The sequence below is a fragment of the Caldisphaera sp. genome, assembly GCF_049974385.1.
GTDB lineage: Archaea > Thermoproteota > Thermoprotei_A > Sulfolobales > Acidilobaceae > Caldisphaera.
In genome coordinates, this window is record NZ_JBMFIW010000001.1 from 42,202 (window position 1) to 99,872 (window position 57,671).

At 30.8% G+C, this 57,671-nt stretch carries 61 protein-coding genes and 2 tRNA genes (1 of these 63 running past the window's edge); 26 read left to right on the forward strand and 37 right to left on the reverse strand.

The genetic code is table 11. From position 1 onward, the window contains the following. Positions 1-534 (forward strand): PD-(D/E)XK nuclease family protein (locus tag ACP5GV_RS00185; RefSeq protein WP_428101613.1); only part of this gene is annotated, 534 nt, incomplete at its 5' end. 131 nt (positions 535-665) lie between these two features. Here ACP5GV_RS00185 and ACP5GV_RS00190 read toward each other — a convergent pair. Both ACP5GV_RS00190 and ACP5GV_RS00195 read right to left on the reverse strand, forming a co-directional pair. Next, positions 666-1,304, reverse strand: a complete 639-nt coding sequence (locus ACP5GV_RS00190) for a class I SAM-dependent methyltransferase (RefSeq protein WP_428101615.1) — start codon at positions 1,302-1,304, stop codon at positions 666-668. Positions 1,305-1,785: 481 nt separating this feature from the next. After that, entirely contained in the window at positions 1,786-2,568 is a 783-nt protein-coding gene (locus ACP5GV_RS00195; RefSeq protein ID WP_292320033.1) for an SDR family NAD(P)-dependent oxidoreductase, read from the reverse strand. A gap of 297 nt (positions 2,569-2,865) precedes the next feature. On the opposite strand from ACP5GV_RS00195, the gene ACP5GV_RS00200 reads away from it, so the two are divergent. The 5 genes from ACP5GV_RS00200 to ACP5GV_RS00220 all read left to right on the forward strand — a co-directional run bounded on the left by ACP5GV_RS00200 (position 2,866) and on the right by ACP5GV_RS00220 (position 8,563). Then, entirely contained in the window at positions 2,866-4,869 is a 2,004-nt protein-coding gene (locus tag ACP5GV_RS00200) for a 3-hydroxyacyl-CoA dehydrogenase/enoyl-CoA hydratase family protein (protein ID WP_428101617.1), read from the forward strand. 6 nt (positions 4,870-4,875) lie between these two features. Further along, positions 4,876-6,063 (forward strand): acetyl-CoA C-acetyltransferase, encoded by a 1,188-nt coding sequence (locus ACP5GV_RS00205; protein WP_292320037.1) that lies wholly within the window; start codon positions 4,876-4,878, stop codon positions 6,061-6,063. 69 nt (positions 6,064-6,132) lie between these two features. Further along, a complete protein-coding gene (locus ACP5GV_RS00210; RefSeq protein WP_428101620.1) occupies positions 6,133-6,960 on the forward strand; it encodes a hypothetical protein in 828 nt (275 codons plus the stop codon). Positions 6,961-7,034: 74 nt separating this feature from the next. Next, complete coding sequence (locus ACP5GV_RS00215; protein WP_428101623.1) at positions 7,035-7,556, forward strand: hypothetical protein; 522 nt, start codon at positions 7,035-7,037, stop codon at positions 7,554-7,556. A gap of 515 nt (positions 7,557-8,071) precedes the next feature. Next, the gene (locus ACP5GV_RS00220) at positions 8,072-8,563 is read left to right on the forward strand and encodes a hypothetical protein (RefSeq protein ID WP_428101626.1); all 492 of its coding nucleotides are present in this window, start codon (positions 8,072-8,074) and stop codon (positions 8,561-8,563) included. A gap of 403 nt (positions 8,564-8,966) precedes the next feature. On the opposite strand, the gene ACP5GV_RS00225 is transcribed toward ACP5GV_RS00220, so the two are convergent. The 5 genes from ACP5GV_RS00225 to ACP5GV_RS00245 all read right to left on the reverse strand — a co-directional run bounded on the left by ACP5GV_RS00225 (position 8,967) and on the right by ACP5GV_RS00245 (position 12,494). Beyond that, a complete protein-coding gene (locus tag ACP5GV_RS00225) occupies positions 8,967-9,482 on the reverse strand; it encodes a hypothetical protein (RefSeq protein WP_428101629.1) in 516 nt (171 codons plus the stop codon). A 17-nt stretch (positions 9,483-9,499) separates the two neighbouring features. Further along, positions 9,500-10,609: an AAA family ATPase gene (locus ACP5GV_RS00230; protein WP_428101631.1), complete on the reverse strand. Its 1,110-nt coding sequence runs from the start codon at positions 10,607-10,609 to the stop codon at positions 9,500-9,502. A gap of 117 nt (positions 10,610-10,726) precedes the next feature. Continuing rightward, a complete protein-coding gene (locus ACP5GV_RS00235) occupies positions 10,727-11,062 on the reverse strand; it encodes a hypothetical protein (protein WP_428101633.1) in 336 nt (111 codons plus the stop codon). 123 nt (positions 11,063-11,185) lie between these two features. Then, on the reverse strand, positions 11,186-11,767 hold the full coding sequence (locus tag ACP5GV_RS00240) for a NosD domain-containing protein (protein ID WP_428101635.1): 582 nt from the start codon (positions 11,765-11,767) through the stop codon (positions 11,186-11,188). 25 nt (positions 11,768-11,792) lie between these two features. After that, positions 11,793-12,494, reverse strand: coding sequence for a hypothetical protein (locus tag ACP5GV_RS00245; protein WP_428101637.1), 702 nt, complete (start codon positions 12,492-12,494; stop codon positions 11,793-11,795). A 422-nt stretch (positions 12,495-12,916) separates the two neighbouring features. Here ACP5GV_RS00245 and ACP5GV_RS00250 point away from each other — a divergent pair, with 422 nt between their 5' ends. Further along, positions 12,917-13,627: a metallophosphoesterase family protein gene (locus ACP5GV_RS00250; protein ID WP_428101639.1), complete on the forward strand. Its 711-nt coding sequence runs from the start codon at positions 12,917-12,919 to the stop codon at positions 13,625-13,627. A 25-nt stretch (positions 13,628-13,652) separates the two neighbouring features. Here ACP5GV_RS00250 and ACP5GV_RS00255 read toward each other — a convergent pair whose 3' ends face one another. After that, a complete protein-coding gene (locus tag ACP5GV_RS00255) occupies positions 13,653-14,246 on the reverse strand; it encodes a DUF996 domain-containing protein (protein WP_428101641.1) in 594 nt (197 codons plus the stop codon). Between the two features lie 406 nt (positions 14,247-14,652). Between ACP5GV_RS00255 and ACP5GV_RS00260 the strand changes: the two genes are divergently transcribed. Then, the gene (locus ACP5GV_RS00260; protein ID WP_428101643.1) at positions 14,653-15,141 is read left to right on the forward strand and encodes a hypothetical protein; all 489 of its coding nucleotides are present in this window, start codon (positions 14,653-14,655) and stop codon (positions 15,139-15,141) included. 524 nt (positions 15,142-15,665) lie between these two features. Then, entirely contained in the window at positions 15,666-16,322 is a 657-nt protein-coding gene (locus tag ACP5GV_RS00265) for a cyclase family protein (RefSeq protein WP_428101645.1), read from the forward strand. An 11-nt stretch (positions 16,323-16,333) separates the two neighbouring features. Here the strand turns inward: ACP5GV_RS00265 and carB are convergent, their stop codons facing one another. Further along, entirely contained in the window at positions 16,334-19,489 is a 3,156-nt protein-coding gene (gene carB / locus ACP5GV_RS00270; protein ID WP_428101647.1) for a carbamoyl-phosphate synthase (glutamine-hydrolyzing) large subunit, read from the reverse strand. 3 nt (positions 19,490-19,492) lie between these two features. After that, positions 19,493-20,602, reverse strand: coding sequence for a glutamine-hydrolyzing carbamoyl-phosphate synthase small subunit (gene carA, locus ACP5GV_RS00275; protein ID WP_428101650.1), 1,110 nt, complete (start codon positions 20,600-20,602; stop codon positions 19,493-19,495). A gap of 579 nt (positions 20,603-21,181) precedes the next feature. On the opposite strand from carA, the gene ACP5GV_RS00280 reads away from it, so the two are divergent. Beyond that, entirely contained in the window at positions 21,182-21,979 is a 798-nt protein-coding gene (locus tag ACP5GV_RS00280; RefSeq protein WP_428101652.1) for a prephenate dehydratase, read from the forward strand. Positions 21,980-22,215: 236 nt separating this feature from the next. On the opposite strand, the gene ACP5GV_RS00285 is transcribed toward ACP5GV_RS00280, so the two are convergent. The 4 genes from ACP5GV_RS00285 to ACP5GV_RS00300 form a co-directional block, all read right to left on the reverse strand. Further along, a tRNA-Ser gene (locus tag ACP5GV_RS00285) sits at positions 22,216-22,301 on the reverse strand. A 40-nt stretch (positions 22,302-22,341) separates the two neighbouring features. Continuing rightward, the gene (gene rpsJ / locus ACP5GV_RS00290) at positions 22,342-22,653 is read right to left on the reverse strand and encodes a 30S ribosomal protein S10 (protein ID WP_292319347.1); all 312 of its coding nucleotides are present in this window, start codon (positions 22,651-22,653) and stop codon (positions 22,342-22,344) included. A 28-nt stretch (positions 22,654-22,681) separates the two neighbouring features. Beyond that, positions 22,682-23,992 (reverse strand): translation elongation factor EF-1 subunit alpha, encoded by a 1,311-nt coding sequence (gene tuf / locus ACP5GV_RS00295; RefSeq protein WP_428068999.1) that lies wholly within the window; start codon positions 23,990-23,992, stop codon positions 22,682-22,684. 151 nt (positions 23,993-24,143) lie between these two features. Continuing rightward, positions 24,144-24,758, reverse strand: a complete 615-nt coding sequence (locus ACP5GV_RS00300; RefSeq protein ID WP_428068997.1) for a 30S ribosomal protein S7 — start codon at positions 24,756-24,758, stop codon at positions 24,144-24,146. 207 nt (positions 24,759-24,965) lie between these two features. On the opposite strand from ACP5GV_RS00300, the gene ACP5GV_RS00305 reads away from it, so the two are divergent. Then, on the forward strand, positions 24,966-25,469 hold the full coding sequence (locus ACP5GV_RS00305; protein WP_428068995.1) for a bifunctional nuclease family protein: 504 nt from the start codon (positions 24,966-24,968) through the stop codon (positions 25,467-25,469). A gap of 22 nt (positions 25,470-25,491) precedes the next feature. Here ACP5GV_RS00305 and ACP5GV_RS00310 read toward each other — a convergent pair whose 3' ends face one another. From ACP5GV_RS00310 to ACP5GV_RS00375, 14 genes are all read right to left on the reverse strand, one after another. Next, a complete protein-coding gene (locus tag ACP5GV_RS00310) occupies positions 25,492-25,935 on the reverse strand; it encodes a 30S ribosomal protein S12 (protein WP_292319351.1) in 444 nt (147 codons plus the stop codon). 54 nt (positions 25,936-25,989) lie between these two features. Beyond that, positions 25,990-26,433 carry a NusA-like transcription termination signal-binding factor gene (locus ACP5GV_RS00315; protein WP_292319352.1) on the reverse strand — a complete coding sequence of 148 codons (444 nt, stop codon included), beginning with the start codon at positions 26,431-26,433 and terminating at the stop codon, positions 25,990-25,992. Between the two features lie 10 nt (positions 26,434-26,443). Further along, complete coding sequence (locus tag ACP5GV_RS00320) at positions 26,444-26,752, reverse strand: 50S ribosomal protein L30e (protein ID WP_428068993.1); 309 nt, start codon at positions 26,750-26,752, stop codon at positions 26,444-26,446. Between the two features lie 34 nt (positions 26,753-26,786). Beyond that, a complete protein-coding gene (rpoA2, locus tag ACP5GV_RS00325; RefSeq protein WP_428068991.1) occupies positions 26,787-28,067 on the reverse strand; it encodes a DNA-directed RNA polymerase subunit A'' in 1,281 nt (426 codons plus the stop codon). Next, positions 28,064-30,736 (reverse strand): DNA-directed RNA polymerase subunit A', encoded by a 2,673-nt coding sequence (gene rpoA1, locus ACP5GV_RS00330; RefSeq protein WP_428101654.1) that lies wholly within the window; start codon positions 30,734-30,736, stop codon positions 28,064-28,066. Before rpoA1 ends, rpoA2 begins: the two co-directional genes overlap by 4 nt. Position 30,737: 1 nt before the next feature. Continuing rightward, on the reverse strand, positions 30,738-34,274 hold the full coding sequence (locus ACP5GV_RS00335; protein ID WP_428101656.1) for a DNA-directed RNA polymerase subunit B: 3,537 nt from the start codon (positions 34,272-34,274) through the stop codon (positions 30,738-30,740). Between the two features lie 14 nt (positions 34,275-34,288). Beyond that, entirely contained in the window at positions 34,289-34,543 is a 255-nt protein-coding gene (locus ACP5GV_RS00340) for a DNA-directed RNA polymerase subunit H (protein ID WP_428068987.1), read from the reverse strand. Between the two features lie 102 nt (positions 34,544-34,645). After that, positions 34,646-34,753: transfer RNA gene (locus tag ACP5GV_RS00345), tRNA-Lys, on the reverse strand. Between the two features lie 95 nt (positions 34,754-34,848). Next, on the reverse strand, positions 34,849-35,289 hold the full coding sequence (locus ACP5GV_RS00350) for a DUF1641 domain-containing protein (protein WP_428101658.1): 441 nt from the start codon (positions 35,287-35,289) through the stop codon (positions 34,849-34,851). A 10-nt stretch (positions 35,290-35,299) separates the two neighbouring features. Then, a complete protein-coding gene (locus ACP5GV_RS00355; RefSeq protein WP_428101660.1) occupies positions 35,300-36,481 on the reverse strand; it encodes an NAD(P)/FAD-dependent oxidoreductase in 1,182 nt (393 codons plus the stop codon). Positions 36,482-36,583: 102 nt separating this feature from the next. Further along, positions 36,584-36,994 (reverse strand): DUF1641 domain-containing protein, encoded by a 411-nt coding sequence (locus tag ACP5GV_RS00360; protein ID WP_428068983.1) that lies wholly within the window; start codon positions 36,992-36,994, stop codon positions 36,584-36,586. 6 nt (positions 36,995-37,000) lie between these two features. Then, positions 37,001-38,188, reverse strand: coding sequence for an NAD(P)/FAD-dependent oxidoreductase (locus ACP5GV_RS00365; RefSeq protein ID WP_428101663.1), 1,188 nt, complete (start codon positions 38,186-38,188; stop codon positions 37,001-37,003). A gap of 21 nt (positions 38,189-38,209) precedes the next feature. Further along, complete coding sequence (locus ACP5GV_RS00370) at positions 38,210-38,449, reverse strand: sulfurtransferase TusA family protein (protein WP_292319362.1); 240 nt, start codon at positions 38,447-38,449, stop codon at positions 38,210-38,212. Positions 38,450-38,459: 10 nt separating this feature from the next. Further along, complete coding sequence (locus ACP5GV_RS00375) at positions 38,460-38,864, reverse strand: DsrE/DsrF/DrsH-like family protein (RefSeq protein ID WP_428101665.1); 405 nt, start codon at positions 38,862-38,864, stop codon at positions 38,460-38,462. Positions 38,865-39,036: 172 nt separating this feature from the next. Here ACP5GV_RS00375 and ACP5GV_RS00380 point away from each other — a divergent pair, with 172 nt between their 5' ends. Then, positions 39,037-39,483, forward strand: coding sequence for an AAA-associated domain-containing protein (locus ACP5GV_RS00380; RefSeq protein ID WP_292319364.1), 447 nt, complete (start codon positions 39,037-39,039; stop codon positions 39,481-39,483). Positions 39,484-39,667: 184 nt separating this feature from the next. Here the strand turns inward: ACP5GV_RS00380 and ACP5GV_RS00385 are convergent, their stop codons facing one another. After that, a complete protein-coding gene (locus tag ACP5GV_RS00385) occupies positions 39,668-40,027 on the reverse strand; it encodes an ArsR/SmtB family transcription factor (protein ID WP_292319365.1) in 360 nt (119 codons plus the stop codon). A gap of 258 nt (positions 40,028-40,285) precedes the next feature. Between ACP5GV_RS00385 and ACP5GV_RS00390 the strand changes: the two genes are divergently transcribed. Then, the gene (locus ACP5GV_RS00390; RefSeq protein WP_428101667.1) at positions 40,286-41,188 is read left to right on the forward strand and encodes an RIO1 family regulatory kinase/ATPase; all 903 of its coding nucleotides are present in this window, start codon (positions 40,286-40,288) and stop codon (positions 41,186-41,188) included. Further along, positions 41,178-43,151 (forward strand): DUF460 domain-containing protein, encoded by a 1,974-nt coding sequence (locus ACP5GV_RS00395; RefSeq protein WP_428101669.1) that lies wholly within the window; start codon positions 41,178-41,180, stop codon positions 43,149-43,151. The genes ACP5GV_RS00390 and ACP5GV_RS00395 overlap by 11 nt, the downstream gene beginning before the upstream one ends. 1 nt (position 43,152) lies before the next feature. On the opposite strand, the gene ACP5GV_RS00400 is transcribed toward ACP5GV_RS00395, so the two are convergent. After that, positions 43,153-44,373, reverse strand: coding sequence for a methionine adenosyltransferase (locus tag ACP5GV_RS00400; RefSeq protein WP_428101671.1), 1,221 nt, complete (start codon positions 44,371-44,373; stop codon positions 43,153-43,155). 234 nt (positions 44,374-44,607) lie between these two features. On the opposite strand from ACP5GV_RS00400, the gene ACP5GV_RS00405 reads away from it, so the two are divergent. The 3 genes from ACP5GV_RS00405 to ACP5GV_RS00415 are packed head-to-tail and all read left to right on the forward strand — an operon-like array spanning position 44,608 to position 47,275. Next, positions 44,608-45,420, forward strand: a complete 813-nt coding sequence (locus ACP5GV_RS00405) for a CBS domain-containing protein (RefSeq protein ID WP_428068969.1) — start codon at positions 44,608-44,610, stop codon at positions 45,418-45,420. 1 nt (position 45,421) lies between these two features. Beyond that, a complete protein-coding gene (locus tag ACP5GV_RS00410) occupies positions 45,422-46,411 on the forward strand; it encodes a CBS domain-containing protein (protein ID WP_428101673.1) in 990 nt (329 codons plus the stop codon). Between the two features lie 6 nt (positions 46,412-46,417). Continuing rightward, positions 46,418-47,275: a CBS domain-containing protein gene (locus ACP5GV_RS00415; RefSeq protein WP_428101676.1), complete on the forward strand. Its 858-nt coding sequence runs from the start codon at positions 46,418-46,420 to the stop codon at positions 47,273-47,275. 17 nt (positions 47,276-47,292) lie between these two features. Here ACP5GV_RS00415 and ftsY read toward each other — a convergent pair whose 3' ends face one another. From ftsY to rpl18a, 3 genes are read right to left on the reverse strand one after another with little or no spacing between them, the layout of a single operon-like run. Beyond that, positions 47,293-48,207, reverse strand: a complete 915-nt coding sequence (gene ftsY / locus ACP5GV_RS00420; protein ID WP_428101678.1) for a signal recognition particle-docking protein FtsY — start codon at positions 48,205-48,207, stop codon at positions 47,293-47,295. A gap of 4 nt (positions 48,208-48,211) precedes the next feature. Beyond that, positions 48,212-48,649, reverse strand: coding sequence for a prefoldin subunit alpha (gene pfdA, locus ACP5GV_RS00425; protein ID WP_428101680.1), 438 nt, complete (start codon positions 48,647-48,649; stop codon positions 48,212-48,214). Further along, entirely contained in the window at positions 48,649-48,915 is a 267-nt protein-coding gene (rpl18a, locus tag ACP5GV_RS00430; RefSeq protein WP_428068962.1) for a 50S ribosomal protein L18Ae, read from the reverse strand. The genes pfdA and rpl18a overlap by 1 nt, the downstream gene beginning before the upstream one ends. A gap of 145 nt (positions 48,916-49,060) precedes the next feature. Here rpl18a and ACP5GV_RS00435 point away from each other — a divergent pair, with 145 nt between their 5' ends. The 4 genes from ACP5GV_RS00435 (at position 49,061) to ACP5GV_RS00450 (ending at position 51,573) form a co-directional block, all read left to right on the forward strand. Continuing rightward, entirely contained in the window at positions 49,061-49,348 is a 288-nt protein-coding gene (locus tag ACP5GV_RS00435; RefSeq protein ID WP_367117879.1) for a 30S ribosomal protein S26e, read from the forward strand. Positions 49,349-49,367: 19 nt separating this feature from the next. Further along, entirely contained in the window at positions 49,368-50,315 is a 948-nt protein-coding gene (locus ACP5GV_RS00440) for a beta-ribofuranosylaminobenzene 5'-phosphate synthase family protein (RefSeq protein WP_428068960.1), read from the forward strand. Positions 50,316-50,387: 72 nt separating this feature from the next. Continuing rightward, positions 50,388-51,041 carry a haloacid dehalogenase gene (locus tag ACP5GV_RS00445; RefSeq protein WP_428068959.1) on the forward strand — a complete coding sequence of 218 codons (654 nt, stop codon included), beginning with the start codon at positions 50,388-50,390 and terminating at the stop codon, positions 51,039-51,041. Continuing rightward, positions 51,028-51,573 (forward strand): hypothetical protein, encoded by a 546-nt coding sequence (locus ACP5GV_RS00450; protein WP_292319377.1) that lies wholly within the window; start codon positions 51,028-51,030, stop codon positions 51,571-51,573. The genes ACP5GV_RS00445 and ACP5GV_RS00450 overlap by 14 nt, the downstream gene beginning before the upstream one ends. Positions 51,574-51,624: 51 nt before the next feature. Here the strand turns inward: ACP5GV_RS00450 and ACP5GV_RS00455 are convergent, their stop codons facing one another. Beyond that, positions 51,625-51,972, reverse strand: coding sequence for a hypothetical protein (locus tag ACP5GV_RS00455; protein ID WP_428101683.1), 348 nt, complete (start codon positions 51,970-51,972; stop codon positions 51,625-51,627). Further along, positions 51,933-52,814, reverse strand: coding sequence for an MFS transporter (locus tag ACP5GV_RS00460; RefSeq protein WP_428101685.1), 882 nt, complete (start codon positions 52,812-52,814; stop codon positions 51,933-51,935). The genes ACP5GV_RS00455 and ACP5GV_RS00460 overlap by 40 nt, the downstream gene beginning before the upstream one ends. A 79-nt stretch (positions 52,815-52,893) precedes the next feature. On the opposite strand from ACP5GV_RS00460, the gene ACP5GV_RS00465 reads away from it, so the two are divergent. Further along, positions 52,894-53,481 carry a winged helix-turn-helix domain-containing protein gene (locus ACP5GV_RS00465; protein WP_428101687.1) on the forward strand — a complete coding sequence of 196 codons (588 nt, stop codon included), beginning with the start codon at positions 52,894-52,896 and terminating at the stop codon, positions 53,479-53,481. A gap of 53 nt (positions 53,482-53,534) precedes the next feature. Continuing rightward, on the forward strand, positions 53,535-54,665 hold the full coding sequence (locus ACP5GV_RS00470; protein ID WP_428101689.1) for a DUF1464 family protein: 1,131 nt from the start codon (positions 53,535-53,537) through the stop codon (positions 54,663-54,665). Between the two features lie 25 nt (positions 54,666-54,690). On the opposite strand, the gene ACP5GV_RS00475 is transcribed toward ACP5GV_RS00470, so the two are convergent. Next, positions 54,691-54,864 (reverse strand): 50S ribosomal protein L40e, encoded by a 174-nt coding sequence (locus ACP5GV_RS00475; protein WP_292319381.1) that lies wholly within the window; start codon positions 54,862-54,864, stop codon positions 54,691-54,693. Positions 54,865-54,981: 117 nt separating this feature from the next. On the opposite strand from ACP5GV_RS00475, the gene ACP5GV_RS00480 reads away from it, so the two are divergent. From ACP5GV_RS00480 to ACP5GV_RS00490, 3 genes are all read left to right on the forward strand, one after another. Beyond that, a complete protein-coding gene (locus tag ACP5GV_RS00480; protein ID WP_428068951.1) occupies positions 54,982-55,602 on the forward strand; it encodes a hypothetical protein in 621 nt (206 codons plus the stop codon). Positions 55,603-55,691: 89 nt separating this feature from the next. Next, a complete protein-coding gene (locus tag ACP5GV_RS00485) occupies positions 55,692-56,648 on the forward strand; it encodes an ABC transporter ATP-binding protein (protein WP_428101691.1) in 957 nt (318 codons plus the stop codon). Continuing rightward, complete coding sequence (locus ACP5GV_RS00490) at positions 56,636-57,454, forward strand: ABC transporter permease (RefSeq protein WP_428101693.1); 819 nt, start codon at positions 56,636-56,638, stop codon at positions 57,452-57,454. The genes ACP5GV_RS00485 and ACP5GV_RS00490 overlap by 13 nt, the downstream gene beginning before the upstream one ends. Here the strand turns inward: ACP5GV_RS00490 and ACP5GV_RS00495 are convergent, their stop codons facing one another. After that, a protein-coding gene (locus ACP5GV_RS00495) for a DUF4010 domain-containing protein (RefSeq protein WP_428101695.1) crosses the window boundary here: on the reverse strand, positions 57,455-57,671 show its 3' portion. It continues 1,022 nt past the right edge of the window; only the last 217 of its 1,239 coding nucleotides appear in the window; its start codon lies off the right edge, out of view — the gene reads right to left on this strand; it ends in the stop codon at positions 57,455-57,457.

Below are 57,671 nucleotides of genomic sequence, written 5' to 3' on the forward strand. Positions count from 1 at the left end.
ACTAAGGATGATATATCTAAATTGGTTACAAAGGAAGAGGCTAAGCAGTTTGCTACTAAGGATGATATATCTAAATTGGTTACAAAGGAAGAGGCTAAGCAGTTTGCTACTAAGGATGATATATCTAAATTGGAAAACATTATAAATGCTATAGGTGCTAGATGGGGAATCATGTCAGAAAGTTCATTTAGAAACGGCATATATGAAATCTTAAAAGATATTGGCTGGGAAATTAAAAATGAAATAATATATGACAGAGAAGGATATGTATATAATGAGCCCTCAGAAATCGAAATAGATATTGTAATTAAAGACGGAAATACTATGATAATAGAAATAATGTCATCGTTGAAGAGGAGTGATCTGCCAATAATAAAAAAGAAGACAGAGCTTTATGAGAAGAAAAACGGAGTTAAAGTAAATCAAATAATTGTTATTACTCCATTTATACATGATAAATATCAAGATCAAGTAATAGCTATGGCAAACAGTATGGGAATAAAGATAATCACTTCCTTAGATAACATCAAATAAAACTATTATAATTCACTTCTAACTCAATTCCCCTAAATCTCATAGAGTAAGATCTTCAATTTTTAATATAGGGCTGTCAGAATGGATAAATAAAAAACCTTTACTTAATTAAATCTTAATTATTTAGAATTTTATGATTTTGTAGCCTTTATAACAACAAATCCAGCATCTTTGTAATAACCTTTTTCTACAAAATCAATAGTCTCTTCCTTATCTGGATTTTGAAATAAAGTAGAATATATTTCATTATAATTAAAACCTGTTTCTTCTAACATATCTAATATTTCCCTATATGTATAGAAAGTAGCATATTTATAAAAAGGGTTTCCTTTTTCTTTAAGAATCCCATAGTAATTTCCCCACTTGCTTTCTTTGGGTACAAAACCTATTATTATATTTCCTTTATTTTTTAAAATTCTATTGCCTTCTTTAAGAGTTTTTATAGGATCATCTAAAAAGCAGATCGTTATCAATATATAAATAGTATTAAATTTATTGTTAGAAAAAGGTAAACTTTCTCCAACGCTTCTTATTACATTCACTCCTCTACCTTTGGCTATTTTAAGTAATGATTCTGAAGGATCAATTCCTAAATCAATATTTAAAGGTTTAGCAAATCTCCCACTACCTACTCCTATTTCTAATGATGGCCTATAAGTTCTATCCTTAGCACTTTTAACAGCATTTAATTCGTATTCATAAATAATTCTATGCTTGTCATACCATTGATCGTATCTCATTGCATATATATCAAATATGTCGAAAACCAATTCCACCCAATTCATATTTATAAGAGAAAATTAATTAATGTTTAATCAAGCCTAAGAAATTTTTTGATAAAATAAATATTAATGCGTTTTTAAATTTATTTATTAACTTACTGTTATGTTATAGAATTCAATTTATTATCAATTAAGGCAAAACAATATGCTTTATATTATATTAATTTCCCGTTTATTAGAATTAAACTCTTACTTTCATAACTTTTAACATCTAATAATATAGAAACTTTCGAAATTTCTTTTAGAAATCGGTCCTTCATATAAAAATTTTGTTTAAACGATTTAAATACTATTTGAGAGAAAATAAACAACAACCTAATCTTTTTAAGGTATAATGTTTTTAAAGTTTGCTCCAAAAATAAATTAAGAACATTGACAATCAAATGAAGTATGTTTTATCGAATAGGGCTGAGAGATAATATAAAATAAACATCTGACAATTCTCTATATCAATGGAATTAATTTTTATTCATTCTCTCTTATATACACTTCCAGGCGTTAAAGATGCCCCTGCATCAACTGTTATTACTTGCCCAGTTATTCCGCTAGCTTCTTCGCTTGCCAAAAATGATACTAAAGATGAAACCTCATCTTCACTTGCTAATCTATTGCTTGGTATGAAAGAAAGGTAATTCTTTTCAGAGTCTTTATATCCAATTGAATCAAGCCATTCAAAATAGCTTTTTCCTAGCTTAGTTTCAATAAAACCTGGAGCAACAACGTTTACAGTTATATTATATTTTGCCATTTCTATCGCTAATGACTTCGCTAAACCTATCAAACCGGCTTTTGCTGCACTGTAAGCAGTTAAATACTCAGCGCCATAAATTCCTGCTATGCTGCTTATGAAAATTATTCTTCCCCATTTCTTATTCATCATATTATCAATTAACAGTTTTGTAACATAAAAGCTTCCCGTTAAATTTGTCTGTATTTGCTTAAACCATGAATCATAAGTTAAATCAGCAAATTTAGAGGAAAAACCAACCCCTGCATTATTAACTAATATATCAATTCCTCCATATTTATCCCTTATGTAATCTGCCATCTTTTCTACATCTTCTTTATTTGATATATCTGCTTTTATCATATCACCTTTACCATTTCTCGATTTTATCAAATCTAATGTTGACTTTGCCTCGTCTTCTCTTTTCCTATAACTTATTATTGTAAAAATATTTTGGGAAGAAAGTCTTAATGCTATTGCTCTTCCTATCCCTCTATCTCCTCCAGTAACTAAGGCAAACCTCATATTAAACACCGGGGTCATGCAGCGTTTTCCTACATTACCCTCTAGGGTTCAGGTCCCGGATTCCTAATCATACCCCAGCTTTAATTAATTTTAGATATTAATATCTATTTCTAAAAGAATCTTCTAATTTCATTTATAAATTTTATTTGATCAAAAAAATGTTAAACAATTATTAATTATCTTAATCAATAACAAACCATGTACAATTATAAACTTTTCATTTAGGAACTATATGAATGCCATCTTTCTGAATATTTATATTGTTTCTTGGGAAAAATAAAATCAAAGGTGAAATTTATGGAAATAAAAAACGTAGCAGTTTTAGGATCAGGAACCATGGGACAAGGAATTGCAGAAGTTTTTGCAATATACGGATACAACGTTAAAATGGAAGATATATCTGATGAAATATTGAATAAGGCTTTAAAGAAAATTAAGGAATCCCTGGTTAAACTAGAGCAAAAAGGACAGCTTTTCGGTAAAACATCTGATGAGGTTATGTCTAGAATAAGCACATACACAACTATAGAAAATGCTGTAAAAGATGCTGATTTAGTAATTGAAGCAGTGCCTGAAAACCTTGATTTAAAAAAGAAAATATTTGCTGAAGCAGAAAAATTTGTTAAAAGAGAAACTATTATAGCAAGCAATACATCAAATATTAGAATAACAGATATAGCCAAGGATTTAAAATATAAAGATAGGGTAGCTGGACTTCACTTCTTTAATCCACCTGTATTGATGAAATTAGTTGAAGTAATTAAAGCTGAATATACATCAGACGAAGTTATGGAAATCCTCGTTGATGTAGTTAAAAAGATAGGTAAATATCCATTAAAGGTAATGAAAGATACACCTGGTTTTGTTGTTAATAGAATTAATGCTCCAGAAAGCTTGCTTTTCTGTTTATATATAGACCATAAAGTTGCAACGCAAGAAGAAATAGATGCATACTTTAAATCCCAAGGTCTACCAATGGGGCCCTATGAATTGATGGATTACGTTGGTATAGATGTAGTTTATGATTCTCTAGAATACTTTGCAAAAACTTTAAATCCATGTTACGGAAAATGTAATACAATTAAAGAACTCTATAATAATAAGATGTTAGGAATGAAAACCGGAAAAGGGTTTTATGATTGGTCTAAAGGTAGGCCCTTTATAGATGTCAAAAAAGCAACAGACAAAGTATCAATGATGGATGTATTAGCTTTGGAAATTAATGAGGCAGTTAAACTAATTGAGCAAGGAATCGCAACACCAGAAGATATAGAAAATGGCGTAAAATATGGAATGAATAGACCCTATGGACCAATATCTGTAGCGAAGAGCTTTACCAGCATGGAAATTAAGTCAAAGCTTGAAGAGCTTGCGAGCAAATTCAATTGCGATGTCTTTGAGCCAGCTGAATCAATTAAAAACGGATTATTAAGGGATGCTATAGAAGGCAGATTGAAGGTAAAAGGTGTAGAAGAGAAGAAAGTAAAAGAAGAAGCAAAGATAAAAGAAGAGAAGGTTCTTTCAGCTCAGCAATTTAATACAATAAAGGTTGAAAAGTATGAAAGTAAAGTTGCTAAGATCATATTAAATAGGCCAAAGTATAATTTGATAAGCGGAGAGCTTTTGGATGAATTGGAAAAAGCAATTAAATATCTTTGGAATGACCCCGAAGTAAACGTTATTATAATAACAGGTGAAGGAAATGTATTATCAGCTGGGGCTGATTTAAATGAATTTGTAGGAAGCAGTTTCCAGTTCTTAGAAAATTCTAGAAAAGGGGAAAGGGTATTCCAACTGCTTTCTGAAATGCCAAAGTTAACAATAGCAGTTATGAAAGGCTATGCATTGGGAGGTGGTTTTGAGTTATCATTAGCATGCGATTTAAGAGTTGGAACAGAAGATGTGCAAATAGGATTCCCAGAAATTACCTTAGGCTTAGTCCCAGGATGGGGAGGCTCGCAAAGGCTATCAAGGATTGTTGGCTTGGGAAAGGCAATGGAATTAATAGTAACAGGTCAAAGGATTACAGGAAAAGAGGCCTACTCAATGGGCATATTAAATAAATTATATAAGAACCCTGATGAAGAAGTTATGGAATTTGCTAAATCGATAGCGCAAAACTCAGCACCAGTAGCTGTTGCAATGGCAAAGAGGCTTCTAAACAAGGGATCACAAGTACCAATAGATGTTGGTTTAGAAATGGAATCATTTGCAATGGGAGTTTTGTTCTCTACTGAAGATTTAAAGGAAGGAATTATGTCATTCCTTCAGAAGAAAAAGCCAGAATTTAAAGGAAGGTGATATATAATGGAAGAAGTTTATCTAGTCGATTTCTTGAGGACTGCCTTTTCAAGGAGCAGGCCTAAAGAGCCTGATAGAGATGTTTTCAATACGATAAGGATGGATGATGCTCTTGGAATGCTTATAAAAGAAGTTGTTAAGAGGAATAACATAAACCCTCATGATATTGGTGATGTAATAACAGGCTGTGCTTTGCAAGTAGGTGAAAACTGGCTATATGGAGGAAGGCATCCGGTCTTTTTGGCGGGACTACCAGTTGAAGTTCCTAGCATGGCAATTGATAGGCAGTGCGCTTCTTCGATGAATGCAATAGCTATTGGAGCAATGGAAATAATGACAGGCAATTCTAAAATTGCTTTAGCTGGTGGAATGGAACACATGACGCATATACCTATGTCTGACAACCCACATATTGAGATAAACCATAAACTTCTCTTTAAACCTGAATATGCTAAATATCAACTAAACATCGGGTACAGCATGGGTTTAACAGCTGAGAAGCTGGCTGAAATAAATAAAATAACGAGAGATGAAATGGATGAATTCGCTCTAAGGAGCCATAAATTAGCTTCAGAAGCTTTAAAGAATGGATGGTTCAAAGGTGAAATCTTACCTATTCAAGTAGAAAGTAAAGGAAAAATGATAACAGTTGATACTGACCAAAGCATAAGGCCAGATACGACTTTAGAACAGCTCAAAAAGCTACCACCAGCATTTAAGCCTGACGGAGTCATAACAGCTGGTAATTCATCACCATTAAATGCAGGGGCATCTTTAACAATGCTCATGAATGAAAAGACTATGAATGAATATGGATTAAAGCCAATGGCCAAAATAATATCTATAGGCTGGGCAGCGGTTGATCCCAGCATAATGGGAGAAGGGCCTGTGCCAGCAACAAAAAAGGCATTAGAAAAGGCTAAGATGAATGTTGAAGACATAGATTATTGGGAAATTAATGAAGCATTTGCGGTTGTTGTGTTAAATGCCGTCAAGAAATTAGGGATAGATATAAACAAGGTAAATATACATGGAGGAGGAATATCTATAGGCCATCCACTAGGGGCAACGGGAGCAAGAATTGTGGGTACATTAGCTAGAATTCTAAAGGAGAAAAATGCAAAATATGGTGTAGCAACCCTATGCGTTGGAGGAGGGCAAGGCTATTCAATAATACTTGAAAATGCTTCATAATAAAATTATTCTTAATTATTTTAATATAAATTTATATTTTATTTTAATATAAATTTATGTGGGAAAATTATGAGAACAAAAAAGGTAATCTTTACGTTAGTTATAATCGCTATAGCGCTTCTATTAATATTAATGAGATTTCAAAATAATTTTTATAAGATTAGCATAAAGAATTCTTCGCTAACAAATCAGTTTGCAGTATATTATGGAGATAGTGTTAACTCCAGCGTTATAAATTTCCTAAACAAATACAAACTGGTCATATTAGAACCCTGGGCATTCAATTCTTCACTTTTAAATAAAATAAAAGCAATTAAGATAGCTTATATTGATCTAGGTGAATTTGATAACTCTTCTTTAGGAAATTGCACAGTTAACGTTTCTCAAATAGCTATCGGCTATGATTCTCAATGGAACCAAACAGTAGTTAACGTATCAAGCCCTATTTGGGAAAGATACATAATATGCGAAGTAAACTACTCATTGAAAGAGGGTTTTCAGGGAGTTTTATTTGACGATGTTGATGATGCAGAAATTTATAATTTAAGCCAGGGAATGATAAATATAATAATTGGAATCAGGAAAATGTACCCTAACATAATAATTGGAATCAACAGGGGCTTCTTTATTTTGTCAAATGTTTCAAAATACATAAATTTTGTATTATATGAAGACTACGGCACAGAAGTTTCTGGTATTAATGAGGTAAAGTTTGTAAGCAATGTAAGCGAAATAATCTCAAGGACTGAATATATTAAAAGCTTAAACATTACCATTTACGCTTTATCTTATGCCGTAAACAAGTATGATAAGTATTATAATTACAGCATTTTATTAGCTATAAAAAATGATGTTCCTATTTATATATCAAACTGGAATGTAAGTACAACATGGTAATTTATCATTTACTTAAATTAACAATACTGAATAAACTTATTAAATACAAAATCAGATAAAATATAGGGTTTAAATTGATCTATGTGTGTAATGATGGCTCTTATGGAATAATAGCAGCAATTCGTAGGGAAACAAAGGAAGCAAAGATAATAAGACTTAGACCAATAGATGACGTTTCCGTATTGAGCATACCTATAAAAAATTTAAGATACCAAAGACCAATGTGGACAATTTTATTAAGGCTTATAATTATCATAGTTTATTTTGGTGTTTTAGTATGGTTCACATCAAACACAAAAGCAATAAACAATCCTCCCTATGAAGCAGCATTATCTTTTGCCTTTGTAGCTATAGTAGCAGCAGTTTTAGCTGTTGTTAGAAGGTATAGAAGGAACTCATTTACAAATCCTAATCAAGCATGCAGCAAAGTAGAAAGCTGGCAGAAAATAGGTTCAGTAAAATACATAAGCAAGAAGAGGATTGGTTTTACAAATTATAATATTATTTCTTTAAAATTGGGTACTGAAGATTATACAATAGCATTAACTGATAAAGAATTGAACAAATTAAAACAGCAAGGAATAATGATATTTTAATATTAATTTAGCAATATAAAACATATAGTTAAGTTTTTACAATATATATAATTCTGATTACTAAGTTTCAATAATCTTTGAAATTAGCAAATTTGAATAAAAAAGAAAGCTTTTTTAGTTCGTTCTAGTGAATAAACTTGTATTAAATTATTAATTTTGAGATATAATAGTGCTCTTATACAATACTTATAATTAAGTTTGAAATAATAAAACACAAACAATGTAATAGCTCAAGTAACACAAATGAGAAGGTAGCTTACTAAGGGGTGCAATAACATAGACAAGAAATAATATCAAAATATTAATAAAGTTTGAGATTAGCATTCATTACGTTTATACATGAGATATAACAATGTTATTTGTATAATTAGAGACTTTTAAAACTATTCATCTTATGTTAAAATATTTTATTAAATTTGATCTGTCAATTATAAATTAAATTTTATATTTATGCCTACCGTATTTTTAGCCAATAACAAAAATTTATAATGCTAAAAAGTAAATCTTGTAATAGGTTGAGCCTATGGTTGGAAAAAAACAACAAAACTAATAAAATAAGCAGAAATATAATATTTTATGCAGCAATTACAATAATTGGTATAATTGCTATGGGTGGAATATATTATTATTTTAGCAACCAGTTTCATAAAGTTACTCTATTTAGTTCCAAATTAATAGTAAATTGGCCTTTAAACTATGGAGATGTTCTTCTCATAAACTTCACAATACCAAATTCAAGCAAATATGCATATGTAACAGGGTCTTATATATCATCTAATAATGTGATATGCAATATCTTTAATCAAAATCAATATGAATTATTAATAAAAAATTTTACTGAATTTGTAAAATCAAAGGATTATGTTTGGTCTTCAGGAAATAGCAAAGGGTTTGGATTATTTGTTAAACTACCTCCCGGAAAATACTATATAATATTTTATAACAATAACACAAATACTCAAGATGAACTTTCTGTTCTTAATGACATAACTTTATATTATAAATGATTATAACATTTGTTAAGAATTATGTTTTAGAAAAGGAGATTAATAACCTTGCTCCTTCCAGATTTGAATTCATAATTTCTATAAAATAAATAACATCATTTTAAGCATAGCAATGATAAAGCATAGGAAATTCCTAAAATAAACTATTAGTGCTTTGTGGGACTATTAAATAAGCATTAACAAAAACAAGTAATTAAAAATTGCAAAAGAAGGTTATAAAATATCGTGCTTTGAACGTTCCTATGGATTTGTAAATAAAGTTGTTTCAAACCCGTATGATTTTTTTCTAAATATTAGTATATAAATAATTTTAATTCCCAAGTACTTTTTTAAATTAGCTTGATATTAGTGTACGTAGAGAATTAGTTAAAAGATAAATAAGAGTTTTAATTGTTTTTATTTTTTATTGAATAGCTTCAATAAACTCGTTGAAACTCTCAACAGATTTTAATTTAGAAAAATTTACCTCATTAGCCATTTCTGGAAGCTGTCTTTTATCGTAATTTTTTGTTTTCTTAAGATACTCCGATGGTTTAGGAGTTCCAGGCACTATCCACTCTTCTATTTCTTCGCTAAATACAATTATCGAAAGTTTTTTGTCACTAATATATTTTTCAACTTGAGGCCCTAGCCATTTTGAATTCTTTATATGATCTATAACTCTCATCTTAATCTCGTTTCTATCATAGCCATCGGCATCAACAAAAATTATAACTCTATCACATTTTTCAAAAAGATCCTTTGATAAAACTCTTCTTATTTTATCCCAGCAAGGTTTAACTATTCCTCCTCTTGTGTGCTCTCCTTTGCATATATTAATTTTATGATTATTAATCGGGAAGTCTTCTCTCTTTATTAATATTCTTATGAAGTCCGGTGAATATGTATCTTCAGTTATTAATGCTATTTTTAATTGCATCAAAATCACCATTATGATTAAAAATAATATGAATAAAAAATATGCTCGCTTAAGGTTAATCCTTCTTCTGCTAATTTCTTTTTGATTTGTTCTGAATTCTCAAAACGTTCAGCAACGCTTTCACCCGATTTTTTATGAAGCATTACTACATCCGATGGTTCAACTAGATCTATTACCATAGGAGAATGAGTAGTTACTATAGCTTGTGTTGTTTGAGAATATTTTAATTCATCTATTAATCTCTCAATAAAGTTCAAATGAAGCGAATTTTCAATTTCATCAATAATAACTAGTGAAGGTTTTAATATTTCTATAGTTGAAATTATTGTTAGCATCTTCACTACTCCCCATGGTATCGCTGAAGAGTGCAAAAAGACTTCTCTATTATTAATACTTTCTATCATATTAAGCACTAAATTTCCTTCAAGTGTGGCTTCAATTCTTAGTTTTAAGTTTAGCTCTTCAAGCATTTCAGTTATCTGCTTTGGAAGATTACTTAAGTATGGTAAAATAATATTTGCAAGACCAAAGCCATCTTCCCTTAAAACATTAGGAGGATAATTTGTTGGTACAGGGCTTAAAGCTGCTTGAGGATTTATTCTTAGTACAGCAATATCATTGCCAAATTTAATCAGAAAATTACTAATGAGATCTTGAGGAATTTGCACAGGCGAAGCAAATAAGGTGAAAGAAAAATCAGGCCAAGGAGATACAAAAAGGTGAAAGATACTCATTGATGGATTTATTTTGCCTTGCTTATCATCAACACTTATATCTCCACCTTTTTTAACTAGCTTGTGATTACCATATTTGAGTTCTTCTTCTAGAACCTGCAAACCATTTGAACCATTAACGGAAATACCATAATAATAATAATCAGCTTCTAGCTTTAGTTCAATATTAAGCCTTTCATCATTCATATAAACAGCATTGTTATATCCACCCCATCTTCTGAAAGGATATAAAGGATAAGAGCTGGGCTTAACTAATTCTTTTAATAAAATAAATGCATCAACTAAATTACTTTTACCAGCTCCATTGGGGCCAACAATTACATTAATTTTACCCAGGTTTAGTTCGAGATCTTTGAGGCTCTTAAAATTTTTAATTCTTATCTTCTTTAACAATAAATGCCACCCTCTTCTATTTATAATAAGATAAGGTTATAAATTAGATATAAAGATTTAAGTAGTATATAAATAAATATTATAATATAAATTGTTTTAAAAATTATAATATTTAATTTAACTCCTTCTTATTATAATAACAGCCGCAGCTATAACCACAACAGCTACAACAACAGCTATTACTATTGTCATTATTGAAGATTTGTGCGAAATTAACGGAGCAGTTGAACTGCTTGTAGAAATATTGCTTGTTTGTGTAGGTGTTAATGTAGAGGAAGTGGTCGTAATTTGTGATGTAGATGTAGTTGAACTAGAACTTGTTGTTGGTAAAGAAGTGGTTGTTGTAGTAGTAATGCTTGTTGTAGTATAGTTAATTTCTTGAGGATATTTTAGAGGATAATAATCCGTTGAATTAACTCCTATAATATAGGATTTACTGCATATATCTGGCAATGAAGGCATAGGAGAGCAAGTTTGAGAAAATCCATTTCCATTGGGAGAAAGCCAAGCATTTCCACCTATAACGTTACCTCCTAAAATGTTTATACCTTGATGAAGAGAGATGTTAAAATAAGCTCATGACAATATAATATCTAAATTGTTTGTATTATTAAATATGTTGTTGTAAATTAAATCACCTTGTGAATGGCTAAGAATTAGACCATAATGACTGTTGTTTTCAATTATAGAATCGGTTAATATGTTATCAATTCCTCCTAAAGACATTCCGTATCCATTATCCTTTGCTGTTAAATTTTCTAAAATATTGTGATTCCCTCCAATAACAAAACCAACACCATTTTCAGAAAATGTTCCTGAGCTATCATTTATTACTGCAACAGAATTAATTGATGAGTCATTTATGAAAGCTCCAAATACCCCATATAGGTTATCAACAATAAAAACACCTTGTATTGTGTCGTTATCACTTATTTCATAGTTGTCATTTATATAAAAACCGCCTTGATTATTATACTTTATCAAAATATTTTCTATTGTATTGTAATTGCCAGTTATGTAAATATTTCCCATATTAGATTTTGAAAATTCTATAATTCCTGATACTGTATCATTATCACCCCTTAAGTTTATTGAATAAAGGTATTCGTTATTGGTTATTATATTGCTTATAAAGGAATTATTAACATTGTAAAGCAATGCACCTATTGTTGCATTACTTAAGTTAGAATTTTTTTATGTATAAGTTTCTTGAATTAAACGCTATAACTTCTCCGGCATTACTTATCAAAACGTTTGAAGTATAGTTAAGGTAAACTAATGGTCTGTCATTAACAGATACGCTATTTATTGAAAAGTTTTTAGAATTTGGGGTTAAGTATACCCCTCCATTAGTTAATTTTATATAATCTAATCTTACATTACTGCCATTAATATAAAGGCCTGAACCGCTATCTATTATGTTTGAATTATTAATTAATATATTATTTCCTGTTGCATTTATTCCGTATATGAAATTATCTAGTAAAAAGGCGTTTTCAACGTTTATTTTACTGTTATTGATACTAATTACTACCCCATCAAATAGACCTTTTATATTTTCTATAGTGATATTATGTCCATTTGCTGATATTCCTATATTAAAGTCTGATAATGACATATTTTCTATTATAATATTATGAGAGATTGGACTTATGTATATTCCTGTTCCATTAACAAAGCTCATACTTAAAGAATTTTCTTGGCCATTAAGAATGACATTATTTGAGAAAATCCCAATACAATATCCTTTTCCCTGTATACCCTGTATACTATTGTTTAAAATGTAATATCCAGGAGCTGTTATGTTTGTACAGGAGTTTATGAAGCTTTCATTACTTATGCTTTGAGCATAAGCTGTAATAGGCTTTATTAAATGAAGTGGCATTATGCTTATTGTATTATAATAGAAAGAATAATAAATATCTTTTTTGTATATTTTATAAAATTATCAGAATTAGCTAATATTTTTTCAAGGGAAGAATTAATGAGGTTGTGATATGATACGCTCAAGTTATACCCCCAGTTAATTTTACAGAAAAGAAATTTTAAATTTTATTATAAATTTACAGTGGGAAAATTCTTAATAAATTTTAAAAAATAATCGCTAGATATCATGAAAAATATATGGAATCATTTTATTAAGGTTTATAAATTTATGTGTTTCTACATTACCCTTAATGGCCTTTCAATTTTCTTTTAACCATTAAAAAAGAATAAATCTTACCAAATTAAACAATTTTTATTATTAGATATGCATTATTTAAAAATAATAAGTTTCTTTAATATAAATTTTGGAGGGGAAATAATTTGCATTTATTATTTGTAAGTGACATTCATATGAATTTAAAGATATATAAAGGAGTTGATGAGTCTTATGCAATGATATGGTTAAATAAATTAATTGACAAAATAAAACCAGATGTATTATTATCTGCAGGAGATTGGGATAAGGATGTAACCCCAAAGGATTTTTCGATAATCAGCAGTAAGGTTAAGCTCATAACAATTTACGGAAATCATGAAAACTTCAATATTATTAAAGATTATTCAATTAAGGATGGAAAAGTCATTAAGCTAAACAATATTAGCATTTCAGGTATCAATGGATTGCTCGAAGAAAAAGTATCTTTTTCATGGAAAAATATTAAAGAAGAAAATATTATTGAAAGCTATTTGAATAAAATAATTAGGGATATCAAAAAATATACAAATAACCTTGATATATTTATTTCACATCAACCTCCATTTTTACCAGAAGTTTACCCGGGCATGATTGAAGACATATATAACAAAGCCATGTTGAATTTTATTAAAGAACTAAGACCTAAGCTTTATTTAAATGGTCATATGAAACCCTGCTATTCCTTCTATGAATTCCCATATGGTACCAAATATTTAAGAGTTGATAGCTCCCAAAGTTGTAAGCATTTTGCCATAATAAATACAGAAAATTCTGAAGTAGTTGTTTACTATGATGATAAATATAAATTTAGAGAAATACTTTCTTTTAAATTTTAGTAAAAATTTGAACAAATAACATTGTTTATTGATTTGTATTCGTTGTTATAGGCGTATTGCTAACAACACTTAATTCATGAAATGCTAATATAGCATAAATGTCTCCAATTATAATTACGATAATTCCAATAACTATTATAGCTAATAACGTACCATACCAATATAACTTTCCAACACTTTCAAATCTTTTTATGCCTGACGATTTAGATAACTGAAAATAAGATTCCTTTATATAATAACCATAGATTATCAATATAGCATATGCAAGTATTAATATAATAATAACTAAAGGAAGACCCAAACTTAATGTAGTAGGAGAAAAACCGCTTGTAAAAATTGCTACAATAAATGTAACTGCAATTATTGCTAACAATATTGATCCTACTATGGCCGCAATTAATCCCTTTATTGCATTATCAAATATTAAATTGTTTTTATAAGCTTGAGAAAGCTCATAAAGAGAAACAAGAATTAAAATATATCCAATAAGTGAAAGAGCTATTCCTACGAAGGACGACAAAAAATTTAAAATAAGACCTAGTATAATAAATATTGATCCTACTAAACCCAAATTACTAGCAGAATTTATTTTTCCTCTGTCATATTCATTAATTTGCATTTTAAACACCCATATGCTTGTTATTTTTTACTATTATATATTTTATATTTTATTATAAAATTAACATATTCAAAACGATTTGATAATGGTTTTTCGTTATCATTATTTAACAGCATATAAACTTTTATTAGCAAAATTATTAAAAATAATATATAATATATTATAACACTTAATAAAGATTTAATAATTAGTAACAAATTTCTTTTATTTTAAATATTTATATTAATTTTAATTTATTAAAATATTAGTTTCTTTATAAATAAAGTTCGATTTAAAAATTTTTAGCTTTTACATCAGTGAACGTTTTAATGATATGCAATAGTCAGATACCATTAATGTAAAAATATATTATTTTGTTATGTAAATATGGCAATTGTTAACTGGGGGGTTAACAATAGTAAAAGAAATGAAAAATAGACTTTATACCATTTTGTTATGTAAAACATTATTTGAATCAGGTAAGTATTTAACCGAGGAAAATGAAATAATATTGATGAACAATATGGTATCAGAAAAAGTTATTAGTTGTTTCGAGAAGAATATAGATATATCTTCATTAAAGCAAAGTATTATTGACTATTTGACTTCACAGGGGTTTAAAACTCAAGCATCTAAAGAATCTCCACATGGAGTGTTAATTCAAGCTCAAAAAGGGGGATTTTTAAGAGATATTATTGCAGCTGAAAGATCCTTAAATATTTTAATTTCTGGGGATCCTAATAACATAATCATAAGGATAGGTATTGGTAAATGGATCCAAAATTTAGCAGTTACAGCAGTTGAAACTCTTCTGTTATCAGAATTATTCATGTTTGTAGATATACCAGAAATGCTATGGAACTTTGAGGTAGAAAACAAAATAGCTAAAGATATTGCTCAGACTTTTTGTAAATAATTTTAAATCTAAATTTTATTTTAATTTTTATAAGATTACTATTAATTACATTAAACAAGATATGAATCAGTAAAGAACAATATTTTAAATTGAGGATTTAAATTTTCCAGTTATAAATTATATTTTAAAGATCTATTAAAAGAATTATTTAACAATTGGAAACCATCAATCAACTAAATTTTAATAAGTTTCGAAAGAATTTATTCAAAAATTGTAGTAAAACCTAATTGATATAAATATTACCATAAATCCTTACCCACTTATTTTTTAAACAAATCGTTATATAAAGGCCTCGTTATAAAATGCTATAATATTGAGACGAATAATAATCTTTTGTAATCTTATAGATTGTCAACTCCCCAGTTAACAATGATTTTGAGGTAAATTGAATAATTAACAAATGATCATAATTTACTATTGGTTTTATAGCAAAAAGTTAAAAATCTAATTCTATAGGTAATTGATAAAATTTCATGAAAGGACTATAATAATTTTAATAAATATAATAAGAAAAGGTGAGGCTTATGAAATATAAATGGTACGATATAAGCCATGTATATGAAGAAGGCATAAAAGAAGGCTATGGGCATCTACCATTAAAAATTGAACATGTAACTAATGTAACTGGCTCAAAGATTACAAATATTACGATTAACTCGCATTCAGGAACTCATATAGATGCTCAATATCACTTTATTGATAATGGATTAACAATTGATCTATATCCTCCAGAATTTTTCGCAGGACTTGCTGCAATATTAAATATACCAAAAAGTGAGCTAGAACCCATTACATATGAAGATATAAAAAGTTATTCTAAATTATTAGAAAAGGTAGATTTTGTTTTTATTAGAACTGGTTGGGAGGATCTTTGGGGAGAAGATAGTTATACTTGGAAGTATCCCTATATTTTGCCAGAAGCGGCAAATCTATTAACTAAATTTAAAATTAGAATAGTTGGTACAGATACAATTTCACCTGATCCTTCAGTAAAAAGCGGTCTTAGAAATGGATCACCTGTTCATGATGTTTTATTAAAAAATAACATATTAATAATTGAAAATCTTACAAATCTTAAACCTCTTATTGAAAAAATAGTTGAAACTTTTTGCTTTCCGCTTAAAATTAAAAACGGAGACGGATCGCCTGTTAGGGTTGTTGCAAGAGAACCAATTGACTAAAACTAGCAAATTTAATAAAATGTTTTATCATATTCTCTATTTTCATAAAATGATATGTAATTTTCTTTAAATGCAATAGAAATTTCTTTAGCTAATTTACCATTAAGAATAATAGGTATATTTAAATCGGCCGCGTTTCTCCTTATAGCATAATCATTATTAATCAAATATCCATCAGAAATTACCAAGTCTATTCTTTTATTTAATATCAACCCTTCTGCTTCTTTTAAATTTAATTGTTTTCCATAGACATCAAAGTTATCAATTGTATATATATTATAGCCTATTTCTTCTAATGTTTTACTTGCTTCTTTTAAATCTCTGTAATTATTTGTTCCATATATTAGTATTGATTTATCTATCCTAGGTAATCTATTTGGCGAAACTGATAACCAGCTCTTCAATAAAGCATCATAAAATGTAATTCCAAATCCTGCTGATTCTCCGGTGCTTTTCATTTCAACACCTAGGCTAGGATATGCTCCTTTTAATTGAGACCATGAAAATTGGGGGGATTTAACTGCGTAATATCTAGGCTTAATTATTTTAAAACCATCAAAATTTAATCCTTCTTCAATAGCTTTTACGCTTAAATCTATTAAGTTCATATTAATTGCTTTACTAGAAAATGGAAAAGATCTACTTTGCCTTAAGTTTAATTCTATAACATATGGAGTAGAATTTTTTATTACAAATTGTAAATTAAATGGACCTTTTATTTTTAACTCATTAGAAAGCATTAAAGATATTTTGCCCATTTCGTTTACTATATTATCATTCAATTTCCTATTAGGGATTACCATAGTAGAGTCCCCACTATGTATACCTGCTTCCTCTATGTGTTCATTTAAAACACCAATTACCCCCTTTGAGTCTGAAACAGCATCTATTTCAGCTTCAATAGCATTATCAAAATATTTGGATATTATAACAGGATATTTTGGGGATATTTTAGTTGCAGAATTTATATATTTTATCAATTCATCATAGTTATATGCAACCTTCATGCTCGCACCGCTAAGAACATAACTTGGTCTAATTAATACCGGATATCCAATCTTATCGATAAATTTAATTACTTCATTTAGATTATTTGCAGAAATCCATGGAGGTTGCTTTATACCTAGTTTATCTAAAATAAAAGAAAACTTCTCCCTATTCTCAGCTATATCTATACTATGGCCCGAAGTTCCATAAATTAATAAACCTTTTTCTTCCAATTCTTTTGCTATATTATTCCCTATTTGACCAGATGAAAAAACAACTACTTTTTTTGTTTTTGTTTTATATGATAAATCCAAAACTTTTTCTACGCTTATTTCATCAAAAAACAGATGCTTTGCTACATCCCAATCTGTTGAAACAGTTTCCGGATTGTAGTTTAACACATATACATTTTTATAGTAATTTTTCAATGCATCAATTAAAGAAACTGTACCCCAATCAAACTCTACGGATACACCTATCCTAAATACACCTGAACCCAAAATCAATATGCTCTTATCATCAGAAAAATCTACATCATCTTCACTTCCATTATACGTAACATACATATAATTAGTTACTGCAGGCCATTCTCCAGCAACTGTATCTATTTGTTTAATTTTAGGAATTATATTATATTCATGCCTTATTTTTCTTATGTATTCTTCATTAACATTTAATGCCTTAGCTATTAGTTTATCACTAAATCCTAACCTTTTCGCCTCTTCTAATATATCCTTATTTAATTCTTCAACCTTCATTCTTTTCATACTTTCATAAAAATTAACAATATTTCTAATCTTCTTTATATAAAATAAATCTATACCTGTAACATCGTATATCTCTTCATCAGATGCTCCTTCTCTAATTGCTTTTGAAATATAAAGAAACCAATAGTCTTTTTTTCTTCTTAATCTTTCTAAAGCTTCATCTTTACTCATAGATGAATTATAAACTTTATTATCAACCAATTCTTGATCAAGATCTAGCATTCTGATTGCTTTTTGGAATGCTTCTTCAAAATTCCTCCCTATGCTCATAACTTCTCCTATACTTTTCATTTCAGTATTTATTGCAGTATCAACCTTTTCAAACTTTTGTAAATCCCATCTAGGCATTTTTATTGCTACATAATCTAAGCTCGGCTCGAAACAAGAAGTTGTTATACCAGTTATTTTATTTATAACTTCATATAATTTATAACCCAATGCAAGCTTTGCTGCAACATAAGCTAATGGATATCCAGTTACCTTACTCGCTAAAGCCGAAGACCTAGACATCCTTGGATTTGTTTCAATAACATAAATTTCATAACTATTTGGATTTAAAGCAAATTGCACATTACTTTCTCCTATCAATTCTATAGAATCTGCTACCTTCATTGACAAATTTCTCATAATTTGATACTCATAATTATCAATAGTTTGGCATGGTGAAATTACCACACTTTCTCCAGTATGTATACCCATAGGATCCAAATTCTCTATGCAAGCTACAACCGCTTTATTTCCATAAGAATCTCTCATAACTTCGTATTCGAGTTCCTTGTAATGATGAAGATACTTCTCTAACAATATTTCATTAATATAACTTTGAGAAAATGCCTTTTTTAAATTATTCTTTAATTCATCTTCGTTCCAAACAACTCCAGAACCTCTACCCCCTAAATTATAACTGACCCTTATCATTATAGGATAGCCTAATTGCTTTGCTTTTTCTATAGCATCAGCCTCGTTATTTGCTGAATAACTTGGAGGTATCTGTATATTTGATTCAATCATGGTTTCTCTAAATTTTTCTCTACTCAAAGCCTTCTTTATACCATCTATTGGTGTTCCTAATACTTTTATTCCATATTTTTGTATAACTTTATTATTCCACAAATCTATTCCTGCATTTAATGCAGTTTGCCCTCCGAAACCTATCATTATTCCATCAGGTCTTTCCTTTTCAATAACTTTTTCTATATAATCAGATAATAATGGGATCATGTATATTTTATCTGCCATTTTATATGAGGTTTGTATGGTTGCTACGTTAGGGCTTACCAATACTGTCTCAATATTTTCTTCCCTTATTGCTTTTAATGCCTGCGATCCTGAATAATCAAATTCCGCAGCCTCAGCTATTTTTATTGGTCCTGAACCTATTATCAATATTTTTTTAATATTTTCATTTTTCATAATTCAACCACCTTTTTGAATAATTTTTTTAAATTTTCTAAATATCCATGTTGTATCTAAAGGCCCTGGTCTTGCTTCTGGGTGAAATTGAACAGACAATATCCTCTTTTCTTCATTTATCCAACCTTCAACAGTTGAATCATCAGGATCAACAAACCATAGTTTAGCATTTTTCGGCATATCTTTTGCTGATAATATACCATATCCATGATTATGAGTTGTAATATAACTATTACCTGTTATAACATCTATAACAGGTTTGTTAACAGCTCTATGACCAAACTTCATCTTATTTATTTTACCTCCTAGGGCTAAAGTACCTATTTGATGCCCTAAACAAATTCCTAAAATTGGTATTTTGTACTCTAATACAAAATTATAAGTATCTATAACTTCTTTTAGTAAATTAGGATTCCCAGGCCCATTACCAAATACAACACCTTTTGGATCGAATTTTATAATATCATTTACATTAGATTTGCAAGGTACCCTTATTATATTATAAAGAAATGTATCGTAAATTCCCTTTATTATGCCATGTTTTATTCCACAATCTACTATTACAATGGATTCATCGTATTCTCCTTCATGAACTATTACATTTTTAGGCGATGTAAAGCTAGTAAAGTCTATTTCATCATATTTAAAACTACTTATATTTTCTATTTCAATTCCAGATAAAATTATACCTTCTATAACTCCTCTTGACCTTATTTTCTTTATCAATGATCTAGTATCGATATTGCTTATACCTGGTATACCATTTTGTAATAACCATTCATGTAGAGATAAATGAGAGTTCCATTTGTTTCCTTCAGTTTCTTCAGAAACCACTAAACCATTTATTTGTATTCTTTCTGATTCAAAGTTTTCAATAATTCCATTTTTTGAGATGTTCATCCTAGGAATTCCATAATTTCCAACTAGTGGATAGGCTATAATTAGAATTTGCCCCTTATATGATGGATCTGTAAGCAATTCTGGATATCCATACATAGAAGTAGTAAAAACTACTTCTCCATAGCTAAAAGCTTTTGAACCAAATCCACAACCTTCAATTATTGTACCGTCTTCTAAGTAAAGAAAACCTTTATGATTTCTTTTACATATCAAGGATTTCACCTTTAAAAGAATTATATTTACATAAAACCGATTTTAAATCAAATTTTTTTATTATACTGAAGGCCCATTTTAGGTAACTATTAATAATGCCCACTACTTTATTGAAGTCACTCCTATATAAACTTTTTCAAATATTCTTTAAAAATAAATTGTTTTTATAAAAATTATTTAGAACTTTAATCATAAAGCTTAATTAAAATAAAATTTAAATCAATAGCATAAATAAATTTATATAAATTCAAAGATGCACTTACATATCATAATTTTGCATAAATAAAATTTGATTACTATTTCTTAAAAAATGATTTATTTCGTTATAATTAATTTGCAAACATAATTTAATTCAAATTTTTATCTGTAAAACTATCTGTAAAACAAAAATGGTAAATTGTAAGTATAAAGCAAATACCTTTAAATTTACAACTAGCAAATAAACACAAAAATAATTGCAATTAATAACCATAAATTAATTAAATTTAAATAAGCAATATAATGCTAAAAATCAAAAATATTTAATATAGATTTATCTCAATAAAATTTATTTACTTCTTGTACACAAGTTAATTTGGTGTGGGAAATGGAATTTATTATTTGGGACCATTAGGCAGTTATACTCATGAGGCTTCCTTAATTTTAAAAGGGAAAAAGATATCAAAACAGACAATTTCAGAAGTATTTTATGAAGTAAGCAAAAATAACTCGAAAGGTATTGTTCCTATAGAGAATAGTAGAGAAGGGCCAATTAATGAAACACTAGATAATCTATTTAAATATGATAATGTTTATGTAAACTATGAAAAAGAATTAAATATCAATATTGTAATCGCGTCAAATAAAAATATAAAAGATTTTAAAGAAATCAAAAGAATTTATTCTAATTATTATGCTATACAGGAAGCTAAAGATATATTATTAAAAATTGATGCAAAAGAAATTATTCAAGTTGAAAGTACGTCTAAAGCAGCTCTTTTAGCTTCAAAAGATAAAGAAGGAGCAGCCCTATGTTCTTCATATGCTGCAAAAATTTATAAATTAAAAATTCTTCAGAAAAATGTACAGGATGGAATTAATATTACAAGATTTATTATAATTTCTAGCAAAATGAAGAAAAATGGAGATAAAACAATGGTGTTCTTCATAGTAAAACATAAACCTGGTTCCTTATACAATGTGTTAAAGGTATTCTATAAAAATAATATTAATTTAACAATGATATACTCGAGACCATTAAAAGAAAAAATATGGAATTACTATTTTTATGTTGAATTTGAAGGTAATTTAATACAAAAGAATATTAAGAGGGCTTTAAATTCTATATCAGCCATATCAGAAAACTTAAAAATCAAAGGAAGTTTTTTTAAAGTTTAAAATATTATTTTAATTATTAATTAATAAATTCTTTTGAGAATTTGCAACTTTTAGTATTAGCTTTCTAAAGGAATAAAATTCACTTATCTAAATCATTCAAGAAGGAAAAATTTTATTTTATCTATGAAACTAGACCTTTAATAAAGTAGAACTGAAAATATTTTACCTTGTCTATAAGTTATATAAACAACTATTATCATTGGTAGATATTACTTTAAGAAATAAAAAAAGTTAAGCGCCGGGGGCGGGATTTGAACCCGCGTGTCCCTTTCGGGACAACAGGTCTCCAGCCTGTCCCCTTGGACCGCTCGGGCACCCCGGCTCGTTAATAAAAATGTCATCTAAACAAAATAAGTCTAAAATTACTTTCCTGATTTAATCTCTATATAAACGTCTGGAGGAACCTGAATTCTCATTAATCTTCTTAATACCCTTTCATCTGCTTCTATATCAATTAACCTTTTGTGAATTCTCATTTCCCAATGTTCCCAGTGTTTACTTCCTTCTCCATGCGGTAATCTTAATAGGGGTAACTCTAATCTCTTCGTTGGTAAAGGTATTGGACCTCTAATTGGAACACCTGTTTTTTGTGCAATTTCCTTAATTTGATTTACTACTGATTCTAAGCTTTTTACATTGGTGCTCCACAGCCAAATTCTGACCTTAAATGCCAAATTTTCCACCAATTTTTAAATTGTTGTCTTACTTCTTTATTTCAACTTTTGCCGGCTTAACTTCCGTAACTATGCCTATACCAACAGTTCTGTTCATATCTCTCATTGCAAATCTTCCTAATTGTGGGAAGTCACTGTACTTTTCTATTACTGTTGGCTTTATGGGCTTAAATCTTATCATAGCTACATCTCCAGCCTTTAAGAACTGTGGGTTCTTTTCAACTTCCTTACCAGTTCTTGGGTCTAGCTTTGATACTATTTCTATGACTTTAGCGCTTACTGTTGCAGTGTGTATATGTATAACTGGTGTATAACCTACAGCTATAGCGCTTGGATGCCATACAACAAATACCCTTGCTACAAATTCATCAGCAACTGTTGGCGGAGCATCAAATGGACCGACTACGTCTCCTCTCTTTATTTGGTTCTTTTCAACGCCTCTTACAGAGAATCCTATGTTATCTCCAGGCTCCGCTTTTTGTAAATCTTGGTAGTGCATTTGTATACTTCTTACTTCTCCCCCAACACCTGCTGGCATAAATATTACTTTATCTCCTACTTTCATAACCCCAGTTTCTACTCTACCTACTGGTACTGTTCCTGCACCGGGTATTGTGTATACGTTTTGTACAGGTAATCTTAATGGTTTATCAACAGGCTTTGGAGGTACTTGCAAATTATCAAAGGCCTCTACCAATATTGGGCCTTTGTACCATGGCATATTAGGGCTTCTCTCAATTATATTGTCTCCAGTCCAAGCACTAACAGGAACAAATGGAATGCTATCAATATTATAACCTAACCCTTTCATAAATTTCTTAAGTGTATTAGCTATTTCATCATATCTCTTCTGATCATAATTTACATCAGGAGCATCCATTTTATTTATAGCAACTATCATTTGCTCTATACCTAATGTTTTAGCTAATAATAAGTGCTCTCTTGTCTGCCCTTCAGGGCTCATACCAGCTTCAAATTCTCCCTTTCTTGATGATACAACTAGCATTGCAGCGTCTGCTTGACTGGCACCAGTTATCATGTTTTTAACGAAGTCTCTATGACCGGGAGCATCTATTATTGTAAATACATATTTTCTTGTCTCGAATTTCATAAAAGATAAGTCTATAGTTATACCCCTTTCTCTCTCTTCCTTCATTTTATCCAATATCCATGCATATTTGAATGATTCTTTACCAGCATTTTTAGCTTGCTCTTCTAGTTCTCTCATTTTCTTTTCATCAACTATACCTAACCTGTATAGTAGATGTCCAGTTAACGTACTCTTACCATGATCTATGTGCCCTATAACTACTAAATTTAAGTGCGGCTTCTCAGGCATGCATTTACACCTCTCTTATTTATCTTTTTCCCTCATTTTAAGCTTAAACAGGGATTTAAAAATACTATGCTTAATAAGATCATAAATTTTTAATTAAAACAAAACTTTATTGCAAAAAGAGTCTTACTGTTTAATTAATAATTAAAAATTTTCACCTTGAGCTCAATGCTATTCTTTCTATTTCTTCTTTCTGCTTAATAGAATAGCTTTGTGGGTCATTTCTAGCAGCTAATAAAATCTCATCAGCTAAGCACTGCTCAATAGATTTTGTGCTTCCAAAAGCGCATTCCCTAGCTCCTTCTGTAATAAATCTTAATGCTAAATCAACTCTTCTCTGAGAAGATACATCTACAGATACCCTATAAACAATACCACCATACATAATTCTTGTTGTTTCTTCTCTTGGAGCAGCATTCTCTATTGCCCTGACGAATACTTGTATTGGATTCTCTTTTGTTTCTAAATGAATAATATCAAACGCGTTTCTAACTATATTATATGCCATCATTTTTTTGCCGCCGTTCTTACCAGGATACATAAGCCTATTAATCAAACGCTCTACTATATTTACCTCAGCTTTTCCAAATCTTTTATGCTCATGCCTTCCTCCACTATGAGGCAAGTATGTTGGTTTTAGGCTTATGTATTTCTTTAAACTTGGATCTTTTATCTCGATTCCTTCCCAAGACCATCTATCTAATAGCTTGATATCGCTCAAATTGTTACCAACTTTATCTATTTCTGGTATTTTTGTTTGATTGCTCAATCTCACGCACCTACTTTTATGAGGTAGGTATAGCTTTTAAAAATATTGTTTTCTAAAATTAAATGAGTTCTTCTATAAGCACCGATTCTTAAAAACTTTTATTATTTAATTTTCCATACTAAAAATTCTTAATAGATTGAAAGCATTTAAGAGACCTTAAACTTAAGTATTTCGGAGAATAATAAGCTAAAAGTGAGGGAATTAAGTTTGAGCGAAGATTTGCTAAGAGTAATGAATGTGCAAACATTTTACAAAATTATTCAAGATGTTGGAAGCGGATATGGAACATACATAATAGGTTTAAGCTTAGCGTTAGAAGATGGAAGGCTTTTTTCACTAGTAAATATACCTGCTGATGTTGCTGAAGCAATAAAAACTTATAATGATGGCGAAGTACCTCCGAGAAGGCAATCAATATTTTCTTTTTTAATGAATCATGAAGAGTTTAAAGATTTAATAGGAAAAACATTAAAGAGAATAATTATTGATGAGTTAGATACAAATAATGGATTATATACTGCATCTGTTGAATTCGAATCTGAGGGATTAAATTTAACTATAAAAATGATACCGAGTCATGCTGTATATTTAGGAATAATTTCTGGAAAGCCAATATATGTTACAAAAAGGCTAGCTGATATGGAAGATCAAAACCAAGATCATGGAAACCAGGATGATGAAAATGACGATGAAGGAGAAGATGATGAATAATTTTATTTATGATCTATAAAAATTATCTCTTAACTTTTTGTTTCTTACCTTTCCATAACGCATCTAGAGAAACTCCATTAACCATTACAACTTTATACCTAACTCCCGGTATGTCTCCCAAAGATCCTCCCTTTGGACCCCCAATGCCTTCTATTATAACTTCATCGTGCTCATCAATATATAAGATACCTCCATCTTTCGGAACAAATGCTGTTACAACCTTTTTGTTCTTTATTAGCTGGCATCTAACACATTTTCTTAGCGCTGAGTTAGGTTGCCTTGATTCAACACCAACCTTTTCTAAAACAATAGCTCTAGCCATTGGGGAACCTTCTAATGGATCATATTTTTCAGTCAACTTGAGCATTCTTCTCTTGAACTCATTCTGTGACCATTTGAACTTCATTTTCTTCTTTCTCAGCTGCCTTGCTGCAAATAGCCCATTAGGCGATTTTCCTTCACCCATTAATTGTCACCTTTTCTAGTCTTATGTTTATCTTAGCAGAATATAAACTTTCTTTCACTTAACTACCACCTTCTCTACCCCGTAAAGTTTTCCTAATATTATTTTTGCCCTTTTTACATTTTTACCGTCTTTTCCGATGGCTTTTCCCTTTTCATCATCTTTCACTTTTACATAAACTGCTTTTACATTATCTTTATCAATTAAATCAACTTTTAATACAGTTATTTCAGGAAATAGGTTTTTTGTCATTTCTTCTATTTTATCTGAGTACTCTACGATTTCAACATTTTTGTTTAATATTTTAGATAAAGATTTTACATTTTTACCGTCTTTTCCGATGGCTTTTCCTAAATCATTTTTATTTACAAGGTAAAAAACTCTATTGCCCTCATTATCTGCAATACACCTATAAGCCATTGCTCCTGTTAAATCTTGAAATAGGGATAAATATCTAAGTTCCTCGAGATCTATTCTATCACCATTGCTACTTTTTTCCATCACATACACCCTAAGACGTTTCCACGAGGTCAAGTATTCTTGAATCTCCAGTATCGACTATGCTTATTGATGATACTTTAAAGGGCTTACCTATTAACGCCCCTAGCTCTAGTGATGTGCCTTTAAATACATAAACTGGTATATTTGATAGCTTTGCTCCCTTCTCAATTTTTTCTCTATAGCTGAGCGGAATATTATCTGCTATAATAACCATTTTAGCCTCTCCCTTAAGTATTGACTTAATTGCCTTACTCACGCCTAGGTAATATTTCCCATTTTTTGTCAAATTCTTTAATTCTTTTTCAAATGATACTGACATATCTATTCCCCCTTTCTGGATTAGTAGATCCTGCTTATTTATTTTCCGTATCATCTGCAGAGGGTTTAACAGGTGAAGCTCCCATACCTAGCATAACTATTCCTGTTCCAACCTTAGGTATTAAACCGGCAGATATACTTTCCGTTACACCATAGAATCTTTCATCTTCACCAGTAATTGCAGCATTATATATTTGGTTTACTGTTACTTCAAATGCGGCTCTAGCTATAACACTAGGCTTTTCTCCTACAATGCCTAACCTACCTATTTGTCTTACTTTACCGGTCCACGTCATCATGTCCGCAACAAGCATAACATGCCTAATATCGACATCTAATCCAGAATTCTGAAGAACGTCTAATATTTCTTTGATTATCGCATTTCTTCCAGCTTCAATTCCCAATACCTGGGAAATTTCAATAATATTGTTTGTTTCTATTCTTTTAGCGTCAATTCCTGGAATTTTCATAACTTCTGCTAAATTACTTCCTTCAGCCATTATTACATATTCTTTCTTCTTTACTCCATTTTCTTCATAACCCCTTTCTTGTATCATAGTTTTTCTTATCCCCTTTATCCCTTTAAGATATGTTTTCCTAATTTTTGATATTATTTCGTTAAATGCCTTTGTATCATATAACTCTTCTTCTGGCATAACATCACTATTTAATTCTACATTTATTATATTTGGATTATTTTCATCCACATTTGCTTTTCCTAACTTTAGTTTCTCAATAGCTTCAATTATTTCTTCATGAGTAACTCCTTTATCATCTAACAAGTCTTTATCTATCTCTATCTGTATCTTAGGTTCTCCTAAAATATAGGATATTTCTGAAACAACATTGCTTATAATTGTATATTCTATTTTTCTAGCGATTTCTTTAGCTTTTTCCAAATCATTTCTATTCTCTTCATCTAAGTATATTCTCATTATGGGTGTTGATGGCTCATGCCTTGCATCAACTATTTCTATTAGCCTTGGTAATCCTAAGGTTACGTCGAATTCCATTAATCCAGCATAATGGAATGTTCTAAGTGTCATTTGGGTTCCAGGTTCTCCTATGGATTGCGACGCTATGGTACCAACAGGTTCTCCTGGTTGAATCATAGAAGATATATAACGTCTTACAGTTTCTTCAACCACAAAAATTTTTTGTGCTGTGCTTAGATCCGACTTCTCAAGCTTCTCATTTAACTCCTTATAGATTTTCTCTGGAAGTATTTCCTTAGCTGACTTTAGTTTTATATCAAGTTCTCCTTTCTTTTCTTCCTCTTCTTTTACGGCCTCAATTTTTTTCTTTTTTGGCGTCATTTTTCATTCACCTTAGCCTTTTCTATTATTCTATCTATATTTACTGCCTTTCCATGATAAGTTAGCATTGGATCAACCCCATCTTCTCCATACTTAAGCTGTACTATGTTTTCAACTGAATCCCTAACCGTTCCATCATATGCAACATATAAATCCTGCAAGGCATTAATAAGCCTTCTTTGCATATAACCGCTTTGAGATGTCTTAACTGCAGTATCTACCAATCCTTCTCTACCTCCTGCTGCGTGGAAGAATACTTCATAAGGCTTTAGACCAACTCTAAAATTACCAATAATAAATCCTCTTGCTTCTGGAGATAAATCTCCTGGTTTAAATTGAGGCAATGTCCTTGTCCTAAATCCTCTTGAAATTCTTTTACCTCTAACAGTTTGTTGCCCTAGCATTGCTGCCATCTGAGTTATATTTATATCACTTCCCCTTGCTCCAGTTCTAGCCATAATAAATGCATTATTAAATGGATCCATATAGCTAATGGCTAACTTACCTGCATCATCTCTTAATTTCTGCAACCTTTGTATTATCTTTAACTCAAGGCTTTCTTCCGGAGTTCTTCCTGGTATAACTTCCAGATTCCCTTCTTTATAATCATTAATAAATTGTTGAATTTCATTCTTTGCCTGTTCCACCATATTACTTATTTTGTTTTTAGCTTCATTAGGTATTTCAACTTCTTTTAACGATATTGAAAAACCTTTTATTTCAAGCATCCTAATAAACATTCTAAACACGTTGTCTAAAAATTCTCTTGCCTTTTCCGAGCCATATTCTAGTGTTATATAATGCAGTACATTTTCCGGTTGCTCTGCACCAATAGCATTTTTATCAAATACACCCATTAGTAGCTTTCCATTACTTATTATATCATAAGAATCAAAGAAACATTTTTCATTATCACATTTTAATTCTCCTGCATTAATTTTTGCTCTTCCTTCAAAATTAAGGCCTTGAGGTAAAAATAGACTTATTAATTGTTTTCCTGTCCATAATGGTTCAGGCTTTATTATAGCTGGTTCAGGCATTTTACCTTTATAGTTTGCCGCTGCAAGCAATAAGGAAACTTCGTCTTTTGTTAATAGAGTAGTTTTAACAGTTAATAGGTATGATCCGCTAATGTAATCTTGTCTTCCGCCAATTAATGGCCCACCATATCTTGGTGACAATATTTGGTTCTCAACAAGCATTAATTCTTGGGCTTCTGCTCTTGCTTCTTCTAGCCTTGGAACATGTAGATTCATCTCGTCCCCATCGAAGTCTGCATTATATGGAGCACAATCTAGAAGATTTAATCTAAAAGTACGTCCCGGCATAACCCTAACTTTATGGGCCATTATAGACATTCTGTGAAGACTGGGCTGTCTGTTAAATAATACTATATCTCCATTAATTAAATGTCTTTCTACTACATCACCTATTTCTAGGCTCTCTGCTAGTTGCCTATAATTGCGTTGATATCTTAGGTCTATTTTCACGTTTTGCTTTGTCTTATAAACAAACATTGCTCCTGGCCAATTATACGGGCCATTTAATACAAATTTCCTAGCATCTTCAATATTGTATGATGTAACAACTATAGGTAGAGTTAATATCTTAGCTATTTCTTCTGGAACACCTACTTCATCTATGCTTATATAAGGATCTGGAGAAATAACTGTTCTTGCTGAGAAATTAACCCTCTTTCCATTTAAATTGCCTCTTAATCTACCTTCTTTGCCTTTTAATCTTTGAGCGATAGTTTTTAGCTGTTTCCTCCCTCTATGAGAAAGTTGATAAATGTTAGGCAATTCATTATCTATATATGCAGCTATAACGTTTTGAAGCGTTTGCCATGCCTCTTCTACCATTGATTCTGGAGCGTTAGATGATAAGAAGTTCTTTAACCTCTCATTTTGTCTGACTATTTCAACTAAAGCATGAGTTAAATCGTCTTCCGCCCTTAAACCGTTTTCCATTGTTATGGATGGTCTTACAGACAATGGAGGTACAGGCAAAACAGTCAAAACCATCCATTCTGGTCTTGCAGCTTTAGGATCTACTCCTAATACTTTTATGTCCTTATCTTGCACTCTTTCAAGTCTCTCTCTTATTTCACTAGGAGTTAACCTAATTTCACCTTCTGGCCTTACTTCATAGAAATTAAAAGGCTTGGTGAATTTAAGCTTAAATTGCTTATATCCACAATGAGGGCATTCTGATACAGAAGACGCTTGCTTAGCTATTTCGTCTGAAAAAGTTTCCGCAAGTATTGGCCATTTTTCTTTAAGCTTTTCGTAAATGTTTGTTAAATATGCAATCTTTTCATCAGGTAGCAAAATTCTACCACAATTTCTGCAAGTTGATTGTAAAATAACATCTATTTTATCTCCTAAATGAGGTAATAAAACAGGTCTAGCTAAATCAATCTTTCCGAAATGTCCTGGACAATCTTCTCTAGTGTTTCCACAAACTGGGCATCTTTCTCCCGGTTCAATAGCTCCGAAATGAGGGTCTCTAACACCTCCAGATACAGGAGATCCGTCTGCTTCATATATTTCTGGTCTAATAACAGTAACCTTCGCCATTTTTCTTATTTCTATTGGACTTAATAGGCTAAAATGAATCCTATCAATAAGATATTTTTCGTTTTCTTTATAATTACTTGTATATGACATTTTAAGCACCTCCTCCTTCAGCTTCTTGTTTCATAGTTTTTGAATTTTCATCACTGTTCCCTGAATTGTTATCAGAAGTCTCTTTTTGAATCTCAAATTCTCCAGCTATTTTTCTCATAACCCTAATTTTATCAGAAACCTTTATTTCTGGCTTTACACCCATACTAATTATTTCCTGCAAAAACAGCTTAAATGCGTAAGGCACTTTTACTGGCCTTATATCTCCAGCATCGCCATGAATTGGACATTCGTAAACTCCTCTCTTACTGTTATACCAGGCGATATGACCGCATATGTTACAAATATGCATAACATAGATATCACTATTTTCTAACATTCTATCCCTAAGCATCATTGTAGCTCCATGGCCTACTAAACAATCCCTTTCCATTTCTCCAAATCTAAGCCCACCCTGTCTTGCTTTACCTTCAGTAGGTTGTCTTGTTAACAATTGTACTTTTCCAGTTGCTCTTGCATGCATTTTATCTGAAACCATATGATATAACCTTTGATAAAATGCGATACCTATTGTTATAGTATTTTCAATAATCCTTCCGGTCCTTCCATCATACATTACTTCTTTTCCGCTCGGATCAAATCCTTTTTTAACCAAAACAAATTGCAAGTTATTAGTATCTTCTTTATAAAATGGCGTGCCATCGACAAACTTTCCCAATAAAGCCCCAGCTTTTGCTGATACTATTTCTAATAATTGTCCTACAGTCATTCTTGAAGGTATACCATGAGGGTTGACAATAATATCAGGAGTTATACCATCTTCAGTATATGGCATGTCATATCTTGGGAAGAGCATACCGACAACTCCTTTTTGACCGTGCCTGCTTGCAAATTTATCTCCTAATTCTGGTATCCTTAAGTCTCTTACCTTCACCTTAACCAACTTATTCCTTTCAGAAGTTTGTGTTATTATAACAGTATCTACAATACCGCTTTCACCATATCTTAATTGAACGCTTGTATCCCTTTTTGAGAGGACTCCTGGTCCAATTACTCTTTCTTCACCTATAAACCTTGGAGGGCTTTCTCTGCCAACTAAAACATCCCCACCTATAACTTCAGCCTCGGGCTCTACAATACCATCTGGTCCTAGTTTAATATAATATTGATCTCCTTTATGATCATATAATTTTGGTGATGGCACAGTTATTCTATCACTTAATCCTCCAGGATAATCATTTTCTGTTGCTGAATATACTCTAAAGAAGTGGGCCCTACCTAAACCCATATCAATGCTAGTCTTGTTAAATATTATTGCATCTTCTATATTATAGCCAGTAAAAGACATAAAAGCAACAACAAAATTTTGTCCAGAAGGTCTTTGATTATAACCCATTTCTTCTAGATGCCTTGTCTGAACAATAGGCTTTTGTGGATAATGAAGTAGATATGCATGGCTATCCATTCTTAAATTATAGTTAAGAGCATATAAACCCAATGCTTGCTTTGCCATTGCAGATTGATAAGTGTTTCTTGGACTTTGATTATGCTCCATAAATGGAATAGTCGAAGCCGCTACTCCAAATATACCAGTAACCCATAATTCTAAATGAGTTGTATCTTTGTTTATGTCCTCAACTCTTTCTGCTATATATGCATTCTCTTCTTCATCAGGATCAATCAATTCTATAATACCCATTCTAACGAGATCCCAGAACTTTAATTCCCCTTTAATAACTTTAGATATTATTTCCTTTGTTAATTTTGGCTTACCATCTTCAACAATAATTAGAGGTCTTAATAACCTACCTTCATCTGTGTTTATATAAACTTCCTTAGAGTTTTCACCTTGTATTAACGCAATGCCTACTTCAAAACTTATTTCTCCCTTTCTTCTCATTTCTCTTAGTTTGTGTACTAATTCCTCACCATTTTCAACATAACCTATAGGACTGCCGTTTAGAAATACTTTAGCACCGTTGCTAACAATTGATATCACATCGTTATCATTTTCTGATGATCTCTTTATTATTTCATCCATTAATATTACTCCTTGGTTCCTTAAAATTCTTTCAACGTCTTGCTCTTCTACACCTACTGATATATATGTCATCAAAGCCAAATTCTTAACTAGCCCACAATTAATACCTTCAGGTGTTTCAAATGGACACAATCTACCCCAATGAGTACCATGTAAATCCCTTGCCTCAAAATGGGTTTGACCTCTGCTTAATGGAGATATAACTCTCCTCAAATGGCTCAAAAGACTGATCCAATTAGTTCTATCTAAGGCTTGACTAACACCAGTTCTATTCTGTGTCCAGTTTCCTGTTGCTAATGCAGCCCTAATCCTTTCCGTTATAATATCGGATCTAACCAAAAATCTTAGCCTTAACTTTTTACGTTGACTTATATATTCTTCTAATTGTGATGAAATCGTATTAACAAATTGCTGAAATGCATCCCTAAATATTTCAGCTATTAGATCTCCAGCTAATCTTAATCTCTTATTAGAATAATGGTCTTTATCATCTTCGCCCCTTTTATTTAAATAAAGTTGTAAAACTCTATTTGCCATCTCACCAATGAAATATGCTTTTTTCTTCCTGTCTTCTGGTTTACTACCTAAATGAGGTAAAAATTGATTATCAATGAAATCTTCAGCCCTTGCTATTCTTATTTCTCTCGGCTGACCGGGCGCTAATCTGTTTCCTATATATTCTAAAGCATCTTCTGTAGATTTTATTGTAAATGCGACCTTCTCAAAACTAGGTAATAATTCTCTTTGTATATCTGAATCAAAGGAAACAGCGGCTGCTATTTCAGCGTCTTTCTCTAGACCTAATGCCTTCATCATTACTACAAATGGTATTCTATATCCTAGTCTGCTCATACTTAATTCTAAAGTACCATCATTCATTCTATCAACAATCACTTGTCTTCTCAAACCTAAAACAGTGGAAACAACTTTTGCTGTATGAGTAATCCTTGCAGTATTTGCAGTTGACAAACCAACTATTATCCTATTTACTGCTAGATCTTCTTGTGCCACTATTACTCTTTCGCTACCATTAATAATAAAATATCCTCCCGGATCATAGGGATCTTCTCCTATATTTATTAGTTCATTCTCTTTAAATTGCGAAATAGGATCTATAACCGATTTAACCATTACTGGGAAATCAGCTATTTTTAATTCTTCTCTTTCAACCTCATTTCCATTTTCTATAAGTGCCATTTCAAGATATAACGGTGAAGAGTATGTTAAGTTCCTAATCCTTGCTTCTGATGGAGTTATTTGATGGAAAAAACCATCTGCTTCCTTAACTTGAGGATATGTTATTTTTATTCTTCCCAATACAATCTTTATATCTGGTCCTCCCTCTTCCATTTCGTTTTTCTTGATTTGCTTATATGTAGGTCTAATTTCTCCATAAGAATCAACTATTTTTTGTAATCTTTCTTTAACAAAAGAGTTGAAAGAATCCAAATGCTGTCTAGATAGTCCATTTTCATGTATGTATTGCTTGAATAATGACCATAAATCGTCGTTATTTAACTTAGATTCTTCAATAGACAAAAAATGGCACCCCTTTAATAGGATACAACAACCCTATATGCCTTATACTTACCGGCCGTAGGAGAATCTCTTTCAATCTCTATTATATCTCCTGGCTTTCCATTCAAAATTCTCACTATCGGATCATTAATGCTAATACGCGGTAATTGCCAAGGTCTAACTCCTAATGTCTTTAATACCTCTATAGATTCCTCTAATGATAATATTCTATGTTTTGGAACAAGATAATGCTCCAATATTTTCTCTTCTTCTTTCACTTTCGAAGGCAAACTCCTATGCCACCTCTCTACTGCAAAAAGTAAAGTTAAGATCCGAGCTTATTAGTATTATTATCTTAAAAATAATGGGTTTTATGGAGCCCTTAATGGGTGTGGCGGGCCCGCCGGGATTCGAACCCGGGACTTCCGCCTACGGCAGGCTGGCTGCCTATTGTCTACGGGTTAAAAGCCCGCCGCTCTACCTGGCTGAGCTACGGGCCCTCCGCATATATTGCTATTTTATTTAGGATTAAAAACACTACTGTTAGTTTGAAAGAAGATATGGTTAAATATCCCTAACCAAAAAAAAGTTAGATTTATTGAGATTTCTTAGACCTGGCACAAGCCCCTAGGCCTTTTGCAATATCGAGTAATATACCTAATCCTTGAGACACATCAGGATCTCCTAAGGCTCTCGTTAATCCTAATAAACCTAATTTTCTTGGCTTACTAACATCCACATTCCCTAACGCATTAAAGGCACAATTTGTTAAATCTTCAACAGCCATTTTTGCCTTTGCATATTGAGTTCCATCAACTTTTTCAATACCTCTGCCTAATGTTGCTAGTAAACCTGCCAGCCTCATTAATACTGGATCATCAGCTACTGTCAAGAACGTATCATCAGATTTTTCAGCTAGATAATTTAAAAGACCTAGAAGACCGCTCTTTTTAAGAGCAGCAACAGAATTTAATAACTCTCCTAAAGTTTGAGCTTGAACTTCGGGTGAAACTTCCTCTACATTTCCTTCTACCATCTTTCTCACCTCAGAATTTTAAAGAGTCAATCCAACCTCCATAGAATCCTTGCTTCAATAACCTTCCAACAGTATATTTACCAACAAAGTAACATTTTGGTACATACATCCCTTTTTGCTCATCAAACGGTACTTCGCAAGTTCCCATCCATCCTCTTTCTCCTGCGTATCCGACACATGTAACTGGGCTATAAGGCTGTGCTGGGGCGAATCCAGTTAAATCAGCTACTATATTACCTGATGCAGTAATTGCCATGGATTCAACAAATACCCCTGCTAATCCAATTCCTATTGTTGGTAAACTATGTTCTCCAGCCATGTATACATCATCATATTGTGGATGCCTCATAGTTCTAGGCATAGCCGGTGACCATCTTGGATCCTGCTTAAATACAAAGCCTTCACTATTTTCCAATGCCTTTGGTAATCTTGGAGGCGGAACCTTTACTAATAAATCATATTTAAATTCACCAGAGCTTGTTACAACTGTTTTCTTTTGAACATCAACTTCTCTAAGTTTCGCATTTGGCACATATTCTACTCCAAACTCGTCCAAAGTTTCCTTTAAAAACCTAGATATTTCAGGCCCTAAACCTCCATTTGGAACTGGCATTATTGGAGCAGGTATTGGATCTAATAATGTAACTTTCGCTTTTCTACCCCTTTGCTTTGTGTATAAAGAAAGCATCGGCGCAGCTTCGTATGGATAAATTCCGCATCTATAGGGGAATTCTGGAACTAGTAAAACAATATTGGAATTATCTTTAACTTGGCTTAATGCTTTTTTCATTTCCAATGCTCCTTCTAATGTAAAGTTATGAACACCATCTTTATCTAATCCTGGATAGGCATTCCAACCTTGGTCTATACCTAATGAAACCACTAGGTAATCATACTGATATTTGCCTTTAGCTCCTACAACAGTTCTATTAGCAGCATCTATTTTTTGAATTTCATCTACAGCTGTTTTAATGCCATATTTTTCCATATTCACAACAGGAGCCCTAGTATCTTCGGGCTCTCCATAACCGAAGGCTACATCAAAGAATAGAGGAGGCATGTAATGAAAATCATCTTTGTTTACAACCAAAACCTCTGCATCTATATTTTTCTTTTTAATCTGTTCTATTAGTCTTTTTGCTGAAACATAACCACCAACACCGCCACCTGCTATAACAATTTTTTTTGTCAAGCTAACCACCTTTCCTTTTAAATTGTTAATACATCTCTTTAAAAAGCCTTACTAATAAAAAATATTAAACGTTGAAAACAAATAAAAATAAATATTATAAATTTATGAACCCAAGGCCCTTAATAAATTTAGCATAACATTTAATCCTTTTGAAACCTCTGGTTCTGATAATGTTGTGATCATCTTAGATATCGACATTGGTTTGACTTTTTCTTCAGCCTTAATAGCTTTAAATGCATTACTTAATTTTTCAAGCATCTGTTTGTCTAAGGATTGTAATAAGTTTAACATTAACTCAATTTTTTCTAAGTTTTCTTGTCTTGTTAGTTGCTCTATTAACTTAATTAGTTGAGGTAGCCTATCAATTATTAGAAAGGTCTCCTCACTCACAACTAACTTAGATATCGCCTTTAAGAGCTCTTCATCTTTTAAAATATTATTTACCATTTCAACCAAATGAAGAAGCCTTTCGAGGCTTTCTGATTGGAGTTCTGCCTCATTTATTTCCTCCATACCATATCACCTAAACAACTTCCATAAAACCTCTGGTTGTGTATTTTCAAAATAAACATCAAATATAGGATCCCAGAATTCAGGATGCCTTATTATATCCCAATAAGCATCTGCAAACAATCTCTTCATTATAAAATTAATTGTATTAGCTGGAACCTTTGCTGCAGGATGATTATAATCGCTTATAACAAATGTTCCTTTTTCAAATCCTAATTCTGTTGGACAATTTGTTCTTCCTGTATTCCTAGCATCTAATCCTAAAACCCTTTTAGAAACAACCTTTGCTTGTAAATGAGCTGTAACTCCAGTCTTTGCATTAGCTGAAGTTGATGCATCTCCTATTGCAAATGCATCATCGTATTTCAATATTTGATTTGTAAACTTATCGGCATTTATAAAACCATCTTGGTTGATTGCCTCATCTGGTTTAATTTCAATTTTTGGTCCCTTGTGAACTGGGACTACAATAGCTGCATCGTAGCTTAATTCTTCTCCTTCTAGAGACGTTATCTTTTTATTTTCTGTATCAATTTTATCTGCTGTGAAGAAAGTCATTATATTAATGCCTCTTTCTTTTAGTATAGGCTCTAGTACTTCATTAAACGTTTCTGCAGGATAAGCCCTAGGATATGGTACTGCTAATATCATATTAATATCATTTCTAACTCCTCTCAATCTAAACACTTCATCTGCTAACAAAACACCTTCATAAGGTGATGGTGGACATCTATGGTATGGATCTCCTACAGCTATTACAAATGTCCCTTTTTTCATATTACTAACAACATCGAAAACCTTTGACGCATTTTGAGGTGTAGAATGAAAATCTCCATATTGCTCTACTAGCTTTTCATTTCCATCGATGCCTTTATGTTCTATTGTAACTCCTGGAGCAATTGCTACATAATCATAGTTCATAGTTTTGTTATTGCTTAAAGTTACTATCCTGTCTTGTAAATCAACTTTTTTAACTCTATCTATAACTAAATTTACACCCTTAACTAATAAAGAGCTTAATGATCTATATAAATTAGAATAATCATTTCTAAATGCTATTTGTAATAACTGAGGCCAATAATAATGATATGGGCTATCATTTATAACGGTGACATCAAAATCTTTAACTAAAGAGTTAGCCAGAATAGCCCCTCCAGCCCCTCCCCCTACTATCAAAAATCTCTTTTTTTCTGCCATATTAATCACGCTTAAAAAAAATTATTTTTTAGCTGTAATTTTAATAATTGCTATAATTTTATCCTTTTCTTCCCTTAACTCAACTAATTCATTTTTTGTTCTCTCGATCCATGCTTTTATATCGCTCTTAAAACCAGGATCAGTAGCCCAAATTTCTAACACATCTCCATTTTTAGCATCTCTATAAGCTTTTGTTAAATTCGTAATAGGCCCAGGGCATGACAAACCTCTTGCATCTACAACTTTTTTAGCTTCGCTCATATTTCTCACCTTAAATAAACAATGTTTGACCTCCTTCAGCTTGTTGTAAAAATGTCGCAACTCCAACGACATCATCAATCAATTCATTGAAATCTTCTTTCTTTAGCCCCATGACAGATGCCATTAAGCTGCACGCATATACTTTTGCCCCCATAGATTTAGCTTCTTTTACCATTTCTATCCATGAAGGTGCATTGCTTTTCTTCATACCTTCCATTAGCATCGGAACCATATTTTCAAATTCCTTCGGCCATACAGGATTTGATTGCTTTTTTGTGAATTTAGTTAATGCCCATCCTGTTACAAAAATTTGCACATCCATACCTAGGGCAGCTGCGGCCTGGGCTAAAACCCCTACAGGAATTAATTTATCATCCGTACCCGAATATACTATAATAGATAGCTTAGACAACATACCACACCTCTCACTTTAATATTTCCTTTGTAGAGAATCTTATATTTTAACATATACACTATCTATACAATAAAAATAGAATAATTTATATACTAGTCTCTATATAGAAAATCAAAAACTATTTTAAATATAATATAAATTTAAATTCCCTAGAAAACAAAATTCATATTAGGTGCTGAATAGAGTTATGGAGCAATTCCCACTTGTTTATGTAGATCAGGTAATAGGTCTTGTAAAATATTTAAATTCGATAGGAGGTAGGGTAGATTCTTCTAGGTTAGATGAAATGCTAGACGTGGACTTAGATATCTTGCCTCATGTAATTAAAGCAGCTGAGATGTTAGGCCTTATAAAACAGGAAAACGGAGATCTAGTATTAACTGAAGTAGGTAAAAAAATGGAGGATATGGAAAACAAAGATTTAAGAATTATTTTGAAAAAGATAAATAAAAATATAGAACCATTTAAAGATATAATAGCTGAAGTTAAAAAGAATAAAATAACTCTAGAGCAATTAAATAAAATTTTAGAAAAAAATGGTTATACTAATTTAGATGTTGCACTACCTGTGATAACGCAATGGTTGGCATTAATAGGAATAAGTGTCGTTTCAGATTAAATTTTTAATAATTATGATTTTAACTTTATTTAAGCTTATTACATCTGCCATAAAAAGTTCTATTTAGAATTCTAATCTATAATAATCTCAATGATCAAATATAATAAATTTATAATAAGAAATAATTGAATTATAGTTGCTCTTTTTAGCACAAGATCTGTCTACTTTAAAGTGTTTTATATTTTTATATTAAATCCTTTTCCTGAGCTTCTTGTAACTTATCTGGAGCTATTACCATAACCATTTTATTTACCATCAACTCAACAATTTTTTTAATGCCTCTTTGACCAGGTGAATACTTTGACCTGACAATATCAACTTCTTCCAATCTCCTTATTTGGCTGCTTACATTAGCCTTGCTTTGGTTTACCAAATTTGCCAAATCTTCTAAGTCAGCAGGCCCTTTTTGCAGTATTGCTAATATTTTTGCTCTGGTATCGCTTGCCAATGCCGACGAAACCTTAGCGATTGCTTTAGGTCCAATTACATACAATACCTTATCCCTTTCATAAATACCTTCCTTAGCAGGCACGCTTTCTGTCATATCATTTCACTCTCTGCTTCTAACTATCTCAGCGTTTAATATCTATGCAATACAGGGTTAATATTTTTTTGTATCCAATATAGTTATTAAAGTATTAATTTTATTATTTAAAAAACAGCTAATCTTTCATTTACAATTATATTTGTAACATATTCCCACTTTAGTAAAAAATAAAATACATTCTATAATAAATTATAAAAATTTTAAATGCTGTATAAAAGCATTAAATACAGAAGAAATAATTACAGTGATAAAAAATTGGGGATATCATTAAAGGAGAAATACTACAACATGGATACAAACGATTTCAAAGTTTTAAGTTTAATTGAAAGGCTGATGAAAAAGTACGGTTTTGTTCCTTTAGAATTAATTGAGAAGGCATCTAAATTACCGTCGAGTTCCATTAAGCGCACGATACAAAAACTGCTTGACTTTCATCTAATAGTTTCTGAAACTTCCCCTTTTTATGGTTACCAATTAACTTTCGATGGATTAGATATGCTATCTGTAAGATTCTATTTTAATAAAAATATTATTTCGGATTTAGGGCATAAAATAAATACTGGTAAAGAAAGTGATATTTATATTGCTCAATTAGTTTCTGGAAAGGAATCAGTTATTAAATTTCATAGAGAAGGAAGAACATCATTTAAAGCAATAAAAAGAAAAAGAGAATTTGATTTCAAGAAATGGTTATCATGGATAGACTTATCAAAAAAAGTTGCTTTAAGAGAATTTAAAATTTTAAATGAACTATGGAAAAATGGAGCTAATGTGCCAGAGCCTATTTATAGCAACAGAAATTCTTTCATTATGGAAAAAATTGATGGGATAGAGCTATATAAACTTAAGTATTTAGATAAGGAAATAGCTAAAATTATATTAAATGATATAATAATAACATTAAGGATTGCCTATACAAAAATAGGTATAATACATGGAGATCTAAGCCCATATAATATAATAGTTAGTAATGATGAAAAGCCAAGAGGTTTTATAATAGATTGGCCACAATATGTAAGAATAAAGAACAAAAATTCAGATATAGTTTTAAAAAAAGAACTTGAATATTTAGCCTTTTATTTGCATAAAAAATCTGGAGTAGAGGTAAAAGTAGAGGAGCTAATAAACAATATTAAGGGGGGAATTGATGGAAGATAAAAAAGAATTCTTTATTGGCATTGATATAGAAAGTGGAAGCCCCCTCTCTAAAGAAAATCATAAATTTACTGCCATTATATTAGACAAAGATTTAAAAATGATTAATAAAATTAATGGAGTCTCTTTATCTTCTCTAATTAGGCTTGCATGGGAATGGAGACCTAAATTAATTGCGACAGATAACATATTTGAGATAGTTCCTGACGAAAAATCTTTGTCTAAATTTCTCTCTCTTCTTCCCCCTAATACTCAGCTAATCCAAGTAACAATAAATGAAGGCAAATTTGTTGAATTAAAAGATGTAGCAAAACAATTAAATTTAGAGATAGACCAAGCAAAGCTTTCACCAAGCAAAACAGCTTACTTAGCAGCAGTAATTGCAGCCAAAGGTAAAGGAGTAAAAATTGGTTTTAGCAATGAAAAAACGCAAGTTATAGTATCTAAAGGTAGGTGGTCAAAAAGCGGTGGTATGAGCCAAGGTAGATATCAAAGAAGAATAAGGGCATCTGTAAATATTGCTGCTAATAAAATTAAAGAATCTCTTGAAAAAGCAGGCATTGATTATGATATGTTTGTAAGAAAGGGAGAGGGTGGTATTGATTCTGCAGTTTTTACTGTATATGCTCCAAGAGAGAAATTATTTGGTATAGTTAAACCTCATAAAGGAATAGATTACAGTATATCAATTAAATCTGTTTATGATGGAAAAATCTTATTTGGAAACAATATTGAAAAACCTGATAAACCAATAATAGTGGGTATTGATCCAGGTATTACTGCAGGAATAGCAATTATAGATCTAAATGGAAATATATTATATCTAGGAAGCAAGAAAGAAATGGATAGAGGAGACATAATATCTCTTATTTATTCCTATGGAAGACCTATTTTGTTAGCCGTTGATGTTGATATAATACCTGACATGGTTAAAAAACTTGCTGGCCAGATAAATGCTGAAATTTATGTCCCCCCTGAAGACATGCTCGTTGTAGATAAAAGCAACCTTGCATTAAAAGCAACGGGCGGAGATAATCCTGATACAACACATGAAAGAGATGCCTTAGCAGCCGCCTATAAGGCTTACCTTAATTATAAATCAAAGTTATCACAAGTAGAATCTTATGTTGAAAAAATAGACATAGACCTTGATGTTGAAAAAATAAAAGCAGATGTGATAAAAGGTATAACTATAGCTGAAGCTATAGAAAAACAAATCAATGAGATGCTGAACTTAAATGAAAACTACAAAGAGCAAATCAATAACAATTGCAACAATGATAATCAAAGTTTTAACGAATTAATTTACAAAATACAAAAATTAGAAGCAGAAAAAATTGTACTCGAAAATAAGCTCAATGAAATGAAAAAATCACTTTCTATCGCTGAAAATGAAGTTAGAATTGCTAAACAAAACTTAAAAGCAGAGCTACTAAAAGATGAAGAAATAAAGAAGCTTAAAGGAGATGTAACTAGACTTAATTCACTTATTAATGAAATTGAAATGAACTTAAACGTTGCAAATGAAAAAAACAATATATTTAAAAGCGTATTAATGAAAATATTAAACAATGAGCTAATAATTATAAAAAGATTACAATCTTTAAAAATAAACAATATTAAAAAAATTGAAGAAATTTATGGAAAAATAAAAGAAGGAGATGTTATATTAGTTGAAGATCAAGGATCATTTGAAAACGAAGCATTAAATTATATAGAAAAAAGCAAAGTCTATGGGGTTTTATTAAATAGAGATGATACTACTCTTTCAGAACTCTTAACAAAAAAAGGGATTGTTGTTTTAAACAAAACCAAATATAATATTTTCGATATAGATATTTTCACTTTTGGTCCATCAATAATATTAAGTGATATAAAAAGAAAAGGAAAGGAAATCAGAAAAACTAATGAGGATAACATCAATCTAAAAAATATAATAGAGCAATATAGAAAAAATAAATTTTAAACTAGTATAGAGATGCTTCTCCTTTAAGTATTCTCATCGTTAGCGAAGGTAAATTCTCAAGATATTCCTCAACAATACTGTTTATCTCTTCTTTCATATTAGATGTTATCTTTGAATTGTTTTCAGGTATTACAGCGACATCTGCTATCAAAGGATCATTTATTGGTCTTCCGATTTGGCCTAATAATCTCACTGTTACTTCCTTTACACCATTAACTTTAGAATATATTTGTTCAGCTATTTCTTTTGATGCAACATTATAAATTTTACCTATATGAGTAACTGGGTTTTTACCAGCCGTTGCCTCAAGACTCATTGGTCTCATTGGAGTTATCAAACCATTAACCCTATTTCCTCTACCTGTTGCACCGTCATCTCCATGTTCTGCGCTTGTACCTGTTACTGTAAGATAAAATACTCCTTCATCAGGCAAATCTCCATTATTTATATATACCCTTACATTATAATTTGATGCTAATTTTGATGAGATATCTAATACTTTTTCCTTGATTTCTTCCTTAATTTGTAAATACTCACTTGGATTAGTTACAAACCTTGATACTATTGCATTTGCAATTGTTATATCTATATTATTTCCATTCCTTAAACCCATTACCTTAACATCTTCTCCTGATGCAGGAACTTTGCTCTTAAATTCTTTACTGTTCAAAGCTCTCTCAGTCTCATAAACTAATTTTTCAAGTGTAGTCATAGGAGCAAAACCGGCTCCAAAACTTGTATCGTTAGATCTATGAGATTGAGACTTTGAATCATATATACCTCTTAAATCTGCGCTTCCTTTTCCTATTTTATAATCAACTATAACATGTTGTTCTGTGTCTAAAAACCTTAAATTGTTTGAAATCCAATCTTTAACAGCTTTAACTACAATCCTTCCCAAAGGAATCTCTTCAACTCCTTCTGAGGTTTTAACTTCAGTTGTTGCCCTGCCCGAAACTATTATGTATATAGGCTGAAGTACTTCTCCTCCTCCCCACTTTGGCATTGCCTGACCTCCAACTAGTAAAACCTTATCTAAATTATGATGCATTATAACCCCAAATCTTTGTAAGTAATAAAGGCTCAGCTGTCTACTAGCTTCTTCAGATATAGCATCACTTATATAATCCGGATGGCCAAGGCCCTTCCTTTCAACAAGTTCAATCTGATTATCCTGAACAGAAGCGTTTACCAATTCCCTTATTACTACATTTTTCACCATTCTTCGCACCTTTTAAATAGTCTCTGCTTTTTTAAAATATAATACAAAGTTTTAAATTATTTTGCCCATACTTATTTATTATATAAATAACAAAATATTTTTATTTCTTAATTAATTGTGTTATTAAATTTATCGTATAACCTACTTTAGAGTTAATTGAAAAAAATCTAAAGATAAACATAAATACTTGATCATTTATAATATAAATGGGTGAGAAACCTGCAGAAATCCTTTTTGTATGAAATAGGTAACACAAAAATTATTTCCTTAATTGACAAGTCCAGACCCATTGGATATAGTGATGACTCTATAGCAACTTTAAGAAAAATTATAAGAACTACAGGAGCTAGAGCATTACCTATAATAGACAAGAATACCGGGAATTTCATGGGTATCATAGATAGAGGAGATATATTAATAGTATCTTCTACAAAAACTAATGCAATAGCTAGTTCTATAGTTAAAGAATTACCAATAGAATTAAACCCAGATATTAAAATAATAGATGCTTTAGAGCTCATGTTTAAATATGATAAATGGGAACTTCCAATAATTGAGAATAAAAAATATATTGGATTATTCAGTATTTCAGATATAGTAAGATTTTTATTTAATAATGCAAAGGATTATTTAAAAAGTCTTAAAGCAGAAGATTACATGACCAAGGATCCAATAGTCGTAAGCCCTGATGATCCAATATCCAAAATTTGGAAAAAGATGGTAGAATTAAAATACGCAGGTCTTCCAGTTGCAAATGAAAAACAGAAACTGGTTGGAATTATAACTCAATTTGATTTAATTAAAAAGGGTTATACTAGAGTTCATTTTGAAAGTGAATCTGGAATAGTTAAAACCACAAAGGTTAAAGATGCTATGACCTATACTGTTATTTACGGATATCCATGGTCTACCCTTTATGAAATTTCCATACCAATGGTCAAAAAAGATTATGGCAGGATACCAATAGTATCTAGCGAAAACGATAAAAAAGTTATCGGTATAATTGATAGAGAAGATTTAGCGAAGATAATAATTAGAGGTGATTGATATGAGCAGTTCTAGGAGGATGACGAACATTAAGGTATCTAAAGCAGTTAAACCTGTTACAAGCATATCATCAAAGTATTCTATTGGTTATAGATATGTAAGAGCTGATTCAGAGCCAAATTGGTCTCAAAAAATAAAAGAGAAACCAGGAGATGCTAGCATATTAGCATCAAAGCCAGCAATCACTATAAGCTATAATTCAACTATATTAGATGCATTAGAGAAAATGTCTCAATATAACGTGAGGGGTTTAGTTGTTGTCGACACGAAGCAACTATTAAGAGGCATAGTCATGGCTACTGATTTAGTGAACTATCTTGGAGGGGGAGAGTTCTATAATATAATACAAAAGAGATATGCAAAAAATCTATTTAATGCTATCCAAAATGAAAAAATATCAAGTATAATGAATTCTATGCCAGTATTTGTTAAAACATCAAATAAATTGACCGATATAATTAAGATAATGGCTGTTAATAGCCTAGGCTTGTTACCAGTTGTTGATGAGCAAAGCAAGGTTTTTGGAGTAATAACTGAGCATGATATTGTTAAGCACATAACATACAAAAACACAGGAAAGAAAGTTTCATCTATTATGACATCAAATATAGTTGCAGCCTATGATAACGATACATTAAAAAGAGCGGCCCAGTTAATGTCTTTATATGGTTTTAGAAGGATTCCAGTAATTTCTATATCTCTACCTGAAATTATTGGAATAGTATCAGCAAAGGATTTCATTAATTATTTTGGCTCTCACGAAGCTTTCAAAAACCTTAGTTCATATGATATAGAAGAAATACTCTCCACACCTTTAACTCAAATAATGAAAAAGGAAATAAATACGATCAATGAAAATGCTGATATAGGAGATGCTGCAGCTGAAATGATAAACAATAACACAAATAGCTTAATAGTCACTAATGATAACAATGAGGCTGTTGGAATTATTACAGAGAGGGACGTACTTATGTCATTAGCTTTAAGGTGATATCAAATGGCACCCAGAATATCATCATATATGAGAACTCCAGTATACGCTGTTTCTCCAAACGATTCCTTAGCATATGCAAGAAACTTAATGTTAAAAAAAGAAATAAGCAGACTAGTAATAGTAAACGAAAAAGAGGTTCCAATAGGTATATTAACAACGACTGATATAATTGGAGCGCTTTTTGGAAAAAATTATCATAAACCTCTTGATTCTATATTAGTAGGAGAAGTCATGACAAAAGATCCTATAATAATAGAAGAATCAAAAAGTATAAAGTCTGCATCTCAGCTAATGTTAAAACATAGAATAGGAGGACTACCAGTTGTTGATTCTGATAAAAAGCTCGTCGGAATTATAACTAAAACAGATATAGTCAAAGCATATTATGATAAGTTCAAAGGAAAATATAAGGTTAGCGATATAATGAGAAAGGATTTTTCAACTGCTTTACCAGGTCATAGCATATTTTATATAGCTAGGCTAATTGAAGCTGACCTTACTGGCAAGGTAATAGTAGTTGATGAAGCAAATAAACCTATTGGAGTTATAACGAAAAAAGATATTGCATATGCACAAATTCCTTTATCAGTTCTTATGTCTAGAGGTAAAGACAGGTATATTAAAAATAAAGTACCAGATTTATATAAAGAAAAAATAATTAGTTTGAGGATGTATTTGGTCCCAATAGCAGAAGATATAATGTCTCCTAATCCTTTGATAATAAAACCTGATGAAGATTCATCTAATGGAGCAAAAATTATGATCGATGAAAATATAGGTGCTCTGCCAGTAGTTGACAATAACATGTTAATAGGAATAATAACAAAATTGGAATTCATGAACATTATAGCCAGGGAATAAAATACTGATTTTTTTAACTAACCGAATAAATTATTTACATATTCATTTGAATCAAATCTCTTAATATCATTGTAACTTTGCCCATATCCTATAAAAAGTATTGGCTTGTTTGTCACATTAGAAACAGATATCGCTACACCTCCTTTAACATCTGCATCAATTTTGGTTATTATTATACCATCAATCCCTATATTCTCATTAAACATCTTAGCCTGCTCAACTGCATCATTACCGGTCAATGCGTCGACTACTAATATCTTCATATCAGGTTTAGTCACTTTAACAATCTTTTTTAATTCTCCCATCAGATCTACATCGCTGTGCATTCTTCCTGCTGTATCAACTAAAACAGTGCATAGATTTCTTGATTTCGCAAATAATATAGCGTTATATGCAACACTTGCGGGATCTGCTCCATACTGGCCTTTTACTATAGGTACATCGATTTTCTTGGCATGGACATCAATTTGTTCTTGTGCACCTGCTCTAAATGTATCCGCAGCTGCAATAACTACAGAAATGCCGTTCTTTTTTAACATGTTTGCAAATTTTGCTATTGTTGTTGTTTTTCCTACTCCATTTATTCCAAGAAAAACTATAACATAAGGCTCGCTTTTAGAGCATTTGCTTTTTATTTTATCTATTAAGTCAATATTATCATTACCAAACGATTTTATTATTGATTTCTTTATAGAATCCTTAACAACTTCTTCTATTTCTTCTCCTCTTTTTATTTTAAATCCTATTAATTGTTTTTTTACATCATCGATAATATTATTGGCTATATCGTATGCTACATCATTTTCTATCATATCTAATTTTAAGTCATCAAGTATTTCTTCAATATCATCTTCCTTTATTTCTTTATATTCAATCTTTTCCTTAAAAGTATTAGCTACTTTTTGAAAGGCCTTTTTTAGGCCTTCAAACAAAACATTACACCTTTTGTTGCTGCACCTGCTCTGCTATTTGTTGTAAAATCGCTTCATATTGATCTTCGAGCTTTTCTAGTTGAGAAAGCCTCTGACTAACATCATTTATAGCCTGGTTTAGCTCCCCTTCTCTTTCAGTCAAAATTTTCATAGCTTCACTAGTATCTAGCTTTGCAAATATATTTGCACCTAAATATATAATAAAATGGTTTTTATCGCTTGGCTTTGCTAAAGTCATTGCAACGTAACCTGGATCTAAAGGAAAAACCACATCTCCTTCTGGGCCATTGCTTATAGAGTCTATACTAGATTTTGCCTTCGTAACTCCATCTTTTTGAAGTAATAGTTGAGATATCAGTGTTCTTAATTGCGATATTTCTGATCTTATAGCTTCAAGTTGTGCAATCAACGCATTTGGATCTATTGTTTGAGATCTTGACATTAGTGCTTCACCACTCCATTAATTTCCAACAACTTTAATAGCGACGGGTCAGACACATATTCTAATGGAATTTCTTCAACAGATTCTATTTTTATATGCTCCCTTTTCATTTTATGCCTGCTACCTAATTCTGAATATACTCTTTCTATAGCATGCTCTTTTTTCATACCTCTTACATATATTTCAAACTTACTCCATGTTGGGAATTTATCGTGAGCAACCATCATTTTTCCTTTTACTAAATATACCTTTATTTCGCTTGCCATTCTGAATCCTCCTTCTATTTTTAACTCCCATTAGCTAAGTAATATTATGTAACATTTTAAATGTTTTTAAATACATAAGGTCATTTTAAAAAAGCTCCATTTTAACTTATAAATTCTAGGAAATGGTAAAGATATGGTGCTAAAGTTGCCAAAAAAGAGAGAAAGCAGGGGTAGAAGAAAAGGGGATAAAGGCAAATCAAGATTAATTCAGTGCGACAATTGCGGTAGACTAGTCCCAGAAGACAAAGCAATATGCGTAACTAGAGATTACATGCCAGTAGATCCACAACTAGCTGAAGAGCTAACAAAAAAAGGAGCAATAATACCAAAATATCCAGTTACAAAGTGCTATTGCATAAGCTGTGCAATACACTTCGGATTAGTAAAAATAAGAGCAGAAGATTCAAGAAAACCAAGAACAAACCTTTTGTAGGTAGTTCTTGGGGATATTAATGAAAAAAGAAGTTTTGATTTCTGCGCCCAGTCATGTTCATATTGGAAATATAGATCTTAACGGTAATTTAGGAAGAAAGTATGGAACGCTAGGATTCGCATTAGAAAATCCAAGATTTGTATTAAAATTAAGTTTATCAGAAACTGATTATGCAAAAAATGAAGATATTATTAATTATATAACAATTTATAAGCAATATTTGAATTGTAATAAATCTTTTGAGGCCGAAATAATTGAAGATATACCAAAAAACGTAGGTCTTGGAAGAACTACATCATTAATATTGTCTATAGGATTTGGCATTACCTACTTATGCAATAAAAAAGCAAGCATAGATGAACTAGCAAAACTAACAAATAGAGGCAATCAAAACTCAGGATTAGGTGTAAATGCTTTCAAATATGGCGGATTTATTATAGACGGAGGAGTTAAAGATAATAATGTGGCCCCACTAATATTTAGAGGCATCGTTCCTGACGACCTTAGAATTATTGTTGCATTACCTGAAAAACCTATTAAAAAAATATTGGAATTGAAAGAACATGAAGAAGAGATTTTATCAAACTTACCCGTAATGGAAGAATCGTTTTCCTCCTATTTATCAAGATTAGTCTTAATGAAAATAATGCCGAGTTTTGAAGAAGAAGATTTTAAATCTTTTGGTGAAGGGCTTACAGAGTTTAATTCTTCATTGGGGAGATATTGGAAAAAATATCAAGACAGTATATACTGTTGCAAAGAGGTGGAAGAGATAATAAATGAGCTAAAAAGCTTAGGCGCGTATTGTGCATGCCAATCAAGCTGGGGTCCAACAACTTATGGGCTATTTGATTATAAAAAATCAGACAAAGCATTAGAAGTAATAAATGAGCTAGTTAAAAAACTTGGTGGAGGAAAAGTTTGGGTTACAAAAGTAGATAATACTGGTGCTTTTTTAAAAGCATAAATTTATTATAAACATAAATAGGAAAAAAGATTTATGAATCCTTGTTAAACAAAATTAAGAGAGTAGATAAAGATGCTAGAGAAAAAAAGGAAGCTGGAAGATGCAATTAAATCAATTGAATTATATTTAAAAAATTTAGACTCTATCAGAGAAGAATTAGTAAAAATGTCTAGAGATGTTATTAGGCTTAGTGGATGGAGCATAACTGAAGCTCATAAAGGTAATATAAATAATGCTTTAAACTATTTAGATGAATGCGAAAGAAAAAGTAATGAATTGATGAAATTAGCTATAAGTGTACCAGAGCTTACCTATTCTGGTTTACTATATAACGCTATAAGCGAATATGTTGAGGCAAAAATCTTCTTAAACATAATAACCAACAAAGAAATACCTATATATAAAGAAATTAATGTACCTCCAATACCTTATCTTCAAGGATTGGGAGATGTTGTTGGAGAACTAAGAAGATATGCATTAGAATCTGTAAGAAAAGGAGATTTTAATTCAGCATGGGAATCTTTAGAAATAATGGAATCAATATATTTAGAGCTTAGGGGCTTAGATTATCCTGATGCTATTTTACCTGGTGTAAGGCATAAAGCTGATGTAGCAAGAAACCTAGTTGATGAAACTAAGGCTTTGTTAGTTGATCTGCAATCAAGAGAAAACCTAAAAAATGTTTTAAGCAATCTCATGGAGAGGAAAAAAGATGAGCGACGTTGATCCAATAGATCAAGCATTTAGAAATATAATGGAGAAAGTCTATTGGATAGAAGATTTAAATGAAGCAGAAGTCGAGCTAGTAAAATGGTTAAATAAAATGGATGATGATTTAAAGCAGTTACTTATAGAAAGGAGGAAAAAATATTGCGGGAACCCGATGTCAGTTTTTGAAATAATTGGACTTCAAAATTACTTAGAACAAAATGAAGAAAATAAAAAAGATATAGAATACAGAATTGCTATGGCTAAAGAATTAATAGATATGGGATTGCTTCTTCAATGTTTGCCTATATGGAATAGCATTGAAATTAAGGTTAAAGCGAAAGTGCTTGCGCCATTATATAAAGCATCTTACGCTTATGAACTTGCATTGAAAAATGGTATTGAAGATATAGATGAAACTCATCTAAATAAATCTATAGAAATGGCAGAGACGGCATTAGAGAAAGCTGATGATTTAGGACTATTAAGCGAATTGAGAAGCTTTGTGGAAAATTCTTTGGGAAAATTTGTATCAAGTTCATTTAATTAGGTATTAAAATAAAGAACTTTAAAAAATATTTCCCATATAAATAATAAAAATTTAATGATCCATTTTAAATCTAATATCATTTTCTTCATAACTAAATATATCCTTTAAAAAATAATAAGTTGGCAATGATAATAGGAACATTAAAATAGAATTCATAAAAATAACGTTTGTTAACGGAAAAAATTTTGCTAAAAAACCATAAATTAGTGCCATTATTGGAGAAGAACTTGCTAAAAAAATAGTTGCAAGTGAGTTAACCCTGCCTAAAATCTCATTTGAAATTATTTTTATTAATTTTGATGTTAATGGTATGTTAGTAAATGCGCTAAATAAACCAAGTATAGTAACAATTCCTATATCTATATAGGTACCTTGCTTAACGATATTATAAGAAAGCATAAACCGAAAAAAGCTATGGAAAGAGATATAAAATAAACATTTTCAAGATACCGACTTATCTTAATTCCTATTAAACCTCCAAGAAATGAACCCAAAGAAAATCCAAGTAGAAATAAAGTATAATAAACAGAATTTGTATGCAATACCATATGAAATAAGCCAGCAGCATAAACATCCAAAGATATAAATAGGCCATTTATAATCATACCTATTAATAAGAAACCTAATATGATTCTTATAACTTTTATAATAATTTTATAGCCATATTTATTCGTTTTGTTCATTGTAACTATTTTCTTAGGAATGCTTAGAATTATGGATACAAAGGACAAAAAGGCAATTAAAGTAACAAAATATTGCAATAAAAAACTTATAGAAATACCTCCTAAGGCTATACCTAGAATTTCTGAAAAACCTCTACCAGCTTCAACAAGTGAGATAGCCTTGCTCATATTATTATAACTTACTAACTCTTTAATTAATGTTGAAAATATGTCAGATGAAATATTTGAAAGTAAAGAGGATAAGCAGGCAACAATATAAATCCAAAATAAATAATGAAAAATAAATAATGAAAAATAAACTAAACTCATAAAAACAGAGCTATAAAACATAACTTTTTCTCTTGAGAATCTATCAAGAATATACCCCTCAGGTAAGAGAATTATTAGATACCCTAATAAAGATGTAGTTGGTATCAAGCTTACCAAGAATATTGAGTTATATTTTACCATTAATATCCACATATAATATATATAGAACATTATTGAGGTTAATCTTAAAAGATTCCTGCTCATAAAGTATCTTAAAAAAGTTAATCCAATAATATCAGTTGGACGCATAAGTAACTCCACCTCGTATAAATGTTTCTTATACGTAATTTTATATATTTATACGGCAACAAATACCAAGGGAGGAAATATGGATAAAACAAATTTAGCCGATTCCTTGCTAAAAGCATTTAAGAATCCGACAAAGCTTTCAATAATAGCATTATTATTTAAAAACAAAGAAATGACAGTAACTCAAATATCAAAAATACTTAAAACAACTAGATCTAACCTATATCAATCAATCAAAGATCTTTTAAAAGAAAAAATAATACTAATATCAAGAGTTCAAATAACAAAGAATTATATTGAAAAATACTATAAAATTAATGAGGAACTATTCAACAAAGTAAAAAGAATAAACTTGATAGAAAAAATTAAAGAGACTAATGAGAATGATTTTAGAGAGTTAATGATATCCTTTTTAGTTATGAACTCTTTCATATCAAATGTTTTCATACAAGAATTAAAAATCGCTTCTTCTGAAGAACTTAATTCATTTAAAGAAAAGTTTCTAAATGGATTAATTACTGTTTATTTTTCTACACTTAATGAAGAAGAAGCAAAAGATTTTAATAAAATCTTTTACACATTCATGGACAAGATCGAAAAAGAAGAAAATTTAAAAGATGAAACGAATTTATTATTAACTATTGTTTTACCATGGAAGCTAGCGTAAAAACTATAAAATTATGTTTTAACCATAAACATAAAAAATAAAGGGGAAGCCTCATGGTAAGAGCAATAGGTATTGATTCAGGTACAATGAGTATGGATATTTTGGGTTTTGATGATCTTGATAATAGAGTTTTCCTAGATGTAGCAATTCCAAGAGATGTTATAACAAATAATCCAGAAAAACCTATAGAAATAATTAAGTCGATTGGCAATGTAGATTCCATAGCTGTTTCTAGCGGATATGGCATACCGTTCAAAAAAGCCCAAGAAGCCTCAGAAAAAGAAATAGAATTAGCAACATTTATAAATAATGATGATCTTCAGAGAAAATTAAAGATCGTAGGACTCAGAAATTTGATGAAAATCTTTAAATTATCCGATTTACCTGCATATTTTATTCCTGGAGTAATTCACCTTAAAAGTGTACCTGAATTTAGAAAAATAAATAAAATTGATTTAGGGACATCAGATAAGTTATTCAGCGTTGCTGAAGCCTTGAGAAATGAAAAGGATTATTATAAAAATGATCCGAAAGAATCTAACATAATTTTAATAGAAATAGGATATGCTTATACAGCGGCTATTTCAGTTTTAAATGGAAAAATTGTTGATGGGATTGGAGGTACAAGTGGATTTCCAGGATATAGAGGTATGGGCGCTATTGATGGAGAATTAGCATATGCCATGGCTAGCGCTGAACCATATTTCACAAAACTTAGGCTATTTCAAGGAGGAATATCTGATTATTTAGGGTATGATAATATAGAAAGACTAAATGATATCCAATTAAGAGATGAAAAAAGTAATAGAGCATTAAAGCTATTTGTTGAATCAATTTTGAAAGATCTAAGCATTATGATGGTTTCAAATAATAATCCAGAAAGAATATATATTAGCGGTAGGTTTACTAGATATGATTCAATATTTACATATATTAAAGAAAATATAGAAAATTACCTAAAAGGATTTTCAATAAAAGCAGAAGTAGTTAGACTCAATGGTTTAGGTAAAATAAGTAAAGAGGCAGCATCCGGGGCAGCTGTATTAGCAAATGGGATAGCTAATGGTATCTATAGAGATATATTTGAAACGTTGAATATCAAAGAATCTGAAGGGTCAATTTTTGATCATATATTGCCAAACGATTTAAGGAGCAAAATAATTGATTATTTTACAAAACAATAATTCCAAAAATTAATCTAATATTAATTTACTGAGCTTTGAATTTAGCTAGTTCTTTCTTCTTTGGCCTCAAATCAGTGCTTTTACATCTTCTACATTTCTTAGCTCCTAATGGATTTCGTGCCCCGCATTTTCTACATATCGATACCTCAAATACTCTTTTTTCAACTATCTTTATCAGCTCTGGATCTGTTATAGGCATCTTTATCTCCTCCTATCTTTGTTAGAGGGAAGGGATTTAAATAAATTATTATTCTATTCCATTTTATATATAAAGATTTATATGTTACTAACTAGAAAGTATTTTTAGGTGAAAAGAATGTCTGCAACTGCTGGTAAACTCTCTTTAGGTGAAGAAGTTTATCTTAGAGGTCTAACTGGAAGGCTTGTTGGAATATACCTCTTTAAAGGCTTCAATAAAATTGCAATACTTACATATCCTGATAGGATTTGTGAATCTATATCTTCTGCTGCAAGCGTTTCTTATTTAGATAGCTATGGCTATGCGGAGAACAAAATAAAAATATTTGATTATGATAAAAATGTAAAAGAAGTTATTAAAAAAATAGTTGAATGGAACCCAGATGCAATTTATTTAGCTTTTGGCGGAGAACAAAAAATGGCTGATGTAAATAATATCACTATAGATGTTATAAAAGCATTAAAAGAAGAAGGATATAAAGGAAACATATTAATTCATGTAAGAACCTGGCTTGCTACAAAACAGCTATCAACAATTTTATCTAACAATGAACTAAGAGATTATTTAAAATCTGTATCCGGAATTAGGGTATTTACTGCAGATGCGAATTCAAGAAAGTTTGCATTCCATTTAATAACAATATCTGAAGATGGAAAGGCTAGTATTAACAAATATGCTGAGACTGATATAACGCAAGAACATGCTGATCTGCTTAAACAATCTATACCCCCTTCATAATTATTTCATAGTATTTTTCTTTTTTCTCTATATATAGATAGTTATTAAAAAATATTTAAAAATTTAGATAATAGATATATAGCCGGGAGATGAATAACCTATTGGCTAAAGGAATTACAACAATAAATCTAACCAGAGAATTTAAGAACAAAGGGCTAACAATTAAGGCATTAGATAATATTAATATAGAAATACCAAAGGGAGTTGTTGCATCATTAGTTGGGCCAAATGGTGCAGGAAAGACTACATTGATAAAGATCTTATCAACATTAATGCTACCAACAAGAGGAACAGCATATATAAATGGTTATGATATAATTAAGGACGTAAAAAATGTTAGAGCATCCATAGGCATAGCAACTGGAGGCGAAAGGACTTTTTATTTTAGATTAACAGGATATGAAAATTTAGTATTTTTTGCGTCACTTTATGGTTTATCATTAAGAGAAGCTAAATCGAGAAGCAAAGAATTACTAGATTTAGTTGGCCTTTCAAATTTTGCCAATTATCCATACATGAAATATAGCCTAGGAATGCAAAGGAGACTTTCACTAGCAAGAGCACTAATAAATGACCCGCCAATTTTATTATTAGACGAACCAACGCTAGGCGTAGATCCTATATCAGCTAGAGAGTTTAGAAGACTTATCAAAACAATTTCATCTAAAAAGACAATTCTATTAACAAGCCATTACATGGGAGAAGTAGAGGAATTATCTGATATAATTTTCCTTATAAAAGATGGGAAGATCATCTTAAATGGCACATCGCAAGAACTCAAGTATAAATTAGGTAAAATAGTTGAAGCAATTGTACCAGTCGATCAAGTTTCAGAAAATATATCAAGATTTGTTGTAGGAATTAGAGCAAATAGAGCATATTTAAGAGTTCCAAAAACTTTAATTAATTTAATTGATGGCAATTCAGAAATTATTGGAGAATCAGAGCCTAATTTAGAAGATGTTTACGCAGCAATTATCGGTAGTTCGCCAATAGATAAAGGAAATAGGGTTAAGCCTATGAGGATGGGAAGATGGCAAGCCTAAGTTCTTTTATTTCTAGAATTTACTCTTTCGTGTATTTAAGAGGATTTAAAATTTGGATTAGCTATAAGACTCAAGTCGTGTTAAATGTATTGAGCTGGGTTCTCCCAGTTTTTACATACTATTTTGTCGGTACCTCATTAGGTCAAAGGTTTATATCATCAATTAACACGCCAAATTATACTGCATTTGTAGTAATAGGGCTTGCCTTCCAAGGATATGTATCTTCTGTTATAACAACTATAAGCGGTAGGATGAGAAACGAGCAACTTTTTGGAACTATAGAATATTACATGCTATCTCCAACAGGTGTTTTTGGTATGCTATTTTATTCGGCTGCATGGGGATTTGTTTTAAATACTATAAATGCAATTGTAATAATTTTAGTAGGTATGGGACTAGGCGTTTCTTTCATTAATGCAAACATATTGGGAGCCTTTATTATAATTATTGAACTTTTAATTTCCACATTAAGCCTCTCAATGATGGCAGGAGGTATAGTCATGATAACAAAACAAGGCAATCCAATTTCGTTCTTCTTTTCTACTATTACTACATTATTGTCTGGTACCGTGTTTCCTGTTAGCGTTTTGCCAAAATATATTAAATTGCTAAGCTATGCAATACCGCTAACTCCGGCCCTTAATGGTTTAAGATTAGCACTTCTAGATGGGGCCTCATTATCACAATTGTCATATTACTTCATTGTTCTTCTAATATTTGATATATTATTGTTACCACTGGGAGCTTATATATACAAGATAGGTTTTGATATAGCTAGAAAAGATGGAACTTTAAGCGAGTATTAGCTATAAAAACATTGTGAATAACAAGGCTATTACTAATACTAAAGATAAAATTAATGTCATGAATCTTGTGTTTTTATCTTTAGATAAAAATGCTAAAAAACTCTTTTCTATAATTCCTGCAATTAATGATAGTTGTATTAAAAATGCAGCATACCTTGCACTAATCTCTCCATGTAAATAAAGCAATGAAACTGAAAAAACTACGCTAGCTACATTT

Coding starts and splice junctions, on each gene's coding strand:
- ACP5GV_RS00350 (WP_428101658.1), bottom strand. CDS start 35,289: ATGGTAGAAGGAAATGTAGAGGAAGTTTCACCCGAAGTTCAAGCTCAA.
- ACP5GV_RS00225 (WP_428101629.1), bottom strand. CDS start 9,482: ATGCAATTAAAAATAGCATTAATAACTGAAGATACATATTCACCGGAC.
- ACP5GV_RS00385 (WP_292319365.1), bottom strand. CDS start 40,027: ATGACAGAAAGCGTGCCTGCTAAGGAAGGTATTTATGAAAGGGATAAG.
- ACP5GV_RS00485 (WP_428101691.1), top strand. CDS start 55,692: ATGAATAACCTATTGGCTAAAGGAATTACAACAATAAATCTAACCAGA.
- ACP5GV_RS00245 (WP_428101637.1), bottom strand. CDS start 12,494: ATGCCACTTCATTTAATAAAGCCTATTACAGCTTATGCTCAAAGCATA.
- ACP5GV_RS00490 (WP_428101693.1), top strand. CDS start 56,636: ATGGCAAGCCTAAGTTCTTTTATTTCTAGAATTTACTCTTTCGTGTAT.
- ACP5GV_RS00320 (WP_428068993.1), bottom strand. CDS start 26,752: ATGTCAGTATCATTTGAAAAAGAATTAAAGAATTTGACAAAAAATGGG.
- ACP5GV_RS00465 (WP_428101687.1), top strand. CDS start 52,894: ATGGATAAAACAAATTTAGCCGATTCCTTGCTAAAAGCATTTAAGAAT.
- ACP5GV_RS00475 (WP_292319381.1), bottom strand. CDS start 54,864: ATGCCTATAACAGATCCAGAGCTGATAAAGATAGTTGAAAAAAGAGTA.
- ACP5GV_RS00370 (WP_292319362.1), bottom strand. CDS start 38,449: ATGAGCGAAGCTAAAAAAGTTGTAGATGCAAGAGGTTTGTCATGCCCT.
- ACP5GV_RS00470 (WP_428101689.1), top strand. CDS start 53,535: ATGGTAAGAGCAATAGGTATTGATTCAGGTACAATGAGTATGGATATT.
- ACP5GV_RS00480 (WP_428068951.1), top strand. CDS start 54,982: ATGTCTGCAACTGCTGGTAAACTCTCTTTAGGTGAAGAAGTTTATCTT.
- ACP5GV_RS00445 (WP_428068959.1), top strand. CDS start 50,388: ATGCTAGAGAAAAAAAGGAAGCTGGAAGATGCAATTAAATCAATTGAA.
- ACP5GV_RS00205 (WP_292320037.1), top strand. CDS start 4,876: ATGGAAGAAGTTTATCTAGTCGATTTCTTGAGGACTGCCTTTTCAAGG.
- ACP5GV_RS00255 (WP_428101641.1), bottom strand. CDS start 14,246: ATGCAAATTAATGAATATGACAGAGGAAAAATAAATTCTGCTAGTAAT.
- ACP5GV_RS00315 (WP_292319352.1), bottom strand. CDS start 26,433: ATGGAAAAAAGTAGCAATGGTGATAGAATAGATCTCGAGGAACTTAGA.
- ACP5GV_RS00200 (WP_428101617.1), top strand. CDS start 2,866: ATGGAAATAAAAAACGTAGCAGTTTTAGGATCAGGAACCATGGGACAA.
- ACP5GV_RS00415 (WP_428101676.1), top strand. CDS start 46,418: ATGGCACCCAGAATATCATCATATATGAGAACTCCAGTATACGCTGTT.
- rpoA2 (WP_428068991.1), bottom strand. CDS start 28,067: ATGACGCCAAAAAAGAAAAAAATTGAGGCCGTAAAAGAAGAGGAAGAA.
- ACP5GV_RS00375 (WP_428101665.1), bottom strand. CDS start 38,864: ATGTTGTCTAAGCTATCTATTATAGTATATTCGGGTACGGATGATAAA.
- ACP5GV_RS00395 (WP_428101669.1), top strand. CDS start 41,178: ATGGAAGATAAAAAAGAATTCTTTATTGGCATTGATATAGAAAGTGGA.
- ACP5GV_RS00440 (WP_428068960.1), top strand. CDS start 49,368: ATGAAAAAAGAAGTTTTGATTTCTGCGCCCAGTCATGTTCATATTGGA.
- carB (WP_428101647.1), bottom strand. CDS start 19,489: ATGAAAAATGAAAATATTAAAAAAATATTGATAATAGGTTCAGGACCA.
- rpl18a (WP_428068962.1), bottom strand. CDS start 48,915: ATGGCAAGCGAAATAAAGGTATATTTAGTAAAAGGAAAAATGATGGTT.
- ACP5GV_RS00410 (WP_428101673.1), top strand. CDS start 45,422: ATGAGCAGTTCTAGGAGGATGACGAACATTAAGGTATCTAAAGCAGTT.
- ACP5GV_RS00365 (WP_428101663.1), bottom strand. CDS start 38,188: ATGGCAGAAAAAAAGAGATTTTTGATAGTAGGGGGAGGGGCTGGAGGG.
- ACP5GV_RS00310 (WP_292319351.1), bottom strand. CDS start 25,935: ATGGGTGAAGGAAAATCGCCTAATGGGCTATTTGCAGCAAGGCAGCTG.
- tuf (WP_428068999.1), bottom strand. CDS start 23,992: ATGCCTGAGAAGCCGCACTTAAATTTAGTAGTTATAGGGCACATAGAT.
- ACP5GV_RS00450 (WP_292319377.1), top strand. CDS start 51,028: ATGAGCGACGTTGATCCAATAGATCAAGCATTTAGAAATATAATGGAG.
- pfdA (WP_428101680.1), bottom strand. CDS start 48,649: ATGTCAAGATCTCAAACAATAGATCCAAATGCGTTGATTGCACAACTT.
- rpoA1 (WP_428101654.1), bottom strand. CDS start 30,736: ATGTCATATACAAGTAATTATAAAGAAAACGAAAAATATCTTATTGAT.
- ACP5GV_RS00360 (WP_428068983.1), bottom strand. CDS start 36,994: ATGGAGGAAATAAATGAGGCAGAACTCCAATCAGAAAGCCTCGAAAGG.
- ACP5GV_RS00460 (WP_428101685.1), bottom strand. CDS start 52,814: ATGCGTCCAACTGATATTATTGGATTAACTTTTTTAAGATACTTTATG.
- ACP5GV_RS00455 (WP_428101683.1), bottom strand. CDS start 51,972: ATGCTTTCTTATAATATCGTTAAGCAAGGTACCTATATAGATATAGGA.
- ACP5GV_RS00400 (WP_428101671.1), bottom strand. CDS start 44,373: ATGGTGAAAAATGTAGTAATAAGGGAATTGGTAAACGCTTCTGTTCAG.
- ACP5GV_RS00260 (WP_428101643.1), top strand. CDS start 14,653: ATGAAAAATAGACTTTATACCATTTTGTTATGTAAAACATTATTTGAA.
- ACP5GV_RS00210 (WP_428101620.1), top strand. CDS start 6,133: ATGAGAACAAAAAAGGTAATCTTTACGTTAGTTATAATCGCTATAGCG.
- ACP5GV_RS00265 (WP_428101645.1), top strand. CDS start 15,666: ATGAAATATAAATGGTACGATATAAGCCATGTATATGAAGAAGGCATA.
- ACP5GV_RS00195 (WP_292320033.1), bottom strand. CDS start 2,568: ATGAGGTTTGCCTTAGTTACTGGAGGAGATAGAGGGATAGGAAGAGCA.